Annotated in this window: 52 protein-coding genes and 1 riboswitch (2 of these 53 running past the window's edge); of the genes, 13 read left to right on the plus strand and 39 right to left on the minus strand. The window is 43.0% G+C overall.

Translation table 11 applies throughout. The features are described from left to right. The 17 genes from PGW42_RS02865 to PGW42_RS02945 form a co-directional block, all read right to left on the minus strand. A protein-coding gene (locus PGW42_RS02865; protein WP_008371889.1) for an FtsW/RodA/SpoVE family cell cycle protein crosses the window boundary here: on the minus strand, positions 1-732 show its 5' portion. 354 nt of this gene lie to the left of the window's left edge; 732 of the gene's 1,086 nt are visible here — the first part of the coding sequence; its start codon is at positions 730-732; the stop codon falls past the left edge of the window. Positions 733-781: 49 nt separating this feature from the next. Then, positions 782-2,143 (minus strand): UDP-N-acetylmuramoyl-L-alanine--D-glutamate ligase, encoded by a 1,362-nt coding sequence (murD, locus tag PGW42_RS02870; RefSeq protein WP_270202834.1) that lies wholly within the window; start codon positions 2,141-2,143, stop codon positions 782-784. A 13-nt stretch (positions 2,144-2,156) separates the two neighbouring features. After that, complete coding sequence (mraY, locus tag PGW42_RS02875) at positions 2,157-3,113, minus strand: phospho-N-acetylmuramoyl-pentapeptide-transferase (protein WP_055157373.1); 957 nt, start codon at positions 3,111-3,113, stop codon at positions 2,157-2,159. 102 nt (positions 3,114-3,215) lie between these two features. Next, positions 3,216-4,949 (minus strand): peptidoglycan D,D-transpeptidase FtsI family protein, encoded by a 1,734-nt coding sequence (locus PGW42_RS02880; RefSeq protein WP_270202835.1) that lies wholly within the window; start codon positions 4,947-4,949, stop codon positions 3,216-3,218. A gap of 64 nt (positions 4,950-5,013) precedes the next feature. After that, positions 5,014-6,867, minus strand: coding sequence for a peptidoglycan D,D-transpeptidase FtsI family protein (locus tag PGW42_RS02885; RefSeq protein ID WP_270202836.1), 1,854 nt, complete (start codon positions 6,865-6,867; stop codon positions 5,014-5,016). 23 nt (positions 6,868-6,890) lie between these two features. Continuing rightward, entirely contained in the window at positions 6,891-7,421 is a 531-nt protein-coding gene (locus PGW42_RS02890; RefSeq protein WP_008371901.1) for a hypothetical protein, read from the minus strand. 21 nt (positions 7,422-7,442) lie between these two features. Then, positions 7,443-8,378, minus strand: coding sequence for a 16S rRNA (cytosine(1402)-N(4))-methyltransferase RsmH (rsmH, locus tag PGW42_RS02895; RefSeq protein ID WP_008371903.1), 936 nt, complete (start codon positions 8,376-8,378; stop codon positions 7,443-7,445). Positions 8,379-8,404: 26 nt separating this feature from the next. Next, entirely contained in the window at positions 8,405-8,842 is a 438-nt protein-coding gene (mraZ, locus tag PGW42_RS02900; protein WP_022220764.1) for a division/cell wall cluster transcriptional repressor MraZ, read from the minus strand. 287 nt (positions 8,843-9,129) lie between these two features. Beyond that, positions 9,130-9,372 (minus strand): hypothetical protein, encoded by a 243-nt coding sequence (locus PGW42_RS02905; RefSeq protein ID WP_008371907.1) that lies wholly within the window; start codon positions 9,370-9,372, stop codon positions 9,130-9,132. Positions 9,373-9,438: 66 nt separating this feature from the next. Beyond that, the gene (locus PGW42_RS02910) at positions 9,439-10,278 is read right to left on the minus strand and encodes a DegV family protein (protein WP_008371909.1); all 840 of its coding nucleotides are present in this window, start codon (positions 10,276-10,278) and stop codon (positions 9,439-9,441) included. 100 nt (positions 10,279-10,378) lie between these two features. Continuing rightward, the gene (locus PGW42_RS02915) at positions 10,379-11,548 is read right to left on the minus strand and encodes an FtsW/RodA/SpoVE family cell cycle protein (protein WP_055157364.1); all 1,170 of its coding nucleotides are present in this window, start codon (positions 11,546-11,548) and stop codon (positions 10,379-10,381) included. Between the two features lie 181 nt (positions 11,549-11,729). Then, the gene (locus tag PGW42_RS02920) at positions 11,730-12,776 is read right to left on the minus strand and encodes an electron transfer flavoprotein subunit alpha/FixB family protein (RefSeq protein ID WP_008371912.1); all 1,047 of its coding nucleotides are present in this window, start codon (positions 12,774-12,776) and stop codon (positions 11,730-11,732) included. A gap of 24 nt (positions 12,777-12,800) precedes the next feature. Continuing rightward, positions 12,801-13,583 (minus strand): electron transfer flavoprotein subunit beta/FixA family protein, encoded by a 783-nt coding sequence (locus PGW42_RS02925; protein WP_055246468.1) that lies wholly within the window; start codon positions 13,581-13,583, stop codon positions 12,801-12,803. A 12-nt stretch (positions 13,584-13,595) separates the two neighbouring features. After that, the gene (locus PGW42_RS02930; RefSeq protein ID WP_008371917.1) at positions 13,596-14,747 is read right to left on the minus strand and encodes an acyl-CoA dehydrogenase; all 1,152 of its coding nucleotides are present in this window, start codon (positions 14,745-14,747) and stop codon (positions 13,596-13,598) included. 35 nt (positions 14,748-14,782) lie between these two features. Continuing rightward, entirely contained in the window at positions 14,783-15,655 is an 873-nt protein-coding gene (locus PGW42_RS02935) for a 3-hydroxyacyl-CoA dehydrogenase family protein (protein ID WP_055246466.1), read from the minus strand. 69 nt (positions 15,656-15,724) lie between these two features. Then, positions 15,725-16,501 (minus strand): enoyl-CoA hydratase-related protein, encoded by a 777-nt coding sequence (locus PGW42_RS02940; protein WP_022220767.1) that lies wholly within the window; start codon positions 16,499-16,501, stop codon positions 15,725-15,727. A 28-nt stretch (positions 16,502-16,529) separates the two neighbouring features. Next, positions 16,530-17,711, minus strand: a complete 1,182-nt coding sequence (locus tag PGW42_RS02945; protein ID WP_022220768.1) for an acetyl-CoA C-acetyltransferase — start codon at positions 17,709-17,711, stop codon at positions 16,530-16,532. A gap of 342 nt (positions 17,712-18,053) precedes the next feature. Here PGW42_RS02945 and ptb point away from each other — a divergent pair, with 342 nt between their 5' ends. Beyond that, positions 18,054-18,965 carry a phosphate butyryltransferase gene (gene ptb, locus PGW42_RS02950; protein WP_117555700.1) on the plus strand — a complete coding sequence of 304 codons (912 nt, stop codon included), beginning with the start codon at positions 18,054-18,056 and terminating at the stop codon, positions 18,963-18,965. A 13-nt stretch (positions 18,966-18,978) separates the two neighbouring features. Then, entirely contained in the window at positions 18,979-20,049 is a 1,071-nt protein-coding gene (gene buk / locus PGW42_RS02955; RefSeq protein WP_055246465.1) for a butyrate kinase, read from the plus strand. Between the two features lie 350 nt (positions 20,050-20,399). On the opposite strand, the gene PGW42_RS02960 is transcribed toward buk, so the two are convergent. Further along, on the minus strand, positions 20,400-21,581 hold the full coding sequence (locus PGW42_RS02960; RefSeq protein ID WP_022220828.1) for an acetyl-CoA C-acetyltransferase: 1,182 nt from the start codon (positions 21,579-21,581) through the stop codon (positions 20,400-20,402). Positions 21,582-21,842: 261 nt separating this feature from the next. Beyond that, a riboswitch (ZMP/ZTP riboswitch) is annotated at positions 21,843-21,928 on the plus strand. A gap of 210 nt (positions 21,929-22,138) precedes the next feature. Between PGW42_RS02960 and pflB the strand changes: the two genes are divergently transcribed. The 3 genes from pflB (at position 22,139) to PGW42_RS02975 (ending at position 26,487) form a co-directional block, all read left to right on the plus strand. Continuing rightward, on the plus strand, positions 22,139-24,391 hold the full coding sequence (gene pflB, locus PGW42_RS02965; protein WP_270202837.1) for a formate C-acetyltransferase: 2,253 nt from the start codon (positions 22,139-22,141) through the stop codon (positions 24,389-24,391). Between the two features lie 181 nt (positions 24,392-24,572). Continuing rightward, on the plus strand, positions 24,573-25,316 hold the full coding sequence (gene pflA, locus PGW42_RS02970) for a pyruvate formate-lyase-activating protein (RefSeq protein ID WP_270202838.1): 744 nt from the start codon (positions 24,573-24,575) through the stop codon (positions 25,314-25,316). A gap of 97 nt (positions 25,317-25,413) precedes the next feature. Beyond that, positions 25,414-26,487, plus strand: a complete 1,074-nt coding sequence (locus PGW42_RS02975) for a M24 family metallopeptidase (protein WP_270202839.1) — start codon at positions 25,414-25,416, stop codon at positions 26,485-26,487. 44 nt (positions 26,488-26,531) lie between these two features. On the opposite strand, the gene PGW42_RS02980 is transcribed toward PGW42_RS02975, so the two are convergent. The 3 genes from PGW42_RS02980 to PGW42_RS02985 form a co-directional block, all read right to left on the minus strand. Further along, positions 26,532-26,945, minus strand: coding sequence for an FIVAR domain-containing protein (locus PGW42_RS02980; protein WP_008371948.1), 414 nt, complete (start codon positions 26,943-26,945; stop codon positions 26,532-26,534). Between the two features lie 94 nt (positions 26,946-27,039). Further along, positions 27,040-27,711: an LPXTG cell wall anchor domain-containing protein gene (locus PGW42_RS16215; protein WP_442872474.1), complete on the minus strand. Its 672-nt coding sequence runs from the start codon at positions 27,709-27,711 to the stop codon at positions 27,040-27,042. Then, positions 27,660-29,354: an InlB B-repeat-containing protein gene (locus PGW42_RS02985; RefSeq protein ID WP_270235107.1), complete on the minus strand. Its 1,695-nt coding sequence runs from the start codon at positions 29,352-29,354 to the stop codon at positions 27,660-27,662. Before PGW42_RS02985 ends, PGW42_RS16215 begins: the two co-directional genes overlap by 52 nt. Positions 29,355-30,364: 1,010 nt before the next feature. Between PGW42_RS02985 and PGW42_RS16050 the strand changes: the two genes are divergently transcribed. After that, a complete protein-coding gene (locus PGW42_RS16050) occupies positions 30,365-30,598 on the plus strand; it encodes a helix-turn-helix domain-containing protein (RefSeq protein WP_270202841.1) in 234 nt (77 codons plus the stop codon). A gap of 118 nt (positions 30,599-30,716) precedes the next feature. Then, positions 30,717-31,079, plus strand: coding sequence for a helix-turn-helix domain-containing protein (locus tag PGW42_RS02995; protein ID WP_022220639.1), 363 nt, complete (start codon positions 30,717-30,719; stop codon positions 31,077-31,079). An 18-nt stretch (positions 31,080-31,097) separates the two neighbouring features. On the opposite strand, the gene PGW42_RS03000 is transcribed toward PGW42_RS02995, so the two are convergent. Further along, complete coding sequence (locus PGW42_RS03000) at positions 31,098-32,918, minus strand: DUF6320 domain-containing protein (protein WP_270202842.1); 1,821 nt, start codon at positions 32,916-32,918, stop codon at positions 31,098-31,100. Between the two features lie 3 nt (positions 32,919-32,921). Further along, on the minus strand, positions 32,922-33,848 hold the full coding sequence (locus tag PGW42_RS03005) for an alpha/beta hydrolase (protein ID WP_118217560.1): 927 nt from the start codon (positions 33,846-33,848) through the stop codon (positions 32,922-32,924). 200 nt (positions 33,849-34,048) lie between these two features. Here PGW42_RS03005 and PGW42_RS03010 point away from each other — a divergent pair, with 200 nt between their 5' ends. Next, positions 34,049-34,819 (plus strand): hypothetical protein, encoded by a 771-nt coding sequence (locus PGW42_RS03010; protein WP_270202843.1) that lies wholly within the window; start codon positions 34,049-34,051, stop codon positions 34,817-34,819. A gap of 138 nt (positions 34,820-34,957) precedes the next feature. Here the strand turns inward: PGW42_RS03010 and PGW42_RS03015 are convergent, their stop codons facing one another. The 3 genes from PGW42_RS03015 to PGW42_RS03025 form a co-directional block, all read right to left on the minus strand. Further along, on the minus strand, positions 34,958-35,953 hold the full coding sequence (locus PGW42_RS03015) for an Rpn family recombination-promoting nuclease/putative transposase (RefSeq protein ID WP_270202844.1): 996 nt from the start codon (positions 35,951-35,953) through the stop codon (positions 34,958-34,960). A gap of 389 nt (positions 35,954-36,342) precedes the next feature. After that, the gene (locus PGW42_RS03020; RefSeq protein WP_055157528.1) at positions 36,343-37,680 is read right to left on the minus strand and encodes a CitMHS family transporter; all 1,338 of its coding nucleotides are present in this window, start codon (positions 37,678-37,680) and stop codon (positions 36,343-36,345) included. Positions 37,681-37,862: 182 nt separating this feature from the next. Then, a complete protein-coding gene (locus PGW42_RS03025) occupies positions 37,863-40,010 on the minus strand; it encodes a sensor histidine kinase (RefSeq protein ID WP_270202845.1) in 2,148 nt (715 codons plus the stop codon). Between the two features lie 113 nt (positions 40,011-40,123). On the opposite strand from PGW42_RS03025, the gene PGW42_RS03030 reads away from it, so the two are divergent. Beyond that, on the plus strand, positions 40,124-40,810 hold the full coding sequence (locus tag PGW42_RS03030) for a response regulator transcription factor (protein ID WP_008371972.1): 687 nt from the start codon (positions 40,124-40,126) through the stop codon (positions 40,808-40,810). Between the two features lie 307 nt (positions 40,811-41,117). Here PGW42_RS03030 and citG read toward each other — a convergent pair whose 3' ends face one another. The 7 genes from citG to PGW42_RS03065 form a co-directional block, all read right to left on the minus strand. Continuing rightward, complete coding sequence (citG, locus tag PGW42_RS03035) at positions 41,118-42,044, minus strand: triphosphoribosyl-dephospho-CoA synthase CitG (RefSeq protein WP_008371973.1); 927 nt, start codon at positions 42,042-42,044, stop codon at positions 41,118-41,120. A 55-nt stretch (positions 42,045-42,099) separates the two neighbouring features. Next, the gene (gene citF / locus PGW42_RS03040) at positions 42,100-43,659 is read right to left on the minus strand and encodes a citrate lyase subunit alpha (protein ID WP_117834452.1); all 1,560 of its coding nucleotides are present in this window, start codon (positions 43,657-43,659) and stop codon (positions 42,100-42,102) included. Position 43,660: 1 nt separating this feature from the next. Then, complete coding sequence (locus PGW42_RS03045; RefSeq protein WP_008371977.1) at positions 43,661-44,560, minus strand: aldolase/citrate lyase family protein; 900 nt, start codon at positions 44,558-44,560, stop codon at positions 43,661-43,663. Then, entirely contained in the window at positions 44,560-44,859 is a 300-nt protein-coding gene (gene citD / locus PGW42_RS03050; protein WP_044998939.1) for a citrate lyase acyl carrier protein, read from the minus strand. Before citD ends, PGW42_RS03045 begins: the two co-directional genes overlap by 1 nt. Positions 44,860-44,986: 127 nt before the next feature. Beyond that, the gene (locus PGW42_RS03055; protein WP_195250295.1) at positions 44,987-45,157 is read right to left on the minus strand and encodes a hypothetical protein; all 171 of its coding nucleotides are present in this window, start codon (positions 45,155-45,157) and stop codon (positions 44,987-44,989) included. Between the two features lie 172 nt (positions 45,158-45,329). Next, entirely contained in the window at positions 45,330-45,869 is a 540-nt protein-coding gene (locus tag PGW42_RS03060; RefSeq protein WP_173689121.1) for a beta-class carbonic anhydrase, read from the minus strand. A 94-nt stretch (positions 45,870-45,963) separates the two neighbouring features. Beyond that, the gene (locus tag PGW42_RS03065) at positions 45,964-46,827 is read right to left on the minus strand and encodes a LysR family transcriptional regulator (protein WP_270202846.1); all 864 of its coding nucleotides are present in this window, start codon (positions 46,825-46,827) and stop codon (positions 45,964-45,966) included. A gap of 208 nt (positions 46,828-47,035) precedes the next feature. Between PGW42_RS03065 and PGW42_RS03070 the strand changes: the two genes are divergently transcribed. Both PGW42_RS03070 and PGW42_RS03075 read left to right on the plus strand, forming a co-directional pair. Continuing rightward, the gene (locus PGW42_RS03070; RefSeq protein WP_118217569.1) at positions 47,036-47,725 is read left to right on the plus strand and encodes a DUF6198 family protein; all 690 of its coding nucleotides are present in this window, start codon (positions 47,036-47,038) and stop codon (positions 47,723-47,725) included. A 174-nt stretch (positions 47,726-47,899) separates the two neighbouring features. Then, on the plus strand, positions 47,900-49,159 hold the full coding sequence (locus PGW42_RS03075; protein ID WP_270202847.1) for a dihydroorotase: 1,260 nt from the start codon (positions 47,900-47,902) through the stop codon (positions 49,157-49,159). Between the two features lie 51 nt (positions 49,160-49,210). Here the strand turns inward: PGW42_RS03075 and PGW42_RS03080 are convergent, their stop codons facing one another. The 3 genes from PGW42_RS03080 to PGW42_RS03090 all read right to left on the minus strand — a co-directional run bounded on the left by PGW42_RS03080 (position 49,211) and on the right by PGW42_RS03090 (position 52,198). Beyond that, positions 49,211-50,899: a Na/Pi cotransporter family protein gene (locus PGW42_RS03080; protein ID WP_270202848.1), complete on the minus strand. Its 1,689-nt coding sequence runs from the start codon at positions 50,897-50,899 to the stop codon at positions 49,211-49,213. A gap of 280 nt (positions 50,900-51,179) precedes the next feature. Then, positions 51,180-51,725: a chromate transporter gene (locus tag PGW42_RS03085; RefSeq protein ID WP_270202849.1), complete on the minus strand. Its 546-nt coding sequence runs from the start codon at positions 51,723-51,725 to the stop codon at positions 51,180-51,182. Continuing rightward, positions 51,722-52,198 (minus strand): chromate transporter, encoded by a 477-nt coding sequence (locus PGW42_RS03090; RefSeq protein ID WP_270202858.1) that lies wholly within the window; start codon positions 52,196-52,198, stop codon positions 51,722-51,724. The genes PGW42_RS03085 and PGW42_RS03090 overlap by 4 nt, the downstream gene beginning before the upstream one ends. A 45-nt stretch (positions 52,199-52,243) precedes the next feature. On the opposite strand from PGW42_RS03090, the gene PGW42_RS16220 reads away from it, so the two are divergent. Beyond that, a complete protein-coding gene (locus tag PGW42_RS16220; protein ID WP_195250291.1) occupies positions 52,244-52,597 on the plus strand; it encodes a LysR family transcriptional regulator substrate-binding protein in 354 nt (117 codons plus the stop codon). A 40-nt stretch (positions 52,598-52,637) separates the two neighbouring features. Here the strand turns inward: PGW42_RS16220 and PGW42_RS03100 are convergent, their stop codons facing one another. Next, positions 52,638-54,956 (minus strand): ABC transporter permease, encoded by a 2,319-nt coding sequence (locus PGW42_RS03100; protein ID WP_270202850.1) that lies wholly within the window; start codon positions 54,954-54,956, stop codon positions 52,638-52,640. A gap of 14 nt (positions 54,957-54,970) precedes the next feature. Then, positions 54,971-55,669 carry an ABC transporter ATP-binding protein gene (locus PGW42_RS03105; protein WP_117822769.1) on the minus strand — a complete coding sequence of 233 codons (699 nt, stop codon included), beginning with the start codon at positions 55,667-55,669 and terminating at the stop codon, positions 54,971-54,973. Positions 55,670-55,998: 329 nt separating this feature from the next. Here PGW42_RS03105 and PGW42_RS03110 point away from each other — a divergent pair, with 329 nt between their 5' ends. Beyond that, positions 55,999-57,327, plus strand: a complete 1,329-nt coding sequence (locus PGW42_RS03110) for an MATE family efflux transporter (RefSeq protein WP_270202851.1) — start codon at positions 55,999-56,001, stop codon at positions 57,325-57,327. Positions 57,328-57,483: 156 nt separating this feature from the next. On the opposite strand, the gene PGW42_RS03115 is transcribed toward PGW42_RS03110, so the two are convergent. After that, positions 57,484-57,671 carry the end of an NAD(P)/FAD-dependent oxidoreductase gene (locus PGW42_RS03115; RefSeq protein WP_195250294.1) on the minus strand. The gene runs 1,186 nt beyond the window's last position, so 188 of the gene's 1,374 nt are visible here — the last part of the coding sequence; the start codon falls outside the window, past its right edge; it ends in the stop codon at positions 57,484-57,486.

Genomic DNA, 57,671 nt, shown 5'->3' on the forward strand with positions numbered 1-57,671 from the left:
TCCGATCCCGACTCCGAATACTCCTCCAGATCCAATCGCGTAAAGCCCCTGCAGAGTCTGATAACCCTTTTCATATTTTTCCGGATTTCTCCAGATAGCAAGCCGTTCCAGCCGATAGCTTTCAAGGGCAAGAAAAATCCCCATAAAGCAGGCGCCTGCGATTCCCATCAAGGCAAATTGCGCATACTTCGGGCTTGCCACAAAGATCAGGATCACACCGATTCCCAGAATAATGATCGCCGTGCTTAAATTACTCGCTCCCACAAGTCCCACGATTGGAAGGATCCAGAACATGATCCTGCAAAGTGTCCACATTTTTCCGATTGTTTTTACGTTCTTCGTCACAAGATCCGCCAGAAAAAGAATCAGTGCAACTTTCGCAAATTCTGATGGCTGAAAAGAAAACGGGCCCAAAGCTAACCATCTTTTGGACCCGTTAATTTCTCTGCCAAACAACATGACCGCAACCGAAAGTGCAACTGCTGCCAGATAACCAAATACTGCCAGTCTCTGCCAGATGTGGTAATCCATCCCTGCCACGAACAGCATCAGTACAATTCCAAGCACCGTCGCAAACGCCTGCTTTTTCAGATAGTAAAAGGAATCATGAAATTTCACCTGCCCGTTATATGCACTGGTACTGTATAAGATCACCAGTCCGATCACAACCAGGAGAACAACAATCAACAGAAGCGTGTAATCCATACGCCCCTTTTTCCCTTTTTCCTCCACTTTGTTTCACGCCCTTTGATACAGATTATATGAAATTATTTTATTTCTTTTATAATGCATTCACGTATTTTTTGAATTCTTCCCCACGCACTTCATAGTTCGGGAACATTCCCCAGCTTGCACATGCCGGTGACAGCAGAACTGCATCTCCGGGTCTTGCAAGCTCCACACAGGTATCGAGTGCTTCTTCGAAAGTATCTTTTAAAATACAGTCATGAAATCCGCACTCTGCTGCTTCTTTCTGAATCTGCTCTTTTGTAGCACCGATCAGTACCAGATAGCGGACTTTTCCATCAAAGCTCTGGATCCATTCATGGAAATCGGACTGTTTATCATATCCACCACCGATCAGGATCGTCGGGCGGTTCATTGCCTGGATTCCCTTGATCGCCGCATCCGGATTCGTTCCTTTAGAGTCATTGTAATAGACAACCCCGTTCTTCTCTGCCACATATTCAATACGATGCTCAACCCCCTTAAATGCAAGTACAGACTTACGGATCACATCCAGATCTACACCGTAAGCTGCTGCCATTGCAACCGCTGCCATAACATTCTCATAATTGTGGACGCCAAGGATCTGTAATTCGCCGGTCTTGCAGATGACCGTTCCTTCTTTCTCCTTATCCGGTTTGTATACAATGTCTTCTCCGTCAAGATAAATGCCCTGTTCCAGTTTATGCTTACTGCTGAAAAATAGAACACTTGCCTGAAATTCATCTGCCATCTTTCTTGTCTCTTCATCTTCATAATTGAGAACACAGATATCTTCTGGTGTCTGATTCTTCGCAATATTCATCTTTGCACGAATATATGCTTCCATCGTATGATGGCGGTTCAGATGATCCGGTGTGATATTAAGAACTGCACTTACCTTTGGATGGAAGGTATGAATACTCTCCAGCTGGAAGCTTGAAAGCTCTGCCACGATCACAGAATCTTCTCTGGTATCTGCTGCGGCATTCGTATATGGTGTACCGATATTTCCCACAACAAAAACGCTGTCACGGGCATTTTTCATAATCTCGCCTAAAAGAGAGGTTGTTGTCGTTTTCCCATTGGTTCCGGTAATTCCAAGCACATCTCCTTTTCCGCATACATAGGCAAGCTCAATCTCGCCCCAGACAGGAATTCCTTTTTCTTTCATAGCCAGAACAACCGGCAGATCAGTCGGCACCCCCGGACTCATTACAACCAGATCAAGACTTTCCATCTCCTCTTCCGGAAAAGCTCCGAGAATAACGTGAACTTTGCTTCCCTCACCAAGCTGTGCTTTCATTGCCTCGGCATCTTTTTTATCATTTCCATCATACAGAATTACCTCTGCCCCTTCTTTTTCTAGTAATCCGCAGGATCCAATCCCACTGATCCCCGCACCGAATACCAACACTTTCTTTCCTTGTAAATCCATTTTTGTAAGCCTCCTATAATGCCAGCAGTGCAACCAGGCACAGAATTGCAGTTACAATTGAAAAAACTGCAACCACCCGTGTCTCGCTCCATCCACACAGCTCAAAATGATGGTGGATCGGCGCCATTTTAAAGAAACGCTTTCCGCCTGTTTTCTTAAAATATGTTACCTGGATCATAACTGATAAAACTTCTACCAGATAGATCAATCCTACGATGATAATGAATAATGGCATCTGGAGCATGTATGCTGTCGAAGCAACAAATCCCCCAAGAGCCAGTGATCCGGTGTCGCCCATAAATACGCTTGCCGGATAAACGTTGAATAATAAGAATCCCAGCAGCGCACCTACCACTGCACAGGTAATCGGTTCGATCCCACTCTTTGTTCCGATCGCAACAACTGTAAAGAAGGTTGCCACAAGAACTGTTACACTGGATGCAAGCCCGTCCAGTCCATCTGTAAAATTCACACCATTGACGGTACCGATCACTGCAATAAAAAGTACCGGAATGGCAAACCAGCCGATGTTCAGATATTTCCCACCTGAAAACGGTATCAGCATGGTAAGCGGTATCTTTGCCACTTTCACGATGTAAAATGCAAAAATCGCTGTAATCACGATCTGGAGTGCCATCTTCTGCATCGGCATCAGTCCATCTGATCTGTGAAGAACAACTTTCAGATAATCATCCAGGAACCCGACCAGTCCGAATCCAATCGTTACAAAAAGTACCGGAATCACCTTCGGATACTCTCTTACATAGATCAGCGAAGTGACCGCAATCGCAAACAAGATCATCACGCCTCCCATCGTCGGCGTTCCGGCTTTTTTAAGATGCGACTTCACCCCGTCTTCTCTCTCTGTCTGATCCATCTTGAGTCTTCTTAAAACAGGAATTACCACCGGTCCTGCTGCCACACTGAGAACAAACGCGATCAGCACCGGTATGACCATTGTAAAATCCATAATACACCTCTGTCTTTCTTTTGTTTTCAAAATCAGCCCTTACCTTAAAGGCACAGATTCTACGCTTTAGTATAATGTATCTGCCCTGTTTTTTCAACTGCTTCACGGGTTTTCTTCCCGTTCGATTCCAAGATAGGGAAGAATATTGTCGAAAATATCGCGCACAACCGGAGCTGCTATCGTCCCGCCATAATAGATACCCTGTGGGTTGTAAATAATTGCCATTGCTGCTACCTGTGGATCATCTGCAGGTGCAAATCCGATAAAAGATCCTATATAACGGTTCGCACTTCTTGGCAGCGTCTGGCTGGTCGCTGTCTTTCCTCCGATCCGGTATCCTTCGATCTGTGCTTTTTTTCCTCCTCCCTCGGACACAACCGTTTCCAGTATCTTTCTCATCTTTTCTGACGTTTCTTTAGAAAGAATCCGTTTTCTTTTTCCATAAGAAATCGTTTCTTCTTTCTCTCCACTTTCCGCATCATAAACGGCGATGCCAAAATGAGGAGTGATCCTTTTTCCCCCATTCACCAGAGAACATACTGTTGTTGCCATCTGCATCGGTGTCACCTGAAAAGACTGTCCAAACGACATTGTTGCCAGCTCTACTTGCCCTACATTTTCCTTCTTGTGCATAATCGTTGCAGCCTCTCCCGGAAGATCTACACCTGTCTTCCCCATCAATCCGAATTTTTCAAAATATCTATAAAAATTCTCTGTTCCAAGCCGCATCCCTACTTCAATAAAAACCGGATTACAGGAATTCTGCACCCCCTGTACAAACGTCTCGGATCCATGTCCAGTCGTCCTCGCACACCGGATCCGGCGGTCTTCCACAAGCTTGTATCCAGGACAGTAAAAAGTATCTTCTTCTTTGACCACTCCCTCTTCCAACGCCGCCGAAGCAGTAAATACCTTAAAGATCGATCCTGGTTCATAAGTATCATTGATACTCCTGTTCCGCCACATCTGATTCAGCATTGCCTGTTTTTCTTCATCATTCAAAGCGGCATCTGTTCCCTCCGGTAATGTAAACGGGGCATTCAGATCAAACTCTGGAGCATTGATGCAGGCATAGATTTCCCCTGTTTTTGGATTCAGGATCAAAATCACAACTGCATCTGCCTGTTTTTCTTCCATTACTTTTTCCGCAGCCTGCTGTGCATATTCCTGGATATTATAGTCCAGGCTTACCTGCAGAGTGTCTCCGGAAACCGGTTCTACTCTGTCTTCCAGCGTATCCGCAAGCTCAATCCCTCTGGCATCAGTTGTTGTCAGAATCATTCCGTTCACACCTTTCAGATAATTTTCATACTTTACTTCCAATCCAATGATTCCCTGATTGTCTCCCCCGGTAAATCCAAGAACCTTTGAAGCCAGATTGCCATACGGATAGTACCGTTTAAAATCCTCATCTACCTTCACCCCGTCCAGTTCATATGCACGGATCCGGTCCCCGGTCTCTTTCTCCACATTTGTCTTTATTTTTTCCCTGGAAGAAACTTTTTCGACTCTTTTACGAATCATTTCTTTCTCTATTCCCAACTCATCGGCAAGAACCCGGATCACTCTCTCCGGATCTGTTATCTGACTATGGATAACAGATATGGTGCACACCGCTTTATTGGTCGCAAGGATTTTTCCATTTCTGTCAATGATCTCTCCCCTTGCCGCCTTGATCTCCCTCTCCCTTTCGTGCAACGTTTTTGCTTTCTGCTGATAATACGCAGCATCAAATATCATCAGATACACCAGTCTTGCGATCAGAAAAAAAATCATCAGAAGCGCGCTTAAAAATACTACCAGCATTTTCTTTTTATTATAAGTCTTATTCCGCATAAAAACCCCGAAAAACAGATTCTTACTATTACTGTATTATCTGTCTTCCGGGGTTATACCCAAATTACTCAGCCGGAGCCTTTGTAATATTCAAATATGGAAATGCTTCTGCCATAATATCAGAAGCGAGCTGTGAAATCAGGCTGCTGGTCGCTGACTGATCCGGAGCATTCGGTTCATCGATGACTACATAAATCATAATTTCCGGATTCTCCTGTGGTGCATATCCGATAAAGGATACCACGTTCTTATTCTCTCCACGGGGCAGTTTTTCCGCTGTACCGGTCTTACCACCGATATCATAACCTTCTACCTGTGCATATCTACCACTACCGTTCTGAACAACACTGTACATATAACTTTTCAGTTTATCAGAAGTTTCTTTAGAAATTGTCTTCTTCTCCAACACCGGATCAATAGTCTGGATCACATTTCCGTTCTCATCCTGAATGGCTTTTACAAGATGCGGTTCATAATAATCGCCACCATTGATCAGAGAACAGAATCCTGTCGCAAGTTGAAGCATAGTTACGTTAAAATTCTGTCCGAAAGAGTTGGTTGCAAGATCCGTTTTGATCATTCCATCCGGTGACTGCAAAATACCAACCGCCTCACCCGGAAGATCAATTCCCGTATACTGACCGAATCCAAAAATACTCTGGTACTTACAGAATTCTTCCGGTCCGATTGCCAGACCAATCTGCATCAGGGCAACGTTACATGAATTTTCCATAACCTGTGTCAGATTCTGCTGCCCGTGTCCACCATTATCATAAGAGATACATTTAATCTCCCATTCATCGATCTGAAGGGAACCACCGCAGTAATAGGTCTCATCGCCTTTCAGTGCACCAATCTCCAGACCTGTTGCAACCGTAAATGGTTTGATCGTAGATCCCGGCTCAAAAGTATCACTCACGCAGAAGTTTCTCCAGAGTTCATTCAGAGCATCGATCTTATCGTCACTGCTCATTCCGGTTATTTCTTCCTCTGTATAATACTTGGATAGATCTCTCGGATTATTCAGATCATAGGTAGGTGAGGAAGCCATTGCCAGAACTTCTCCGGTATTCGGGTTCATCATGATCACAGCTCCGTTTTTAAATCCCATCCCCTCCTGCGCTTCATCTGTGTGCGCCTGGTTAAACTCTTCCAGATGCTTTTCCACGATAGACTGCAGGTTCGCATCAATCGTTGTTACGATCGTATTTCCATTTATCGGCTCTTTCACCGTGTTTTCAATTGCCGAGTCTTCATTCTGATAACCATATCTGCGTCCATCTGTTCCATTCAACGTTGAATTATAGGATGCTTCCAGTCCGCTTGCTCCCACATTCCCCGATACGCTGAATCCCAGGACATCGCAGGCAAGTGTATTATATGGATATTTTCTGACATAATCCTCTTCCAGCCAGACTCCTTTGATCTTGGAATTTTTCTTCTCTGCCGCTTCAAATGCCTTCGCATCATCGTAGGAAATTCCTTTTTTCAGAATATTGTACCGACTGTCCGGACTGTCCGCGATAATTGCATCCACTGCCGATGCCTTGATCTGAAAATAACTTTTCAGCGCTTTTTTCGTAGCTGCTATGTTCTCAGCTTTTTTTGTCTCGTCTGAAAGTAAGACCTTTGCATCCAGAATCACATTGTATACACGCTCACTTGTCGCAAGCTTTGTGCCGTTTGTATCTACAATATCTCCACGCTTGAACGGAATCGACTGACTCATATACTGCTGCTGATCCAGTACTGTCTTGGTATAATCTTCTCCTGACGAGGCATTGATATAGGTAATTCTTCCGACAAGAATAACAAAAGCCAGTAATATCGCTATAAAGAGCATTACCAGCTTTTTCTGCATTCCAATCGTGAATTTATGCCTCAGAACGGAAGGCTTTCTTTTTCTTCTTTTTGACATGTTATTCACCTTTGTTCATAAACCTATTTATCTGTTGTCTGTCCAAGCACTCCGCTTTTCGGAATACTTTCGTACTGTTTTACATAATCATTAACCGGGTTCTGATATTCAATAATCTGATCCGAAGTCGCATATCCCATACCCAGATCATTGATTGCACGGTCTCTTACTTCTTCCAGATTCACAGAATCCATTACTACGTTATATCTAGTTGTATTCTCTTCTTTTGCATCTGCCAGTTCCTGCTGCAGCTCGGTAATATGCTCTGTCCGGCTTGTAAGCTCTGCACGTACCTGCAGATACCATACACAGACTACAAGTGCTGCCACTGCCGCAATTGAAAGAAACATCACATATGCAGGATTCATCCGCATTGCTTTTCTTCGATTTTTCAAAATCTGTCTGTCCAGTTTTTTCTTTTTATGTTCTTTTCTTGGTTCCTCTTGTCGCTGTGGCATGACTTCTGCCTGGCGAACTGTATTTCCGTATATGTACATTCCTCGGCTTGTTACTGTACGTCTGTCTGCCTGTATTCTATGACTGTATTTTGCCATACAGCACCACCCTTTCAAATTCTATACGCGCTCAAAGATACGCAGCTTCGCACTCTTAGAACGACTGTTCACTTCCATCTCTTCTTCACTTGGAAGAATCGGTTTTTTCGTAATGACTTTTCCTTTGGAAACTTTTCCACACACACATACCGGGAAAGTACTCGGACACGTGCATGGATTCTCATTCTTTTTAAAAATTCCTTTGACAATTCTATCCTCCAGGGAATGGAACGTGATGATGCATATCCTTCCTCCCGGATTTAAAATATCAATCATATCGTCAAGTGAATCCCTGAGCACCTCCAGTTCCCGGTTACATTCAATCCGGATTGCCTGAAAGGTTCTTTTTGCCGGATGCCCCGACATCTTCTGAAACTTCATCGGTATAGACTGTCTGATAATCTCTGCCAGCTGCCCGGTTGTTTCAATAGGACCTTTCTCTCTTGCCATAACAATATGTTTTGCTATATTCTTCGCAAATTTGTCCTCACCATAGTCGCGAATAATCCGAAAAAGGTCCATCTCACTGTAGCCATTGACAATCTCCTTTGCAGATAAAGTCTGGCGTGTGTCCATCCTCATATCCAAAGGCGCATCTACACGATAGGAAAAACCACGATCTGCCGTATCTAACTGATAAGATGATACGCCCAGATCGAGTACGATTCCATCGACCTTGTCAATCCCTTTTTCATGGAGCCTCGACTTCATATCACAATAATTGCTCCTGATTATTGTAACTCTCTCCCCGAAGTCGCTTAATCGGGTGCCTGCCGCTTCAATCGCCGCTGCATCCTGGTCTATTCCTATAAAACTCCCCTTGTTGTTTAAACGCCGACATACTTCGTATGCATGTCCGCCTCCTCCAAGTGTGCCATCAACATAAATACCGTCCGGCTTGATGTTCAGTCCTTCGATTGTCTCATCCAGTAATACTGATTTATGCTTAAATGCCATGGTGTCCTCCTAATTAAAAGATCTATTTAGATGCTAAGTCCCAAATCTTCCATGTCACTTGCAATGTCCTCGATATTTTCCTCAACATCAGCTGTACGCGCTTCCCACGCCTCTTTACTCCAGATCTCGACCTTGTCCAGCACACCTGCTAGAACAACCTCTTTTTCAAGATCTGCATAAGCGCGAAGAGAAGAAGATATCAAAACTCTCCCTTGTTTGTCAAGTTCTCCTTCCGTAGCACTTCCAAGAAAGAAACGCTTAAAGTCTCTGGCTTTTTTGTTTGTAAGCGGTAAGGTTCTAAGCTTCTCTTCAAAGGCTTTCCATTCGTTGTCCGGATACAGAAATAAGCAGCCGTCCATCCCTTTCGTAATTACGAAATGTTCTCCCAGACTCTCTCGTAATTTGGAAGGAATAATCAGCCTGCCTTTTGAATCAATACTATGATTAAATTCTCCAGTCAACATAGGATCACCTTCTTTCAAAGTGGTCTGCCACTTTCCATGCCACTTTGCTCCACTTCGCTCCACTTTCTACCACTTGTATCCATTGTACCCCACTTTTCCGCCCTTTTCAAGCACTTTTTCGAATTTATCCATTCTGAAAAAAGTCCGATAAATCATATTTTTTCCCATTTTTCATTCATTTTGTGGTGAAAAGTGGAGCGTTTTATACTCCATTCCCCACACAGTGCATAAAAAAAGTGGAGAAACCGTTCCACAATGGAACCATCTCTCCACTTTCTTCTTTTCATCTACTCAGCAGTGTTAAGTGACTGGACATAATCACTTACAGCAGAATAATCAACTTCTGCTACTGCTCTTGGCTGCTTTGATTCATACATATCATAAGCGGACCATCCAATCCAGACAACGATTGCAAGTGCAATCAGCCCAAGGATCGTATAATCAAAAGCTTTTCGCAAGTTTTTCTTTTTTTCTTCACGCTTTCTGTTCGCTTTTGCCTGTTTATAATAATCTACTTTTTTCTGACTCATATCTGCAAGTCTCCTTTGCAATCATCTAACCAGTATATTTTATCACACTTTTACGATTGATACAAGCTATACTGCAATAATTACTCCGCCATCATTCGCATACATGCTACTGACACCTCTGGTATCCAGAATGATAATGTCTTTTAATTTCACACGTTCTTCCAGCATCTTCTTCACATCCTGTGCTCTCTGCGGGCAGTTACAATGCGAAATTGCAAGTACCTTGCTCTCCGGATCTTTCAGATCTGCGATCACACAATCCACCATATTCTTAAGTGCTTTTTTAATTCCGCGCGCCTGACCCAACTGACAAATCTCTCCCTTCGGAGTAGCCCCCATCACCGGCTTAATATTCAGTACTGTTGCCGCAATTGCTTTTAATCCTGTAAGTCTTCCATTCTTACGAAGAGTCTCAAGCGTCTCAAGAACAAAATATGTGTGCTGCTCTTCAATATATGCTTCTACAGCAGCTACCACTTCCTTGAATGTCATGCCCCGCTCTTCACACTGCGCAATCTTCATCCCGATGAGCGTCTGTCCTACTGATGCAGATTTTGAGTTGAACACATAAATATCTTTCTCACCATATTCTTCTTCATATAAATTCTTGCCCAGTACGGCACTGTTATAAGAACCGCTCAGTTCAGAAGACAACGTAACAGCATATACATGCTCCGCATCACAGTGATATCCTTCCATAAATGTCTCCGGAGACGGACAACTTGACTTTGGACATGTCGGGCATTCAGCTACGTTCTTCAAAAATTCAGCCTGATTGAAAGATTCATCATCAATTATATGACAATCTCCAACCTCCAGTCCCAGTGATGCTGTCTCAAACCGACCTGAAGCTTTCATCTCTGCTGTCAATTCTCCACAGCTGTCCACAATCACTTTATAACTCATAATCCAAACCTCCGAAACGTGTCATTTGCATCCATTATACGTGGTTTTCATTACCACTTATAACATCATATCACACTTTTCTTTGAAAAAAAAGCTTTTTTTACCCTTCCAGTTTAATTCTTCTGGAAATTCCAAGTGCCATTCCCATCTCTATCATCAGGAACAGGATGGATGTACCACCATAACTGATAAAAGGCAATGTAATTCCGGTATTCGGCATCATGTTCGTAACTACCATAACATTGAGAATTACCTGGATCGCGATATGTGACATAATCCCTGTCATGATCAGTGCTCCATACAGATCAGGTGCGTTCTGTGCAATAAAAAGCAGTCTGTAGATCAAAAGACCGAACAAAACCAGGATAATGATCGCTCCAAATACCCCAAGCTCTTCACAGATTGCTGACAGGATCATGTCGTTCTGCACTTCCGGTATTACCGTCTTTTGCACACCATTTCCCAGTCCTTTCCCGAAAAAGCCACCTGATCCGATCGCATATAGTCCCTGTACCGTCTGGAAAGAAATCGTTGACGCATATTTTTCCGGGTTCAGCCAGGCAATGATACGTCTGAGTCGGAAGCTGGTGCTGTTCTCAAGAAGTCTTCCGAGGATATATGATCCCGCCACAAAAACAGCCAGCCCGCCGCCTGCAATCCACAGAAAAATCTTCTGCTTCTTATGTACGACAAAAAGGATACAGCAGGAAATTCCCATTACAATGATCGCAGAGCTTAGATTATCAGTCAGCACATAAACTCCCAGTGCTGCCAAACCTCCCCACTCCACAACTCCCAGCGATCCTTTCAGGGTGTGTACTTTATTCCCCATTCTGCAGATCAGGTATGGGATAAATATGATCACAGCGATCTTCATAATCTCTGCCGGCTGGAATGACTGGTTAGCCGGAAGCCGGAACCATCTTCGTGCACCATTTACCTCAATACCAAGTGGTGTAAATTTAACAAGTGCAAGAAGAAGCATGGATCCCCAGTAGCTCATTGCTGCATATTTGGAAAACATATGATAATCCAGGCGAGAAACCCACATCATCACAGCAATACTTCCAAGTCCGATGAGACCCTGCCTTTTCAGGAAGTACATCCCATCTCCGTATTCCGTTCGCGCTTCATAGGAACTGATACTGTATAGCATTACCAGTCCAAAACACATCAGAAATATAATAATCGCCAGAAGACTGTAATCAAAATAATGAACCGCCTGCTTTTTTACAGCCTTCCTTCGTCTGCTTTTAATTCTTTGTGCCATTTATTCACACTCCTACTTAAGCTATAACTACAAAGTCTATATCTTATAAAGTATACCATAATATCCCCCAGACGCACAAGCTTTCCGCACGAAAATAGAGCAGGCTAACTTCTATTCGATTTGTATACAAAAAAATGGTGCCGCTTCTTTGCGACACCATCTTTGTTTTACCAGCTATTCTTTATTTTTTAGCAGCAACTGCTTCTTTGATCTGTTTGGTAAGTTCTGGTACAATCTTATTCAGATCTCCAACGATACCATAGTCAGCTACATCAAAGATCGGAGCTGTCTCATCTTTGTTGATTGCAATGATCAGATCAGATTCTTCCATACCTGCTACATGCTGGATCGCTCCGGAAATACCGATTGCAAAATATACCTGAGGACGAACTGTCTTTCCTGTCTGTCCTACCTGAAGATCTTTTGGTTTCCAGCCATTATCTACAACTGCACGTGAGCAGCTTACTTCTCCGCCGAGTGCTTCTGCAAGATCTTCCAGGATCTTGAAGTTTTCTGCACTTCCGACTCCACGTCCACCGGATACAAGAATCTTGGCATCCATGATATCAACCGTCTCAGATACAGATTTGACAACTTCCATGATCTCAACGTATTTATTATCCGGTGTAAATCCAGGATTAAACTCTTCTACATTTGCCTTTGCACCTTCGATCTTAGCGATCTTCTGCATAACACCAGGACGAACGGTTGCCATCTGCGGACGATTATCCGGGCAGGCGATGGTAGCGATCGTGTTTCCACCAAATGCCGGACGAGTCATAAGAAGCTGATTGTGCTTCTGCTCTTTTCCTGCTACCGGGTTGATCGGGAAATCACCGATCTCAAGCTGTGTACAGTCTGCTGTAAGACCTGTCTGTACTCTTGCGGATACTCTAGGACCAAGATCACGTCCGATTGCAGTTGCGCCGACTAACATGATCTCCGGTTTATATTTTTCGATAACAGATGCCAGTGCATGTGCGTATGGCTCTGTTCTATATTCTTTCAGTTCCGGATCATCTACTACGATTACTTTATCTGCTCCGTATGCTGCAAGCTCATCTGCAAGTCCTTTTACGTCAGAACCGATCAGAACGGCTGCTACTTCTGCATTTAAGTCTGCTGCAAGGTCTTTTGCTTTTCCAAGAAGTTCAAATGCGATTCCGCTCAGTTTGTTGTCTACCTGTTCAGCAAAGACATATACTCCCTTATATTCTTCTAAGTTCATGATATTCACCACTTTTCCTTCTTATTAAATGATATGTTTCTCTGTTAATTTTCCCATCAGGTAAGATACTGCTTCTTCCGGATCAAGAGTAACTTTTTCTCCTGCCCCTTTTCTTACTTTGTCAGATGCTTTCGCAATCTTTGTAGGTGATCCTGCAAGACCGATATTTGCATCATCCAGGGTAGTAAGATCTGCTCTTCCCCATGTTGTGATCTCAGCATCACAAGCATCAAAGATTCCGCCTGGTGTCATATAACGTGGTTCATTTAATTCTGAAAGTGCAGTGATAAGGCAAGGCATTTTTGCTTTCAGTACATGATATCTGTCTTCGAACTGACGCTGTACGATCACGCTGTCGCCTTCTACTTTGATATCCTGTGCATAAGAGATTACCGGGATGTCCAGATGTTCGGAAATCTGCGGTCCAACCTGTGCTGTATCACCATCGATTGCCTGACGTCCTGTGATGATCAGGTCATAATCGAGTTTACGGAGTGCTGCTGCGATGGTGCTTGATGTAGCCCATGTATCAGCTCCTCCAAGTACTCTGTCTGTTACAAGAATTGCCTTATCAGCTCCCATTGCAAGTGCTTCACGAAGCACATCGGCTGCTTTTGGAAGTCCCATTGTAAGTACAGTTACTTCTGCTCCATACTGGTCTTTTAATCTAAGTGCGGCCTCAAGACCTGCTTTGTCATCCGGGTTCATAATTGCAAGCATTGCAGCTCTGTTAAGTGTACCGTCCGGATTAAACTGAACTCCGCCTTTTGTATCCGGTACCTGTTTTATACAAACAACTATCTTCACGATTCGTACCTCCTATTTCAATAAGTTTCCAGAAATAACCATACGCTGAACTTCTGAAGTTCCTTCGTAGATTTCTGTAATCTTTGCGTCACGCATCATACGTTCTACATCATATTCTCTGATGTATCCGTATCCACCATGTAACTGAACAGCCTTTGTGGTAACTTCCATCGCTACTTCTGCTGCATAAAGCTTAGCCTGTGCAGCTTCGACAGAGTAAACTTTCTGTGTAGCTTTTGCCATGGCAGCTTTGTATACCATCATCTTTGCAGCTTCTACCTTTGTAGCCATATCTGCAAGCTGGAACTGTGTATTCTGGAACTGGCCAATCGTGCGTCCGAACTGTTTTCTTTCTTTTACATATGCGATTGTTCTGTCAAGTGCACCTTCAGCGATTCCAAGTGCCTGAGCGGCAATACCGATACGTCCGCCATCCAGAGTATGCATGGCGATGCCGAAGCCCTTGCCCTGTGCTCCAAGGAGATTTTCTTTTGGAATACGGCAGTCTTCAAAAATAAGCTCGTATGTTGAAGATCCACGGATACCCATCTTCTTCTCTTTGGTTCCGAATGTGAATCCCGGAGTGTCTTTCTCTACGATGAATGCAGAAATCTCTTTCATCTTTCTGCCACGTTTTTCAACAATACCTGTTACGGCGATAATGATGTAAACATCTGCTTCTTTACCGTTTGTGATAAAGCATTTTGATCCGTTTAATACCCATTCATCTCCGTCAAGAACAGCCTTAGTCTGCTGTCCCTGTGCATCTGTACCTGCCCCAGGTTCTGTAAGGCCGAAAGCTCCAAGCTTTCTTCCTGATGCAAGATCCGGAACGTATTTTGCTTTCTGCTCCGGTGTTCCGTATGTCAGGATCGGGTCTATACAAAGAGAGGTATGCGCAGATACGATTACAGATGTTGTGGCACAAACCTTTGCAAGTTCTTCTACACACATTACGTATGTCAGTGGATCGCATCCCTGTCCCTCGTATTCCTTCGGTACCGGAATACCAAGAAATCCATATTTCGCCATTTTTTCAACTGTTGCTCTTGGGAAAACTTCTGTCTCGTCCACTTCCTGTGCAAGTGGTTTTACTTCGTTTTCTGCGAATTCTTTAAACAGAGTTCTCGCCATTTCGTGTTTCTTATCTAATCCGAAATCCATTTATTCTTCCTCCATGTCTTTATTTAGAACATCCATTACTGTGCATCAACCGGAGTTTTTGTGCGGTCTGCATTGTATACATAGAATCCTTTTCCGCTCTTAACTCCAAGGTTTCCACCACGGACCATCTTACGAAGCAGCGGGCATGCACGATATTTGCTGTCGCCTGTTTCTGCATAAAGTACATCCATGATAGCAAGGCAGATATCAAGTCCGATGAAATCACCAAGCTCCAGAGGTCCCATTGGATGGTTTGCACCAAGCTTCATTGCTGCATCGATTCCTGCGATATCAGATACACCTTCCATCTTGATGAAAGCTGCTTCATTGATCATCGGAACAAGGATACGGTTTACTACGAAACCTGCTGCTTCATTAACCTGTACAGGTGTCTTTCCGATTTCTTCTGCGATCTTCTTGATTGCATCTACAGTTTCAGCCGGTGTATTTACGCCTGCGATCACTTCTACTAATTTCATACGGTCTGCCGGGTTGAAGAAATGCATACCGATCATTGGACGGGTAAGTCCGTTGCCGATTTCTGTGATAGAAAGGCTGGAGGTATTTGATGCGAAAATGCATTCAGGTTTTGCGATCTTATCAAGTTCACCGAATGTAGTTTTCTTAACTTCCATGTTCTCAAATGCTGCTTCTACGATCAGATCACAATCTGCGCAGAGATCTTCTTTGAGTCCCGGAGTAATTTTTGCAAGAATTGCATCAACTGCTTCCTGAGTTAATTTTCCTTTCTGAACAAGTCTGTCATAGCCTTTAGCGATTTTAGCTTTTCCGCCTTCTGCCCATTCCTGTTTGATGTCACAGAGTGCTACTTCATATCCATCTACCTGAGCAAATGCCTTTGCAATGCCCTGTCCCATTGTTCCTGCACCAATAATTCCTACTTTCATTGAAATTACCTCCATTTTATAAATTTAAATTTCCAGGGGAGAGTTAATTCTCCCCTTTATTAAACGAACTTATTTATTAAGGAAAGCTTCTACTTTTCTCTTTTCAAGGAATGCTGCCATTCCTTCTTTCTGGTCGTAAGATTCAAAGCATCCGCCGAAGAGCTTTTCTTCTACTACGATTGCCTCATCCATTCCCTTTTCAAGACCTTCATTGATTGCCTGTTTGCAGTGTCTTACTGCGATCGGTGCATTCTTTGCAATGCCTGCTGCCATCTTCTTTGCTGCCGGCATCAGTTCTTCCTGCGGATATACGGCATTTACAAGACCGATTCTGTAAGCTTCGTCAGCTTTAATATTTCTTGCAGTGTAGATCATCTGTTTTGCCATACCAGGTCCGACAAGTCTTGCAAGTCTCTGTGTTCCACCAAATCCAGGTGTAATTCCAAGACCAACCTCCGGCTGTCCGAATACTGCATTGTCTGAACAGATACGGATATCACAGCTCATGGAGATTTCACATCCACCACCAAGAGCGAATCCGTTAACTGCTGCGATTACCGGGATCGGAAGTGTTTCGATCTTACGGAAAATATCATTTCCTTTCTTACCAAAAGCTTCTCCCTCTTCTTTTGTAAGAGTACTCATCTCAGCGATATCTGCACCGGCTACAAAAGATTTTTCTCCTGCTCCTGTAAGGATCAGGCATCTGACTGCATCAAGATCAACACCGTCGATCGTTGCATCAAGTTCATCAAGAACTGCACTATTCAGTGCGTTCAGTGCCTTTGGACGGTTAATGGTAATAATTCCAACCTGTCCTTCTACTTCATATGTAATAAATTCCATCATCAACATCTCCTTTTGATCTGGTTTATTAATCACGTTCTACGATTGTAGCGCATCCCATTCCGCCACCGATACAAAGTGTTGCAAGACCTTTCTTTGCATCACGTTTCTGCATCTCATGAAGAAGTGTAACAAGGATACGGCATCCTGAAGCTCCTACCGGATGTCCGAGAGCAATTGCTCCACCGTTTACATTTACTTTATCCATGTCGAATTTCAGATCATGTGCTACTGCAAGTGACTGTGCTGCAAAAGCTTCGTTTGCTTCGATCAGATCCATATCATCTACGGAAAGCCCTGTCTTAGCCATTACTTTATTCGTAGCTGCAACCGGTCCGACACCCATGATAGATGGATCTACTCCGCCGAGTGCTCCTGCTACCCATGTTGCCATCGGTGTAACGCCGAGCTCTTTTGCTTTTTCTTCACTCATAACAACGATTGCTGCTGCTCCGTCATTGATGCTGGAAGCATTTGCTGCTGTTACAATACCATCTTTTTTGAATGCCGGACGAAGTCTTGCGATTCCTTCTGCTGTTGTTCCCGGACGCGGTCCTTCATCTGTATCAACTACGATGGTTTCTTTTTTCTTCTTCACTTCTACAGGAACAATCTCATCTTTGAATTTTCCTGCTTCGATTGCTGCGCAGGCTTTCTGCTGGCTTGCTGCTGCAAATTCATCAAGCTGTTCTCTTGTGAGTCCCCACTGTTCTGCTACATTCTCAGCAGTGATTCCCATGTGATAGTCATTGAATGCATCCCAAAGTGCGTCATTTACCATTGTATCGATCATCGGTGCATTACCCATTCTGTATCCATAACGTGCGTTTTTCAGTGCATATGGAGCCATAGACATATTTTCCATACCGCCTGCTACAACGATATCAGCATCTCCTGCCTGGATCATCTGTGCAGCCATGTTCACACAGTTAAGTCCGGATCCGCAAACAACGTTAACCGTAACTGCCGGTGTCTCGACCGGAAGACCTGCTTTTAAAGAAGCCTGACGTGCAACGTTCTGTCCAAGACCTGCCTGGATTACACAACCCATATATACATGATCAACCTGTTCTGGAGCAACACCTGCTCTATTTAAAGCTTCTTTGATAACGATAGATCCTAATTCCGGTGCCGGAGTTGTAGAAAGAGCTCCACCCATACTTCCGATTGCTGTACGACACGCACCTGCTAACACGATTTTCTTTGCCATCACTTTTTCCTCCTTTTACATCTTAATGGTAAGTATCACTTCTTATTAAATATATACTGTTTTACTTTCCGTTTTTAAGATTTTCGCAAGGGACTTTTTTGTCCTCTTTTTTTAATATACTACCCATTTCCTGTTCTGTCAAATATTTATCAATCATTTTTTATCATTTAATTTTCTTTTAACATTTTCACCAACATTTTTTTACAATACATCTGCATTATTCGTCATTTCCAACACACCACTTTTATATTGACCTTTCCCAGATATGGTGCTACACTTAAGATTGTTAAAAATTATTCAACCAGAATACTATAATTAAATTATGAATGAGAAGGTGTGAAAATGAGCAAAAGTTTTGAAGAATTAATCTCAAAAGCAAATCAAAAAACCTTAAAGAAAGTCTCTGTTTCCAACGCACAGGATGAGCCGGTACTGCAGGCTGTCAAAGCTGCAAAAGAGCAAAATATCGCAACAGCCATCCTTGTCGGTGATGAAGCCAAGATCCGCGAGATTGCCGCTTCTATTGATATGGATCTGACAGATTTCGAGATCATCAATGAGCCTGATACCGAAGCAGCTGCATTAAAGGCTGTTGAGCTTGTACACAACGGCAAAGCTGATATCCTTTTAAAAGGATTGCTTGAAACAAAGACATTCTTAAAGAGCGTATTGAATAAAGAAGTCGGACTTCGTACCGGAAAGATGCTTTCCCATGTATGTGTATTTGAGATTGAAGGCATTAACCGTCTTCTGTTCTTCACAGACGTAGCTTTCAATACATATCCAACCCTTGCAGATAAAGTCAATATCATCAACAATGCAGTAGAAGTCGCACATGCATGTGGCATCGAATGCCCGAAGGTTGCTCCTCTGTGTGCAGTTGAGACAGTGAATCCAAAGATGCAGCCAACAGTTGATGCCGATAATCTCACCAAGATGTACGAGGGTGGCGATTTCAAAGGATGCCAGATCTACGGACCACTTTCCATGGATCTTGCGATCGATCCGGAAGCAGCTGTTCACAAAGGTGTGACTAATCCAGTAGCCGGACATGCTGATATTCTCCTCTTCCCGAATATCGATGCAGGAAATATCACATATAAGATTCTTGTCCGCACTGCAAAGGTCAAGATCGGTAACGTACTTGTCGGAACAAGCGCTCCGGTGGTTCTTACTTCACGTTCGGACGATTTTGAAACCAAACTGAATTCTATTGCACTTGCGACCGTAATCGCAGGATCAATCACAGACTAAGGAGGATCTTTTTATGAGCTATAAAATTTTAGTAATCAACCCGGGATCTACTTCTACCAAGATCGGTGTGTACGAAGACGAAACTTTGTTATTCGAAGAAACACTCCGTCATTCCACCGAAGAGATTGCAAAATATGCAACCATCGTTGACCAGAAAGATTTCCGTAAAGAACTGATTGTAGATATTCTCGCAAAGAACAGCTTCGACATCAAATCTCTGAATGTTGTAGTAGGACGAGGCGGACTTTTAAAACCGATCCCAGGTGGAACCTATCCAGTATCTGACGCACTTCTTGCTGACTTAAAAGCAGGTGTGCAAGGGCAGCATGCATCGAACCTTGGAGGCATCCTTGCCCGCGAAATCGGTGATGAGATTGGAGTTCCTTCTTACATTGTTGACCCGGTTGTTGTCGATGAGATGGAACCTGTTGCAAGATATTCCGGAATCCCGGAACTTCCGCGTATCAGTATCTTCCACGCACTGAACCAGAAAGCAGTTGCCAAACGCTACGCCAAAGAACAGAATGTATCTTATGATTCCCTGAATCTTGTAGTTGTACACATGGGCGGCGGTGTATCTGTCGGTGCTCATAAAAATGGCAAAGTTGTCGATGTCAACAACACGCTTGACGGAGACGGACCTTTCTCACCGGAACGTTCCGGCGGTGTACCGGCAGGCGCACTCGTAAAAATGTGTTTCTCCGGTCAGTACACACAGGCTGAAGTATATAAAAAGATCAACGGGAAAGGCGGTCTCAACGGATACCTTGGAACCAACAACATGCGCGACGTTGCAGAACGTGCCTTTGAAAAGGGTGACGAAGAAGCAGCCGGTGTATTCCACGCATTCACTTACCAGGTTGCCAAAGAAGTCGGCGCCATGGCAGCCGTACTTAACGGTAAAGTAGACCAGATCCTTCTCACCGGCGGTATCGCATACAGCGACTACGTTACATCTGAGATCAAAGAAAAGGTCGGCTTCATCGCCCCAATCACCGTCTACCCGGGTGAAGATGAACTCCTCGCCCTCGCTCAAGGCGCTCTCCGTGTATTAAACGGCGAAGAAAAACCTCTGGTATATTAATTTTTTTCAAAGCCCTAAAAGATGCAAAACGCATATATCTCATCGTAGAAAAAAGTCTGGCACACCTCGCCAGACTTTTTTAGTTACTACGCTTTTATTTAATAGTGTCAATAGCTTCGAGGGACAAATTGGGCAAAAGATAATGCGTCTATTCGTCTTTTGTGCAATGGAGATGAAACCAAAAAATCGTGGAAGCCTCTGCTGAACACGATTTTCGCTTTAGGGGGTTCATCGGAATGGTTTGCACAACTAGAATAGACGCATTATCTTTTGCCCAATTTGTCAACACAACCTAAATTATTCAAAAAAAGAGCAGACACTAAAAAAGTATCCACCCTTTTTTTCTATCCCTAATCTCTTTTAACTACAGCAGAGCATCCCATTCCGCCACCAACACAAAGTGTTGCAAGTCCTGTATGTACATCTTCTTTCTGCATCTCATACAACAAGCTTACAAGGATTCTTGCACCTGAGCAGCCAACCGGATGTCCGAGAGCAATTGCTCCACCATTGACATTCAGCTTACTAAGGTCAAATCCAAGATCTTTTCCAACTGCTACTGACTGTGCTGCAAATGCTTCGTTTGCTTCGATCAGATCAAAATCTCCGATCTCCATTCCCAGCTTCTTCATAACCTTACGTGTTGAATAAACCGGTCCGATTCCCATGATCGCCGGATCACATCCTGCGAGTTCTCCGCCGATCCATGTTGCCATAGGTGTTACGCCAAGCTCTTTTGCTTTTTCTTCGCTCATAACGATAAGTGCAGCTGCACCATCATTGATTCCGGATGCGTTACCTGCTGTAACCATACCGTCTTTCTTAAATGCAGGACGAAGTTTTGCAAGACCTTCTTTTGTGATTCCTTTACGAGGACCTTCATCTGTATCTACAAGAATCGTTTCTTTTTTCTTCTTCACTTCGACCGGAACAATCTCGTCTTTAAATTTACCTTCTGCCATTGCTTTTTCACATTTGTTCTGAGACCATGCTGCAAATTCATCCAGTTCTTCTCTTGTAAGTCCCCACTGTTCGCAGATATTTTCTGCTGTGATTCCCATGTGATAATTATGGAATGCGTCGGTCAGACCATCCTTGATCATAGCATCTTCGATTGTCGCATTTCCCATACGATATCCATAACGTCCGTTTCTCAACATGTACGGAGCCATTGTCATATTTTCCATACCACCTGCAACGATGATATCTGCATCTCCAGCTGCGATCAGCTTCGCTGCAAGGTTTACACAGTGAAGACCGGATCCACAAAGTACGTTGATAGTTGTTGCCGGTACTTCATTCGGGATTCCTGCATATACAGCTGCCTGACGTGCCGGGTTCTGTCCGTTGCCTGCCTGGATAACATTTCCCATATACACTTCGTCAACCTGATCCGGAGAAACGCCCGCTCTTTTGAGAGCTTCTTTGATTACGATCGTTCCAAGTTCTACAGCCGATGTATTTGCAAACTGTCCGCCCATTACACCGATTGCTGTACGACATGCTCCTGCTAAAACAACTTTTCTTGCCATGATAAAAATCCTCCTTTATTTTGTAAATCACCTGATGTTTTTATTATAATCCTCTAAAAAACAGAATTCAATAGATGCTTGATATTTTTTTAACATTTTTTATATTCTATTCCAGGTACATGCCTCAATTCGATTGAGAGATTTCTTGATAAATGTTAAACTTTTCTCGGTATTTATACTTATTGACATTCACATCATTATTATGTTTTTTCAAAAAAACAAATTTGTCATTGACATTTATATAGCAATTTGTTAAATTAAAGTTGCTCATATGACTGACGGAAGTGGAATGAACCACAGGGAAATATGAGGATTTGATTATTTAGCCGACCGTCTGGGCGATTCAGCTCAGATGCCGGCTTTTTTTACGCATTTTTATAAGATTATCATAAATCAGGGCTATATAAAAGGCGTAAACATCCATCGGTTCTTCTGGCTGAACCTTTTCATATGTCTGGAATTTGCCAGAACTTTCCGGGCATAAATTGCAGCAACACAGTGTATAATAACCGGGTCATAGGTACTATGGCTCACCCACAAGAAGGAGGAATAACCAAATGATGCAGAAAGAACAATGGCAGGGATTTGAAGGAAGACTCTGGAAAGAAGAAATCAACGTTCGTGATTTCATCCAGAACAACTACACACCTTACGAGGGAGATTCTTCATTCCTTGCAGACCCGACCGAAGCAACAAACCAGCTCTGGGGCAAGCTTCAGGAACTCCAGAAAGAAGAACGTGCAAAAGGCGGCGTTCTGGATATGGAAACAGAAGTTGTATCTTCTCTTACCGCTTACGGTCCAGGATATATCTGCGAAGAACTGAAAGATAAAGAACAGGTTGTGGGGCTTCAGACTGACAAACCTCTGAAACGTGCATTTATGCCGTTCGGCGGAATTAAAATGGCTGAGGAAGCATGCAAAACTTACGGATATGAACCAAACCCGAAATTCCATAAAATCTTTACAGATTATCATAAAACACATAACCAGGCAGTATTTGATGCCTATACTCCGGAAATGAAAAAAGCACGTCACAATAAGATCCTTACAGGTCTTCCGGATACTTACGGACGTGGACGTATCGTCGGTGACTACCGTCGTGTTGCTCTTTACGGCATTGATCTTCTGATCGCTATGAAGCAGGACGATCTCGCAAACTGCGGATACGGATCCATGCGTGACAATGTCATCCGTCAGCGAGAAGAACTTGCAGAACAGATCCGTGCCCTCAAGGGTATGAAAGAAATGGCTGCTGTCTACGGATTCGACATTTCCGAGCCAGCAAAAAATGCAAAAGAAGCATTCCAGTGGCTGTACTTCGGATACCTTGCAGCAATCAAGACTCAGAACGGAGCTGCCATGAGTGTCGGACGTGTATCTACCTTCCTTGATATCTACATCAAGAGAGATATGGAAGCAGGAATCCTTACCGAAGAAGAAGCTCAGGAATTAGTTGACCATATGACAATGAAATTCCGTATGGTTAAGTTCGCACGTATCCCATCTTACAACCAGCTCTTCTCTGGTGACCCGGTTTGGGCTACACTGGAAGTCGGCGGAATGGGACAGGACGGACGTTCTATGGTAACAAAGACAGACTACCGTTTCCTGCACACCCTGGAAAACATGGGACCTTCTCCGGAACCGAACCTGACTGTACTTTACACAGAACGTCTTCCGAAGAACTTCAAGGACTACGCTTCACATATTTCTATTGAAACAAGTTCTATCCAGTATGAAAATGATGATGCAATGCGTCCGGTATGGGGCGATGACTATTCTATCTGCTGCTGCGTATCTGCAACACAGACAGGTAAAGAAATGCAGTTTTTCGGAGCAAGAGCAAACCTTGCAAAATGCCTTCTTTACGCGATCAACGGTGGTGTCGACTGCAAGTCAAAAGATCAGGTAGGACCGGCTTACACACCGATCACTTCTGAATACCTTGATTATGATGAAGTAATGGCTAAATACGACAAGATGATGGACTGGCTCGCCGGACTGTATGTAAACGTACTGAACCTGATCCAGTACATGCATGACAAATACTACTATGAAGCATCTCAGATGGCACTGATCGATACCGATGTACGTCGTACATTTGCAACAGGTATCGCAGGATTCTCTCATGTAGTTGACTCCTTAAGTGCGATCAAATATGCAAAAGTGAAAACAATCCGTGACGAAAACGGACTCGTTGTAGATTTCGAGACAACCGGTGATTTCCCGAAATACGGAAATGATGATGACCGCGCAGATGATATCGCAGTATGGCTTCTTCAGACATTTATGAAGAAACTGAAAAAGCATCACACCTACCGTGAATCCGAACCGACAACTTCTATCCTTACCATTACCTCAAACGTTGTATATGGAAAAGCTACCGGTGCTCTTCCGGATGGAAGAAAAGCAGGCGCACCGCTTTCACCTGGAGCAAACCCAAGCTACGGTGCTGAACAGAACGGACTTCTTGCTTCCCTGAACTCCGTTGCCAAGCTGCCTTACGAATGGGCACTTGACGGAATCTCTAACACTCAGACCATCAACCCGAATGCAATCGGACATACTCCGGAGGAACGCATTAACAACCTGGTAAATGTTATGGACGGATACTTCTCTCAGGGTGCTCACCATCTGAACGTCAACGTATTCGGAACAGAAAAACTTCTTGACGCTATGGAACATCCGGAAAAAGAAGAATACGCAAACTTTACGATCCGTGTATCAGGATATGCGGTTAAGTTCATCGACCTTACACGCGAACAGCAGCTCGATGTGATCGCAAGAACCTGCCACGATCGTATGTAATTACCGAACTTACACTCTTTTGCCAAACATATCGTTATGCTGGAAGTCATGCATTTTAAAGTGCATGACTTTCGGCACATACAGAGATGCTGCTGGCAACTTTTCCTGCATACTAAGGCATTTAAAAGACTCTGCCTGATCCGCAGTTTTCCAATCACACAATGAAAAAGGAGATTTTCATATGACTCAAATCAAAGGACTTATTCACTCTACAGAAAGCTTTGGTTCTGTTGACGGGCCTGGGGTACGTTTTATTATATTTGTTCAGGGATGTCCACTGAGATGTCAGTTCTGCCATAACCCTGACACCTGGAATATGACAGATAAAAACGGCACCACCTGGCGCAGTGCCGATGAGCTTCTTGCGCAGGCTCTGCGTTACCGCACTTACTGGAAAAATGGCGGTGGAATCACCGTAAGCGGCGGAGAACCTCTCCTTCAGATTGATTTTCTGCTGGATCTTTTCAAAAAAGCAAACGCAAAAGGTATTCACACAACGATTGATACTGCAGGCGGTCCTTTTACCAGAGAAGAATCATTTTTCTCCAAATTTCAGGAGCTGATGCAGTATACCGATCTTCTTCTTGTTGATATCAAACATATCGATGAAAAAGCTCACAAAGAACTGACCGGAAAAACGAATAAAAACATTCTGGATATGATCCGTTTTCTCTCCGATATCAAAAAACCTGTCTGGATCCGCCATGTGCTCGTACCGGAGCGCAGCGACTATGATGAATACTTAAACCGGTTAAATGATTTTATCCAGACACTTGATAATGTAGAAAGAGTAGAAATCCTGCCTTACCACACACTTGGTGCCTACAAATGGAAAGAGCTGGGACTTGATTATCCACTCAAAGGGATCAATCCACCTTCGAGAGAACGCGTAGAAAATGCAAAGAAGATCCTGCACTGTTCGTAAGACATATTTAAAAAAATAGATGACAGCTTTCTCTTCATATTTTACCTGTAATGTGCTATGATTGGTGTAGTGTATTTAAGAGAGGAGCATTATAGCAATGAACGAAAGAATGGAACGCGTATTGGAAAAAATGAGAAAAAAAGGAATCGATCAGTTACTTGTATCTGATCCACTCAGCATCCGCTTTTTAACGGGCATCATGGTACATCCAGGGGAAAGATTGTACGCTCTGCTGCTTCGTACAAACGGAAAGCACACCATGTTCTTGAACTATCTGTATTATGTATCTGATACAGGATTTGAAGAAGTATGGTTCAGTGATATGGATGATCAGATCGGGGTTCTGACAGAACATATCGATACCAAGGGCGTAATCGGTATCGACAAAACATTTCCTGCTCGTTTCCTGATCCCGCTTCAGGAACGCTGCCCGGAACTGAAAACGGTATGGGGATCTGACTGTGTAGACGGTGTTCGTGCTGTTAAGAATGAAGAAGAAATCAAGATCATGAGACAGGCATCTGTAATCAATGACATGGTTATGGAAAGAGCTGCTGCCTACATTAAAGAAGGCATGACAGAAAAACAGATTGCTGATTTCATTGAAGCAGAATACTACAAAGAAGGCGCAACAGGACTCAGCTTTGATACAATCGTATGCTTCGGTGCTAACGCTGCTGACCAACATCACTCACCAAGCGAGACAAGAACTCTGAAAGCCGGAGAATGCATTCTGATCGATATGGGATGCATCTGGAACGGTTATTGCTCAGATATGACAAGAACCTTCTACTGCAAGAGCGTAGACGAAGAACAGGCCGCAATCCATGACCTTGTTCGTACAGCGGTTGAGAAAGCAGAAGCCATCATCAAACCAGGCGTACGTTTCTGTGATATCGATGCGCAGGCAAGAGATCTCATCGGCGAAGCAGGATACGGAGAATACTGGAAGATTCGTCTTGGACATTTCATCGGCCAGGAAGACCATGAATACGGTGATGTAAGCCCGATCAACAAGAACGTAGCTGAACCGGGTATGATCTTCTCGATCGAACCGGGAATCTACATCGAAGGCAAATACGGTGTACGTATCGAAGACCTCGTTCTCGTAACAGAAGACGGATATGAACTTCTTAACGTAGTAGATAAAAAATATAGAACAGTTGGTTAATTGTTCTTCCATTACTTCAATATAGAACCAAAAAAAGACACGCATTACTGCGTGTCTTTTTTGGTCAACCCCTGGATCGCGTTAACAATTTCCATATACGTTTCTTCGATTGCATCCTGTCCGGGAACCCCACGTAAAAGTGTATTTCCCTTCTCTACAGCTGCTTTCAGCTCATTTACGGATTCATCGGTATAGGTCTCTGTATTAATAGATTCTGTGTTGTCAATTAATGCTTTTAACTGCGTCTTGTCTAACTTCTGTGGTGTGATGGTAATTGTATCGCCAACTTTTTGTGTGGTATTCTTTCCCCCATTCAAATTTTGCCGTACAAAATAAATACCTCCACCAATCACCACACATGCAAGAAGTATGACAAGAACAGAACCTATCTCTGTCCCGCGGTCACGATGAGTTTTCTTTGGTCTTTTTACGATAGTTAGATTCGTATGCTTATTCATATAGAAATATCCTTTATAAACTTCAGGTAGCTGTGAGAGAACTCACAGCCACCTGATTAAATTCACATCATCTGTGCTTATTGCTAAGACCAGATTATGCGTTTCTTCTTCTGAAGAATGCTACAACTGCTGCAGCACCTGCAATAAGAAGTGTTGCTACGTATACGAATACGTTGCTATGATCACCAGTCTGAACTGTATCAGATTTTTGCTCATTTGCTTTCTTAGCAGATTCCTTCTTGTTTGTCTTTTTGTCATCTTTTGCTACTGTTGTAGATGTTTTGTCATCTTTCTTATTCTCTTCAATTGAAGTACCCGGTTTTTCTTCTGGAGTACTTGGTTTTGAAGGATCAACTGATGGCTGATCCGGATCAACTGGAGTTTCATTCTTTTCAAGAACAGCTGTTACTGTGTAGTCATCAGCTACTCCGTATGGGAATGCGATTGATGTTGCATTTGCATCAAGGTTGTAGATTTCTTCGCCAGCTTTGTTTGTTACTTTCCAGCCTTTGAATGTGTATCCATCTTTTGCTACTACTGTCGGAAGGAATCCAAGGTTGTATTCTGCTTCCTGAAGATTTTTGTTATCAAGCTGTGTTGCTCCTTCGTATCCTTCGAATGATCCTTCGTTTGAATCGATTACAACTGTTGCATTTGCTACTGCTACTTCTTCTTCATTCTTTTCAAGAACAGCTGTTACTGTGTAGTTATCTGCTACTCCGTATGGGAATGAAATTGATGTTGCATTTGCATCAAGGTTGTAGATTTCTTCGCCGGCTTATATCCATCTTTTGCTACTACTGTCGGAAGGAATCCAAGGTTGTATTCTGCTTCCTGAAGGTTTTCGTTATGAAGTTCTGTTGCTCCTTCGTATCCTTCGAATGATCCTTCGTTTGAATCGATTACAACTGTTGCATAGTATGGGAATGAAATTGATGTTGCATTTGCATCAAGGTTGTAGATTTCTTCGCCGGCTTCGTTTGTTACTTTCCAGCCTTTGAATGTATATCCTTCATTTGCTACTACTGTCGGAAGGAATCCAAGGTTGTATTTGCTATCCTGAAGGTTTTCGTTATGAAGTTCTGTTGTTCCTTCGTATCCTTCGAATGATCCTGCTACTGAATCGATTACAACTGTTGCATTTGCTACTGCTACAGCCGGTGTTTCTTCAACTTTTTCAAATTCAGGTGTAATTGTTACATAACCAACATTAGATCCTTCTGGGAAATGTGCAAGTCCTGTCACACCAAATGTTTTAGCATCTGCATCCCAATTCTGTGTTTCAGCGCCTTCAACTTTCCATCCAGTAAACTTGTATCCATCATTTGCTTTTACTGCCGGAATTTCAAACTGCTGGTCTGTGTCTGCAGCAATACCTTTGAAAGAAACAACTGTTGATGGTGCATAATCCGGGAATGATCCTTTTTCTGAATCAACAATATTGAAATATACTTCTACTGTTTTTTCTTCAGCTGGTTCTTCTTTAGCTTTTACATTAACATTAACATCTGCATCCTTACCATATTCTACAGAAGTACTCCACTTATCATCTGCAAGTTCGTATCCTTTTGGAATTGTAAGATCTTTTGCAGTAAACTCAGCGCTTTCTCCAACTTTACCATTCTTTTTAATGGTCTGGATATTATCTTTAATATAATTGTCTGAATTTACATCAACGTAATGTACACGTAATTCAGCATCTTTTTTCTCTACTGCAGCTTCTTTTTCTTTGAATGTCGCCTCGAATGCCACATATCCATCATTCTTGTCTTTTTCATAGAATGCTAATCCTGAAACATAAAATGTTTCTGACTCTGGTGACCAATCTGCTTCATTAGCTCCAGTAACATGCCATCCAGTAAATTCATATCCTTCTTTTGCTTCCACTTTCGGAATAGGATGCGCGTTTCCGTCAGTTTCATCTAAATCATAAGTTACTACTTTAGCTCCAGCCGGGTCTGTAAATTTTCCTTTTTCAGGATCAACATTGAAAGCAACATGAGCAGTTTTCTTTATCTCTACTGGTTTAATAACTGCTTGAATAGCTACAAACTCTGAAGTACCAGCAGCTCTTACAATATCCTCATAACTCATTTGGGCAGTAGCATCAAAAAACGTATCATTAATTGTCCATCCCTTGAACTCATATCCCTCTTCAACAGTAAGTGTTGGTGGCGTGATAGTCTCACCGCTCGTCATCTCTTTAGTTAAAAAGTGTTGTCCGTCTGCACCCACTGCATAATCCCAGTAATTGAAAGTTACTGTAATTTTAAATGCTTTTTCATCTGTAGCAACAGTTGTAGCAGAACTATTGTTATCAGCCGCAACAACCGGTACAGCATTTACTCCAACGAGCATTACTGCGACAGAGAACGCACATGCCTGATGAAGTACTCTTCTCTTTTTCATCTCTAATTTCCTCTCTTTCTCATCTTAAAAAATTATATGCTTTTTTGCATACGTATCCTATCTTGGTTATTATAAGTCTTAATTTTTAAGAAGTCAACAGTATTATCTCTTTTTCTAGGACTTCCTGGTCTTTTTAACATACTTTTTTCAAAACATTTTATTTTTTTCTTTTCTTTTTCAAAACAATTAAATGTTTTATTAACACTTTCACTATAACAGTGGGTTTTTAATGTTATTTCCCCTATTTTTCAGTATTTTAATAGGCAAATTCTTTATAAATAATTCGATAAAAAACCATAGTTTTCAAAATTGCGTCTTCTTATCTTTGTGCTTTATAATAAGAAAGGAGTAAATTTGAAAGGAAACCGTTTTCATGAAAGACATTGGCAAGATTCTGAAATATGCCCGTGAGAATAAAAAATATACCCAAAACAAGTAATGGAATTAACCGGCATCCACAGGAAATCGCTTTCTGGTTAAGAGAACAACGTTGCCGAGCCAAATCTATCAACCTTTGCGACTCTTGCCAATCTCTATGGTATTTCTGCCGATGAAGTATTAGATATTGGTGGAAAAGCTTCTTCCGACTCTCTGCCTCAATGTGAATTCCAGGTTCTTTCTTTATTTAAAGAACTTGACCCCAAACATCAGGAAGAACTCCTGATTCAAATCACCGCACTTGTCAGATTTTTGCATACAAAAAATATGGCGCCGCAAGTCTCACAATTCCTATTTCGTTAGAGATCAGAGGCGGAAAAATTAAAGTTTAGAGATTAAAGTTTGAATATGATAGCACATGTGTATCTTTAATTTTAAGACTTTTTGATTTATTAGTACTTTTTCTAAGAATTCTACTCTTTTTAACGTCTATTTCTTATATAATAGCAATAGTACATACCACTTCACTTATATTATATATGAAATCTTCGAAAGGACGATCGCCCATGGAACATATAGGAGAAATTCTCCGGACAGCACGTGAAGATAATTTTTATACTTAGAAGAAAGTAATGGAACTGACCGGTATCAACCGCAAGACTCTGTCCGGCTATGAGAACAGTGTAGCTGAACCAGATCTTGACACATTTGCCAGATTACTCCGCTTATATCAACTTTCTGCGGATGAAGTATTAGGAATTAAGACTTCTACCCCCCCCCCTCGCATTTTTCCCTTTCGCGCTGCGAACGAAAAATGCTTACTCTTTTCCAAAAATTTGACACCAGCCACCAGGAAGAGCTTTTGATTCAGTTTCAATCTCTCGCAGACTATCTCGATAAAAAATCAAAATAAATTGTCATTGCTTTTTCCTGCTCTGACCATTTATAATGAACTTATACTATGTTTGAAGGGGGAACATTTTCATGAAAGATATTGGTAAAATTCTGAAAAACGCCCGTGAGAATAAAGAATATACCCAGAAACAAGTGATGGAATTGACCGGTATCCACAGAAAATCTCTGTCCGGTTATGAGAATAACGTTGCCGAGCCGGATCTCTCCACTTTCGCAACCCTTGCCAATCTGTATGGCATCTCTGCAGATGAAGCTTTGGAAATTGGTGAACCGGATCCTTCTGTTTCTTTGCTTCGTTTTGAATTCCAAGTTCTTTCTTTATTTAAAGAACTCGATGCAAAGCATCAGGAAGAACTTCTGATCCAGATCACCGCACTCGTCAGATATTTAAATGCAAAAAATATGGTGCCGCAAAATCATCAATCCAGATAATTTTGCGGCACCACCGATTTATACATGTAAATTCTTTTCCATTTCCTGACGCATTTCTTTTCCCTTGAAAAGCACCAGTCCGATCAGCATCAGCACGCCCATCCCAATTGAAATCACAGACGGAAATACAATTCGTACCTTACCAGTCAGCAAAAAGATAAATGGTAAGATCATTCCGTAAAGCGCCGCCATCACAAAGTACACCAGATAGTCCTTCGCCTGACGGTAATACACCCTCGATATGATCAGCATCGAAATCATAATCAAGCCACTGACTCCCGGAAGCACAAAGTCAATCGACCAGCCATGCCAGCCGGTCAGCCAGTCCCAGATAATACAGCCGACTGTCACAATGATCAGCTGCCACATGGCATTCTTCAGCAGATTGTACCGCTTGAAGAAACCGACTGCGAGCGCCAACCACATACTGAACGCACCGCCGCACACAAACAGTGACAGATGGAAATTCGTATCAATGCTATAATCCACTCCCAGTGCCGCCACAATCGCGATCATGCAAAGAAATGTAAATATTTTGAAAATCTGCATTCCTTTCGCTTCTGTCATCACACTTTCCGGATACTCCACTTCAAGGATCTCAGGCTTTACTTCCTGCTCTTTCAGAATCTGGAAAAAATTCTCTTTGATTGCATCACAGTCATATCTGGACGTAAATCCCAGATAAATCTTATCCCGGAAGGAACACATACAAAGCTCTACTTTCGGCGTACTTGTATAAACGCCAAAATACCTGATATACGTCTCATAGCTTTCCGGCATCCGGATGATTCCCATGTTGGAAAAAATAGCGGTCACATCACTTTCTGCCGTCCTCGCCCCGATATTGATACAGACATTTTTCAGTTCCAGCGGCGCAAATTTCAGGATTGGATGTACCTGCAAGGCGAAGTAATCGTTCATCCGCTTCTCCATCTTTTCCGCTGTCAGTTCTTCTTTAAAGCATGCATTTACTTTTTGCACAACATCTGCGAACTCTTCTTTTCCACCCTGAAAATGATATCCCGGTTCGATCCAGTTGAAAAAATTGAGCATTGTATTGGTCGGAAAGAAATTACGCAAATTTACCGGAACCATCAGTACAACCGGCTTGCTTTCCTGCCGTCTTGCCATTGTCCGGTGAATCGCACACAGATATACCGCAGTCAGAAATACCGTCATCGATACACCATAATTCTTTGCCTGGAGCTTCAGTTCTTCGACCGGAATTTCTGCCTCTGTCGTCTGCAGACTTCCAAGCTCACGACTATTTCCGCGAAGCTGATGCGCTGCCGGTTTTTTCTCCTTTTTGCGGTCTGCCTGGCGGGAATAATATCTTTCAAATCCATCCGCTTCCTGATCGGAAAGGCTCTCCGAATACTCTGACAGAACCACATCCTCCAGTCCATCCTCATGATGTGCCAGATACAGATAATTTTTCACCAGCTCCCGTACAAATTCACTGGCACCGGTTCCGTCTGTCAGCACATGAAAGACCTCAAAATTGATTCTCTTTTTGTAATAAGTCACTTCAAAAAGCAGGTCTCTCTTGTCACGGATATAAAGGCTGCTGCACGGCTCCTTATACTCTTCTCTTACAACCGGTCTTTTATTACTCTGTTCCAGATAATGCCAGAACAATCCCTTTCGCAGCACGGACAGAAAGATCGGATATTTTTCCAGTGTCCTGTCTACCGCCTTCTGCAGGATCTCCTGCTGTATATCCTCTTTCAATTCACAGTAAAACCGGAATACACGGGTATCCCTTTTACTGCTCGCCGCCGGAAAAAGCTTCGCTGCATTGTCCAGCCTTCTCCAGTGCTTTACATTTGTCTGCGGCATTTTCTATTCCCCCTCCAGAAAATGATTGATATATTCAAAACTTTCCTGTACATGCAGACTCCGGATTCCCAGTGCAAAATATCCGTGAAGTGCATCCTTGATCCGGTGTACTTCCACCCGGTTACCTGCCTCTGCAAGACGTCTTCCATACGCTTCTCCCTCATCCCGGAGCGGATCAAATTCTGACGTCAGGATCAGTGTATCCGGCTGCCCGGTCAGATCCTTTTCCAGAATCGGTGCGAAATATGGACTTAGCTTGTCCTCTTCCGAACCTGCATAAAGATTGATATAATCTTTTAATTTGCCTGCCGTCAGAAGATAATCCTGCCCGTTCTCCCTTACAGAAGAGAACAGACTCTTCTCTGAATAATCATTATTGACTGCCGGATAGATCAGAATTTGTCTCTTTGGCATAAATTCGCCACGGTCCCGTGCCATAATGGACAATGCAGCTGCCAGATTGCCACCTGCACTGTCTCCAATCAGAGTAATATCCTCCGGCTTTGTATCCGGATGCGTATACAATGCTCTTGCCACGGCATAACAGTCCATAAGCCCGGTCGGGAACTTGTGCTCCGGCGCCAGGCGGTATTCTACTGCTGCTACAGTCTGCCCCGTCGCCTGTGCCATCCGGGAACATACTCTCTCATAATTTTCCACATGCTCAGTCGCCCATCCTCCTCCGTGAAGGAAAAGCATGATCTTTCGTCCCTTGATCTGATCTTTTTCCAGACACGATGCTTCATCCGGGAAAAATACCCGGATCGGAACTTCATAATCTCCGTTATATACCTGCAGATCCATTTTTTTATAAAAAATTTTCATCGGATCCAGTCTTTTCAGATCCGCAAGCTGCCTTGATACTTCTACATCAATCCCTCCAAAAGACAGGATTTTCAGGATTGCTTTTGTTGCTATATTGATTGCCATATTTTTCTGTCCTCATTTATTTTTTCATACAGATTTATTCTACCATAGAATGATGTCCCCTACCACTCTTTCTCTTTCCATCTTTGCTACATTAACCCATTTTCAATTTTTCAGATTTCACAATCATCTCATTATTTATTTGACACAGACTGTCAAAACAGTTACCATACACTTATGCACAAGGAGGGTGTATTTGTTTTATGAATAATAAAAAAAATATAGACGACTATTTTGATGACAACTTTGAAGTAACTTATACAGGCGATCTCCCGTCGATCCCTGTGGGGCAGGATGATTATGACGACCGTTATGACGACACAGACTACCTTAACGATTATGAAACTGACGACTACTACGATGAAACAGACAGGCTTGCTCCTGATTATGACGATGATTATGAAGAAGAGGATTCTTATTATGACCGCCAAAGACCAGCCAGACGGACAGAACGGAGAAATTCCCGCAGACGTCCCGATTCCTCTTCCGAAGAACTGGCTGCTCCAATCCGGAATATTGCCCGCACCGGAAGTAGTGCCGCTGAGAAACTGACCACTTTCATCCTTCGCCCGGCACCGGTTCTGATGTCCGCCATCATCCTGGCGATTACCTTTTTTTCATTCTGGAATCAGCTGTCTGATTATGGAGATATCAATACACTGACATCCAATCCAGATCTTACGCTGATTGCTTATCTGACTGTCGGAGCGGTTATGCTGATCTGGATGCTGTCTACGTTCTTTTTCACATTAAGTGGCATCCGACACGGAACCGGACGCGGACTTACTTATTTTGTCCTGGTATATGTTCTGTCCTACCTCTTCAGTCTAGCCGCAGCTGCAATTCCTGCTGATGTTCAGTTGCTGACCGGTATCAGAGGCGGTATCCTGGTATTTGGTTCTCTTTACCCGGCATATTTTCCATTCTGCGTGGTGGGAATTATTACTTGTATTTTGCGGAAAATTTTGAAGTAAAACATTCCTCATACTAATGCCTATTCCTTAGGGCATCCTCATATGGTGTTTTTACTTTATAAGTGAACAACAACTAATTACATGCGAAAAAAAGAGTAAGTCAAATCACTCATCTATCTGATTTGACTTACTCTTTTCTTACTTTTGTTTCATTCCCGATGTGTTTCCCAACTTTTGTACTATTTTTTCTATATCATATTCCGGTGCATAGGTTTTGGCAATATCATAGATTCTCTGTATCGTCAAGACATCCTCTTCCAGAAAGTCTGCAATTTCCTCTGCTGACATCCCTTTTTGCAATTTTTTTATAACAATTGAAACTAATGCTTCCCTGTACCCTTCTTTATGACCTTCTTTACGGCCTTCTTCACGTCCCTCTTCACGACCTTCTCGCATCCCAATTATTTTTGCACTTTTCATAAACGAATTATGATCCCACAAAATTTTTTGTCTTTCTTCGTATTCTCTTCTTTTTCTTTCATCTGCACTCATCTTCTCCAGACATTCATAAGCTTCTTTAATATATTCATTTTGCTCTGCCATCTTTGCAAAATCCTTTCTGTTCTTTCCGCTCATAAATCGCATCCACTGGATGATCCCAGTTTCATTCTGACTTTCCGGTGGCAACTTTTTCAATTCCAGAATATGAATCTGCAGCAAGTCCGTCAGCACTTCTCCAGTCTCTTTATCACAGAACATTCCCGCATGATAACATCTGGTATCATTTTCAAAGAAATTAAAGTCCAAAATTCCAACATGAATGCACGGTTTAATTCTATCATAAGTATCCCCTGTTTTCATTTGATCCGTTACCATCTTTGACAGATAATAAAAGCTCCTCTGAAACCAGAATTCAAATGGCACCACCTGCATTTCCAAATCCATCTGCTCTCCATTTTTCAAGAGAACTCTTACATCCAGAATCCCGTATTTATCTTCCGGATATTCTTTCCTTAAAATTGTTGGCATCAACTTTGTTTTCTGAATTTCTTCTGGATCTTTCTTTAGAATTGCCGCAATCAATCCCTGTCTTACTTTTGCATTCTCCATTAATTCTTTGAAGCAGAAATCTACCGTTGGATGCATTATAAAGCTATCCTGATTTTCTGTTAATTGTTTCTTTTCTTCTGTCATATGATTCCCCTTTCTGCATTGTAAAAATATAGAAAGGAAAATCTGACTTTTCTACTATAAATATTTTAACATACTGTCATCCTTTGTAAAGGCAAACTCCCATACTTCTATATTTTCTTTTGCTTTGTTCATTGTCGGGAGTTTACTCGAAAATTGAGCACCGAAAATGAGATACCTTCTGATTATGGTTAATTAGATACTTTTTCGATTTTAGAACTAAATCGAAGTAAAATAACTCTATCACATTTTCCTGAAATCTTATACCCTGCATAACATTTTCGAGCACTTTCGTTGCATTTCAATCATCAGACCATTTTATATGCATATCCAAAAAATCCCGTACTCCATGTACAAATCACATGAAATACAGGATCTTTTTATTTATCTAACTAGAATTTGATAACTCCAAGAATTATACCTGAGATCAGACAGATAATACTTACACCCCAGATCCAGAAGAAACTGTTCTTGATGTGATCTTTGATCTCCACACCGGCAAGTCCGGTTCCAAGGAAAGTAGCAGGAACAACCGGGCTGATGAAAGTTGCACAGTTACGGCAAACAACCATTGCAATGGCAATATGTGCCGGATTTACACCGAATTCGTTTCCGATTCCGATCAGTACCGGAAGCATTCCGAAGAAGAAGGAATCGGTATCAAACATCAGTGTAAGCGGTACAGATACCAGACCTACGATAAGCGGTAAAAATCTTCCCATAGACTGTGGAACTACATTTGCAAGTACATTAGCCATATGAGTCATGATCTCTGTTTGCTGCATCACTCCAAGAAATACACCTGCACAAAGAATCGTAGATGCCATGGTAAGTGCCGGACCTGCATGGGATTTAATGATCTTACCCTGCATTTTTGCACCCGGGTAGTTTACAAAAAGTGCTACTGCACATCCTACCATAAAGATATAGTAAGACGGTACCTTTGCAAGAACCAGGTTTACGATCACTACCAGTGTTACGATTACATTGAACACAAAGAGTTTCGGTCTTGCAAGCTCATTCTTTTCATCATCTGTTACGGCTTCATCTTCAATTCCGCCATACTCGATCTTTTCTGCTGAAGAAGTGCCTGCACCTCTCTTCTTTTCGATATTTCCCCAGATAAATGCTGTTCCAAGTGCAATAAAAATACCTACAACCTGCATCGGAATGATCTGTTTCCACAGTGCATTTGGTTCAATTCCAAGGACAGTAGCCGCACGCATTGTCGGTCCGCCCCATGGCAGAAGGTTCATTACACCCATTGCAGATACACAGATGAGCATCAGAGTTGTTGGTCTCATATTCAGACGTTTGTAAACCGGGAGCATTGCCGGAATTGTGATCAGGAATGTAGAGGCACCGCCTCCATCCAGATGTCCGATCATAGCAATGATACAGGTCATCATGGCAACACCGACTACATTACTTCCGACTTTCTTCATCAATGCATTGATGATCTTGTCGAACATTCCTACATCTGTCATAATTCCAAAGAAAAGTACAGAGAAGATAAACAGCGCTGCAGTACCATGTACTCCTGCTACACCGGCTGTTACAAATTCCCCCATTTCTTCAATCGTAAATGTTCCGGTTGCTACAAGGATTGCACCTGTTACAGTTGATACACTGACAAATGCAAGAGCCGGTACCGTTACATTTCTTAAGAGCAACGCAATCACAATAATGATGGTTGCAAATCCCAATAAGGCAAGCATTGCTTCACTCATGGCATTTTCTCCTTCCTTTTGTACGGGTACTTTTTCGTACCATTTATTTGATGATTCCATTATAAAAACCCAACCTTACACTCTTACAGATTCCTCCTTACATTTTGTTAAGGTAAATCTTTAAAAGTATTAAGGTTGGGTTTGTCTTATCTTACACCTTACAGATATCTGCGTCTTTTTTCTTATATCGGCTGGTTGGCACGATTCCGAATTGCCTCGAGAATTGCGGTATCCGATACCGGTTTTTCTACATATCCGTCAATGATTCCTTTCTGCCGGGCCTCTGCCACCTCACGGCTGACTCCATCAATAATAATAAGCTTCAGCATGTCCAGATATCTGCCTGCAAGCGACATACAGAAATCCACTCCACTGCAATCCTCCATCGTCTCGTCTACTACCAGTACATCTGCCTCCTGCTGTTCCAGACATTTTTGCAGTTCTTCTCTTTTCATACAGGTCTGAATCTGGATCCCGATCTTCTCAAAATTCTTTTTCAGCAGCTGCAATACCTTTGCATTGTCATCTGCCACCACGATCCGATAATCCTTTCTGGGAATATTCTGCACAATCTGTGGCATATGCTCTGTATCCAGTACCGGAAGGTAGATATGAAAGGTACTTCCTTCTCCTTTTTTGCTCTCTGCATAAATATATCCCTTATGTGAAGTAATAATCTGCTCCGCAAGTGCCAGTCCAAGTCCGGTACCCTCTCCCCCTTTTTTCGTTGTAAAAAATGGATCAAAAATCTGACGCAGCGTCTCTTTATCCATTCCACACCCATTATCTTTCACCTGGATATGGATATATTTTTTCCATACATCCGAAAGCTTTTCAATCACTCCCTGAGCCAGTTTTTCTTTTTCTTCTGAATGGCAGGATATTCTGATATTTCCTTGATTTTTTCCAATCGCATGCACCGCATTAACGCAGACATTTAAAAGCACCTGGTTCAGCTGTGTCGCATTTCCAAGGATCATTTCATCATCTACACAAAACTCACTTTCCATATGGATCAGAGGCGTACAGACAGATTCCATCATCCTTTCTGCACGCGTCATAAATTTCTTTATCGAAATATTTTTATAAACGGTCTCTACATTCTTTCGACTCAGGGACGAAATCTGGCGCACTACATCCTTTGCTTTTTCCGAAGCCTCATAAATTTCTTTTGCACTGTCCTGTTCTTCTGATCCTTCCGGAAGTTCCATCATCAAAAGCTCTGCATATCCCATGATCGGAGTCAGAAAATTATTGAATTCATGTGCGATACCACCTGTCATAGTTCCCATGATCTGAAGTCTTTGCTGATGTGCGATACTCTGCTCGCTCCGATGCATTTTTTCCAACTGCTCATTCAGTTCTTTCAGATCATTGATCTCCCGCACAGCTCTTCTCATATCACGCATCACTCTGCCAAATAAGACAACCGCAATACCGGCAGCCAACAAAATACCAACAAAAATACATACCATTTTCAAGAAACCTTCAGCTATCGGTTCGTACAGATCATCGTAGTCGATCACCGCACTGACTACCCAGAAGCTGTCTCCGATCTGAACCGGAGAATATGCACTGATTTTCTGTACTCTCGGACGTTTTTCATTTGTCCACCAATACGAATAATAATGAGAAATACCTTCTTTTCTCTTCTTCTGATCCTCAATCATCTTCTCCAGACTGGAGTAATCCAGATCCGGATACATTTTCTTCCTTCCTGCAATAACCGGAATTCCCCATTGTTCTTTCTTCGGATGCATGATGATCGTTCCTTCTGCATCTTTGACAACAATGTATCCATTCGTTCCGATGTGAATTCCCGAAATCAGTTTCTGATAATATTTTTCCGCATCGATCATCAGACAGATCTTTCTCCCATCCTTCAAAACACGCTTATATACATTATAGATTTTCCCACCTGTATCTTTTTCCATATAAATGCTATTCTTTGCCGAGCTTTGAGTGAGCAGCTGTGAACTTACAATCTGTACATCCTTGACACTCTCTGAAAGCTTTCCCTGTTCGTCTTCCAGGTACAGATTCGTGATAAAACTGGTCTGTGTGTCTATAAATTCCCGATATAGTTGTTTTGCCTCATCCTGCGGTCTGTTCTCTGCTGTTTTTGCAAGAAAGCTTAAACTTTCCTCATATTCCTCTGTGGACATCGCCATATTTTCACTCAGGATTCTGGTTGTCAGGAGCATCTGTTCCTCCTGGTTCTGCATCAAAGTATCTCTGTACTTTTTCCAGACACCAAATCCTGCAAATACAAGAATTACGATTAAAAAAAGTGGAATCGCAGCAATCAGTGTCTTTTTGTTTTTCTTCATATATTCTCGTCCCCGGTTTGTTATCAATTGACTTGTTCTCTTTCTAATATTATAATGTTTTTTATAAGTTGTATAGAATTTATTGAAATTTTTACTTTTGGGAGGTTGCCTCAATGGCTGACAAAATACTGATCGTAGATGATGATCCGGCAATCTGTAAGCTGCTGGAAAAAGTAATGCACAGCAATGAGCTGGAAACAACAACAGTAAACTGTGGCATGGATGCGCTGTCCATCCTGAAAAATCATACATTTGACCTGATCCTTATGGATATCATGCTGGGAGATATGGAAGGGTTTGAAGTTATCAAAAGGCTTCGCAATCAGGGGATCAGTACTCCGGTTATGATCGTCAGCGGACGTAATGAAGACTATGATTCTCTGTACGGGCTTTCACTTGGAGCGGATGATTATATCACCAAGCCGTTCCGACCGCTTGTACTTGGTGCTAAAGTAAAAGCACTGATCCGCCGCAACAAGAATCTGGTACTCGACAATTCCGATACTCTGGAATGCGGTCCATTCAGCTATGATACCACAACCATGCGTTTTTACAAAAATGGCGAAGAACTTATCCTTTCTTCCAAGGAGTCTGCACTTCTTCTGCTCTTTATGAAGCATCCGCAGCAGGTTTTCACCAAGGACATGATCTATGAGCATGTCTGGGGCAATACGGTTGCCGTTGATGACAATGCAATCATGGTCTACATCAACCGGCTTCGTGGTAAGATCGAGGACGACAGACAGAATCCGGCGTATATCCTGACGATCCGCGGACTGGGATACCGTTTTGTTCCGTAAACGACCTTTTCATCAAGAAGAGGCTCCATCCTGAATCTTCTCCTAATGAATAAGAAAGAATGTGCCTCGGCACATTCTCGCGCCGAGCGCGGTCGCTTGCGACATTCTTCATCTTCGTGCGAGTGCGCATCTCCGGCACGCAGTGCCTTTTATTTCATAGGAAGTTCCTTTGGAATTTCCTATGAAATAAAAAGATGACTTTTCACCCGCTCATTTGTGAAAAGTCATCTTTTTTATTCCTCACCAGTCTGGTGCAGTCCATATTCATGGCAGAAAATTTGATTCCCGTTCTCAGTTATTATACGCTCTATTTTACAACTGGAAAGAGGTTCAGGATTGCCCCGTTCTCGTTTGGAATTTTATTGCACAGCATTGCAAGAAACAGTGAGGTGGCAAGTAGATCGGCACACCCACCCGCGCTGATACCACGCTTTATATAATCCGCATCCATACGGATCAGTTTGTCTAACGCATCTTCTGAGTAGGCTCCGCCTTCCTCCAGAAACTGCATCGCTTCCATCTGTACCTGATAGAGTACTGACGGATTCTTTCTCGATAAAATGTTGGAATCCTGCACCCGGCTCATCAGTGCAAAAAGGATCTGTAATTTGATCCGGTTCCACTCCATTCCCCGCAAAAGTCCATCCTCCAGTACCGGAAGCGCAATATGAAAAACAGATGGGTATCCGGCAAGCGCTTCCCCGCGAATCCCTGTAGTCCCGTATTGTACGAGATTTTTCTCACCGTTACTTTTCGCAGGTTCCTTTCCCAACATTTCAATTTCGGCTCTTAAGATCCTGGCAGTCATCTTCTGCTCCATCCGAAGGATGGATTGTAAAGTAACCGTTCCGTCTTCCTGGATACATCTTCCCGCTGCCGCACTGAATATTCCAAGGGTAAAGATCATCCCTTTATGTGTATTCACATGTCCGGTTGCCCGATACATGGCTTCCTCCGCAAGCATTCCGGTCTTACGGATTTCACGGAAAAGATCTTCCGGCGTACAGGTCAGCTGATATCCCTGGTATGCCATTCTGACAAACCACGGATACAACGCCTCTGCACTTCTTTCAAAGGTCTGCACATCCATATCAGTGTGGGCACCACAGGAATACGGATCTACAAGCCCCGGTTTGGGAACCGTATAGACTTCCTCAAGCAGCGCCTGATACGCCATCCGGCCAATCGATTCTGCAAAGTATTCTGCTTTCTCTACTGCCTGGTTCTTTCCCATACGGTTCTCCTTTTATATCCAATTGCCAATAACCTGTAAGCTTTCCGATCATAATTTAATCATCAAATTCAAACGGCTTGATCTGACGGACAACATCCATGATGGTACCGTCACGGCTTTCAATGACACCGACAACACGATCTCCAAACTGTACCTTCTGTGGTTCCCCAGCGATAGAGTAAGCGATATCACGTAATTCTTCGATGGTCTTAAACGGAAGGTCTACATCTTTCATTGCTTCGATCAGATCCTGTCTCTTCGGATTGATTGCAATACCATAATCTGTGATGACAACGTCTACACTTTCTCCCGGTGTTGTGACGGTTGTTACGTCTGTACAGATTGCCGGTGTTCTTCCCTGAAGAAGCGGTGCGATAACGATGGCACATTTTGCTCCGGCCGCTGTATCCGGATGTCCACCCTGCGCTCCTGTGATCATACCATTAGAATCTACAACAACGTTACAGTTGAAGTGTACGTCAACTTCCAGAGCTGCAAGAATTACGAAGTCCAATTTATTGACAACTGCACCCTTGTTGAACGGGTTCGCATACTCACCTGCACTGATCCGGAAATGATGCAGATCTTTTACAGATTCTACGGCTGCAAGGTCAAAGTCCTGTGTATCCAGAAGTGCATCTACCTGACCGTTGATCAGAAGGTCACACATCGGCTTTGTAAGACCACCCACACCAAAACGCATGCGGATATTTCTTTCTTTCATTACCTTTGCAAGTGAAATAGTAGATGCGATAGAAGCTCCGCCGACACCTGTCTGATAAGAGAATCCATCTTTGAAATACGGTGTATTTACAACGAACTGTGTACAGTAATCAGCCATCATCAGCTTTCTCATATCTGTGGTCGGTTTTGCTGCACCTGTTGCGATCTTCTTCGGATCACCGATCTGGTCTACTTCTACAACATAGTCTACCTTTGTCATTGAAATATGTGCCGGAAAGTTCGGGAACGGAACCATGCAGTCTGTGATTGCTACGACTTTGTTTGCATGGAAAGCATCTGACATTGCGTAGGAAAGTACACCACAGTCAGATTTTCCACCAATACCACGGCAGTTACCGTACTCATCACAGGTTGGAGTTCCGATAAATGCGATATCGATCTGTGTCTCACCTGTTACCAGGGCACGTACACGTCCGCCGTGGGAACGCATGATCGCAAGACCTTTTAATTTACCGTTAGAAATGGCTTCTCCGATTTTTCCACGCACACCGGATGACTGGATATTTGTAATGGTTCCATCTTCAATATATTCTACCAGAGGATCATGTGCTTTTCCAAGAGAGCTTGCACAGATAGTAATGTCCTTGATCCCCATATCATGGATCTCTTTCATTACCATATTTACAACGTAATCCCCTTCACGGAAATGGTGATGGAAGCTGACTGTCATACCGTCTTTGATGCCACATTTTATAAGAACATCATGGATACTGTCTACCATCTTGCTTCCGTTGGAATTGATCACACATTCTACTTCCGGTCCGTGTTTTTTATAGACATGTCCGTCAAAATGATGAACACCCTGAAATACTTCTTTACCAGTTGCTTTTAAAATCTCTTCCGGGATATCTCTACCTACTGCGTTAATCATTTTATAAATCCCCCTTATACACACCTGAAGCTTTTGCAAGCTCGATTGTTCTCTTTGCTCCGTCATAGAAAGCGATATCAATCATCTTACCGTCTACTGTAAATACACCGATTCCCTGTGCTTTCTTTGTATCAATTTCACGGACAACTTTTTCTGCGAAAATGATATCTTTCTGTTTTGGTGTAAAGATTTCATGTACAATGTTGATCTGTCTTGGGTTGATGATGGATTTTCCATCAAACCCCATCAGGTGGATATTCTCAACATCCTGACGAAAACCATCCATATCATCCAGATCTGTGTATACTGTATCAAAGCACTGTACACCTGCCGCTCTTGCTGCGATTACCATGTTCTGTCTTGCTCCCATGAGCTCGATTCCGGTTCCGGTAATGTGTGTCTGAAGGTCTTTGGTGTAATCTCCGCCGGAAAGGGCAATACCGAAAAGTCTTTCAGAAGATTCGCAGATATCAAGTGCACGCATCACGCCTCGTGCTGATTCAATAGCTGCCATGATCAGAACACTTCCCTCTTCACGTCCGAAATCTTTTTCAGCCTGAACAACTTCAGCTTCTACCACTTTTACGTCCTGTGCGGATTCTGTCTTTGGAATACGGATCGCATCACAGCCGCCTGCTACTGCGCAGCGGATATCTTCTTTCCAGTAAGGAGTATCCAGTCCGTTAATTCTGACAACACGTTCACATCCTCTATAATTAATCGTCTTAAGTGCATGATAAAGAGAAAATCTAGCTGCATCTTTCTGGTTTTCTGCAACCGCATCTTCCAGATCAAGCATGATGGAATCCGGTTTGTAAATATAAGGATCTTTGATCAGTCCCGGTTTCTGTGCATTTAAAAACATCATAGTTCTTCTAAGTCTTTTTTTATTCGGATTCATTATCTGATCGCACCTCCCCACGGTAAATCTTCGATCTGTCCTACCGAACGGTAAACAGCTGCTTCGATTCTTGCTTTGATCGTACAGTCAAGGGCTCCTTTATCTACGATTGTAAGCTTTACATTATCGATTCCCAGATTTTCCAGTGTTTCATAAGCTACTTTCTTAATCTGGTTTCCATACTGATTGATCACTGCGCTTTCCAGTGAAAAATCAACTTTTCCTTCTCCGGCTTCTACTGTTACCTGGCAGTCACTGGATTCTAATGTTCCTGCAATTGCAGGTTTCTTGATTTCCATTCGTGCTTCCTCCTTAACATCCATTTGCATTAGTATTTGCTTCGTTGTGTTTATCATAGGGCTCTTACCTTACAGGAACACCTATGGTTTTCTTAATAATTGTTAAGGTTTGTAATTTTAAATCATTCTACTGATTTTTTCTTGCTCTGTTATAGTTGATCAGGCATCCGGCCTTTACAATCTTCCGCTCATCCGGTGTCATATCTGCCACATAAAGCGAGATTTCTTCTGCTTTTCCCTGTCTGATCACATAAGCTTTAATCTCCTTCATATCCCCATCCAGTGCCTTTTGTTTCATAGGAAGTTCCTTCGGAATTTCCTATGAAATGAAAAGAAGGGAAACCGCAAGCGGCTCCCCTATATAGTAACAGCTATTTATATGACAGCCGTCAACTATTGTAGTTGGCGGCTATTTCCATTTACCCTTGAAAATCTCATAACAAAGACCTACAAGGGCAACTTTCTTTTCCTTACACTTCCGTAAGCTCTCCGGTCTCAGAATCCATAATGAATCCCTTGATCTCAATATCCTTCGGCATCAATGGATGTGTCTTCAGTGTATGCACAGTCTCTTCTACCGACTTCTCCACAGATTCAAATCCACCCAGCCATTTTTCCAGATCAATTCCGCTGTGTCTTACGATATCAATATGTTCTTTGTCGATTCCGCGCTCTACCAGTTCTTCTAACAGCTCACTTCCATCCATTCCCTGTACACCGCAGTCAGTATGTCCGATGACCATAACCTGCTCCACACCAAGCTCCAGGATAGCAACCAGAAGGCTTCTGACCACACTTCCGTATGGATGTGTAATGACTCCACCTGCATTCTTGATAATCTTCGCATCTCCGTTTTTCAGTCCCAGCGCTGCCGGAAGAAGCTCTGTCAGACGGGTATCCATACAGGTCAGCACGGCAAGCTTCTTGTTCGGGTACTTGCTGGTCAGGTACGGCTCATAACCTTTATTTTCCACGAATTTCTTATTATACTCTACAATCTGTTCTATCATCCTGTGCAACCTCCCATTTGATTTTCACAACGATATTTCATAAAACAGATTATAGACTTTTTTTCTCTGTAAATGCAAGGATTCTTAATGAATTTTAATGATGTTCTTTTTTCCAGTACTGAAAAAATGCCTCCTCCTGCTCTGAGCGGATTCCATACTTTCTTCTCGCAATGTAGAATTTGGAATTCCACCCTGAAGTCTTCACCGGAATCGTCACCACATTGTGCAGCCGCACGATATCCATATACGGCAATACGGCAATCCCGAATCCATTCTCCACAAGTCCTGTGATAACTTCAATCTCTTCCGCAGCACACACCGGCTTTACCTTCATCCCGTCCTCTGCAAAAATCTGCTCCTGCAGAGTACGGAAACCGCTGGTCTTGGAAAACATAATCTGAGGGTATCCGGCTGTCTCCTTCAGACTGATCCGTTCTCTATTTTCAAGCGGATGCCCCTTCGGAACAACTACCGCGATATACGAATCCCGAATCGGATAATACTCGATTTCATCCGATTTCAGAAGATCCGAGCAGAAGCCGATATCATATTTTCCATCCAAAAGTCCTTCTGCGATCTCCGGTGTCATCCGGTTATAGATGATAAATGGAAATGTCGCCCCAAACTCTTTCAGCATATGTGGGATCGTCCCCGGTGCCAGAGGATACACACTGCCAATCCGTACTGTCTTCTCCTCCGTCCGAAGTCCTACCGCCCGCTCTTCCAGACGAAGATACGCTCCCAGAATCTCATCCACATCTTTCATCAGTTCTTTGCCGTAGCGGCTGAGACTCACATTCCGCCCTTCCTTCTGAAAAAGCGGAACTCCATACTCTTCTTCTAACGATTTGATTGCGTGGCTGAGCCCCGGCTGTGAAATATTCAGTGCCTTTGCCGCCTTTCCATAATGCTGGATTTTTGCCAGCTCTGAAAAATATTTTAAATATTCGCTATTCATATATTCCCTCTGTTATCTTTCGCAGTCATCTTATTTTTCAAAATCAACTCTTTACTTTCCATTATTTTAACATATTCCATTCTATTTTAGAATTAGTATATTCAAAATAATCATTTGTTTTTATCAGTTTTCTTCATTATAATGAGAAACAGCTTAAATATAAAATTTTTGTAAATTATTATCTATCAGGAAAGAAGGATTTGTACCTATGAATAACAAAAAATTTCATCTGGCCGGAGAAGTCGCTCTGCTCATCGTCCTGCTGATCAATTCACTCGGCGTGGATCTGATGTCAAAAAGCGGATTCGGGATCTCAACGATCTCCTCAGTGCCGCTTGTATTTAACATCGCCTTCCCGGTGTTCAGTTTCGGAACATGGAATTATATTTTCCAGACACTGCTTGTCATTACACTGATGATCCTCAAGCGTTCATTCTGCCCCGGCTACCTTTTCTCTTTCGTAGTCGGGATCGGATTTGGAAAAATGATCGACGTACACAACGCATGGATCCAGGCTCTGCCGAACTCCCTGCCTCTTCACACGATTTATTTCCTGGCAGGATTCTTACTGGTGTGCTTCGGTATCTGCCTTGCCAACAACTGTATGCTTCCAATCATCCCGACAGATATCTTCCCTCGCGATCTGTCCGGTATTGTAAAAAAGAACTATAAAATCGTTAAGACAACCTTCGATCTCACCTGTCTGACGACTACTGTGATTCTTTCCCTTACAATCCTCCACGGATTCTACGGCATCGGAATCGGCACTGTCTTCTGTGCATTCCTGACTGGAAAAACCGTTTCCGCCATCCAGAGTTTTCTTGGAAAACACGTGGAATTCTACCGTGCAACTGGGAAGAAGAGAGTTGCTCTTGAAAAGAATATGAGACATGCATAAAAGAAAAAAGATTTCAATTTTGATACATACCAGATCGGATACATCAAAACTGAAATCTCTTTTGGATTCTGTAGCCAGTCTTATTTTCTCAACTTCTCCTGTCGCATTGACAAACCTTTTTCCCATCCCGTATACTAGAAGCAGACTAATATCCTGCAAGGAGGCTTAACTACTATGATTATCAAAAACGGACTTGTCATCGATCCTGCTTCCGGACTTTCCGAAAAAATGGATCTTCTGATTGAAGATGGCATCATCAAAGAAATGGCATCCCTGATTACAAAAGAAGGAGAGGAAGTCCTTGACGCAGCCGGGCTTGTGGTTGCACCGGGACTGATTGACACCCACGTTCATTTCCGTGATCCGGGATTTACTTATAAAGAAACCATCCACACCGGCGCACTTGCCTCTGCAAAAGGCGGTTTTACTTCCGTGATCTGCATGGCAAATACTTCCCCGACTGTGGACTCTGTTCCGGTTCTCAAAGACAACCTTTCGCGTGCTTCCAAAGAAAAGATCCGTATCTTCCAGGCTGCTTCGATTTCCTGCAACCTGAAAGGGCAGGAAGAAACCGATATGGACGCCTTAAAAGAAGCAGGCGCATGTGGATTTACCGATGACGGGATCCCACTTCTAAACGCAGAATTCTGCTTCCACGCAATGGAAAAGGCGGCAAAGCTTAACGTACCGGTCAGCCTTCACGAAGAAGATCCTTCTTTCATCCGCAACAACGGAATCAGCCACGGAAAGGTATCCGATGCGCTTGGCATCTACGGTTCTCCTTCCATTGCAGAAGAATCTCTGGTTGCAAGAGACTGCATGCTGGCACTGAAATCCGGCGCCGATGTTGTGATCCAGCATATCAGCTCCGGTATCTCTGTCGATCTGGTTCGTACTTATAAGAAAATGGGTGCAAAACTTCACGCCGAAGCCACACCGCATCATTTTACACTGACGGAAGACGCAGTCCTTGAGCATGGAACACTTGCGAAAATGAATCCGCCGCTCCGTACCGAAAAGGACCGTCAGGCGATTATTCAGGGACTTGCAGATGGAACCATCGACTTGATTGCCACCGACCATGCACCGCACAGCAAAGAAGAAAAAGCAAAACCAATCACCGAAGCTCCAAGCGGAATCATCGGTCTGGAGACTTCCCTTGCCCTTGGCATCACAAGCCTTGTAAGACCGGAACATTTATCTCTTATTCAGCTTCTGGAAAAAATGACCATCAATCCGGCAAAGCTTTACCACCTTCCATACGGACAGCTCGCCGAAGGAAAGGCAGCTGACCTTGTGATCTTCGATGAAAACGAATGTTGGACTCCGACCGAATATGCATCCCTTTCATCCAACTCACCATTTACCGGAACTCCTTTGTATGGCAAAGTGAAATATACAATCTGTGATGGAAAAATCGTTTATCATGATTAAAAAAATCCACGGACTTTGAATCTTCTAAAGTCCGTGGATTTTTCCATCTTCTTATTTTTCTTCCAGCATAAAGTATTTCATACTTGTTCCGCTTTCCGCCACATCCGCAAGGTTGATACAACTGTTTCCCATACGGTCGATCAGATGCAGGATATTGGTAAACGGAGCAGTAAGACTCGCCTTACATTTTCCTTTATTGACACGCTCAATATGCGCTTTCCGCATCTTGATATCCAGATCCAGAAGCTTATCCTTTCGCTTCATCATCTTGCCTGGTTCAATACCATCATCTCCCTGCAGTGCCTTCAGAGAATCACAGAACATCTTATTCAGAACCTTCAGACTCTTCTGCAGCTCATCCATCGCTTCCGGTGTATATTTATACTTCCTGTCTGATCTTTCCAGCATACATTCTGCCATTTCCACACTTAAGGTTCCCATACGTTCCACATCGCTGAGCACACACATGAGGCTCGCCGTCTGCGCTGCCTGCTGCTCGGTCAATGAACCGGAAGAAAACAAAGCTGCAAGATATTCGGTAATACATTTTCCAAGGCGTTCAACCTGTTCTCCGTTTTCTTTCAGACCGTCAATGGATTTCACTTCTTCATTTTTCACAAGCTCAATCGTTTTCTTCAGAATATCTCTTACCTGGTCACTCATACGGAAAATCTCTTTTGCTACAAGCTGCAGCGCTGCTGCCGGCTGACTGATGATATTTTCATCCAGATAAATCGGGCTGCCTGGATCTTCGACACCTTTTTTGCCATCCGGGATCAGTGTCATGACAATCTTCACCATCAGTTTAATCAGGCATACCCAGATCAGTGTCATTGTAATGTTAAATACAGTATGTGCATTTGCAATCTGTCTGGAAATCACTTCAATCTCCGGACCTTTCGGTGAAATGCTCTGGATCAGTGCCGCAAATGGTTTTACGAACCAGATAAACAAAAAGCAGCCGGAAATATTAAAAATACAATGCGCCACAGCGGTTCTCTTTGCATCTTTTGACTGTCCGATACTGGCAAGGAGTGCTGTGATCGTTGTACCGATATTATCACCTAAAAGAATCGGGATTGCTCCTGCAAGCCCTATTATACTCGTAACCCCGTCCGATCCCGGCTGGGAAGCAAAGTTCTGCAGTACCGCAATGGTCGCACTACTGCTCTGTACGACCAGCGTCATAAGTGTACCAACTGCCACACCAAGTACCGGAATATGTGCAACCCGTCCGATCAGGTCTGTGAATACCGGACTGGATGCCAATGGTTTCATGACATCTCCCATTGTCTCAATTCCAAGGAACAGAAGACCAAAGGCAAAAATCGTCTGGCCGATACTTTTTACTTTTTCTGATTTTGTTACAAATGAAATCAGAAATCCTATAAAAATAATCACATAAATATAGTCACTGATCTTAAACGCAATAATCTGTGCTGTCATGGTTGTACCAATATTTGCACCAAAAATGATGGAAATTGCCTGTGGCAGGTTCATCAGTCCCGCACTTACAAAACCGATCGCCATAACTGTCGTCGCACTGCTGCTCTGGAGTACCGCGGTTGTGAGCGCACCGGCAAGCACTCCCAGAAGCGGATTCTTCGTCAGAAGTGCAAGAATGCTTTTCATCTTATCGCCCGCCGCCTTTTGCAGACATTCACTCATCATATTCATTCCATAGATAAAAACTGCCAGACCGCCAAGCAGTCCGAAAATGATCTGAATTTTCTCGTTCATATTAATTCCTCTCTCAATTTACCCTGTGTTTGTTAATATCTTTTAAACTTACTTTTTACAATGATGTCTTCCCTTTCAGCTCATTTTCCATTTTATCTGTGGTCTATGCAATTCCAATCAAATCTATGTTAAGTTTAGGTTAAATTTTCTTTCTTCTATCATTTTTTCTTTCTCATGATCATAGTTATGTAAAATCGCATTAAAAAAGATTGTGCCTCGGCACATTCTCGCGCCGAGCGCGTTGCTGAGCGCCAGTGGCGCTCCTGTTCTATCTATAAATCTATCCAATCCCAAGCACACCATATCCAACTATTCCAAACACCGCCGCAAGAGTGATCACCTTCGGTACAGACCAGTTCTTCTTCAATATCAGATAGAACATCACCGCTCCGATCCCGCACCCAAACCAGTCAATCCTCGCATCCGGAAAATAATTTTCCTGCATCAGATCCAGAATCACCGCAAGGATCATTGCGATGCAGATTGGCTTGATCACATTTAACATACAGCTCATAATATCATTGCCACGGAACTTTGCGAAGCACACCGCTACGCCAAGCGTCAGCGTATAAGCTGGCATCAGCACGCCCATAACCGCTGCAATCCCACCCAGAACACCTGCCGTCTGCATCCCGGCAAAAGTCGCACAGTTAATCCCAAGCGGTCCCGGTGTCATTTCTGCGATAGCGATCAAGTTAGTCAGATCCTCCGCCGTCATCCACTGATTGACCTTCATCTCCTGCATAATAACCGGGATCATCGACATTCCGCCAAAGCTGGTAAATCCGATTTTCATAAACGCTGTAAAAAGTCTGAGATAGATCATGCCGTCTGTCCTCCTCTTGTCTGTTTCACCGCTCTTATAGAAAGCGCCAGTATCACTCCCGCTACGATCATCACCACATTACTGATATCCGTAAATACACAGAGCGTCAGTGCTAACGCACAGATCGGGATTGCTGATTTTCTGCGGAACGCTTCTTTCCCCAGTGAAAGTGCCGCACTTCCCATAATCGGAACTACCGCACAGCGGATTCCGCGAAGTGCCGCATAGCACCAGACATTACTTTTCAGCACCTTATAAAATGCAGTAACAAACGACAGGATCAGAACCGCCGGACAGGTCATTCCGAGTACTGCACAGACACCTCCGAACCAGCCACCTACATAATAGCCAAACAGCATACTGATATTGGTGATCATAATTCCGGGAACTGACTTTCCAACCGCAACCATATCCAGCAGTTCCTCTTTTGTGATCAGCTTCCGTTTATCTACAAACTGTGTCCTTTTTCCGATCCATCACCAAAAGAGGAGGGCATCTCTGCCACTCCTCAAATTCATTTGCCTGCGTTATCTGCAGTTCCTTTTATTCTGCTTTCAGAAGATCACGATCTCGGAAAGATCAGCCGGAAGATCTGCGATACTGCTGCTTTCCATCCAAATATCCGCTGCATCTGCACCAGCAGTAATACTGCCTTTTCTCTTGCAAGACGAGGGATGGGGATTGCCTTTCTTCCTGAAATTTATGCACGGACTACTTCCTTTCCGGACATTCATTTCTTTACCCCGGATCACTTTCATGACACCAGGGACATCTGTGCTGTCTATCGGAAAAATATTTATCATCACGCACAGTTTCAGGCGCTTCTTGCTCTCCTCCGCGAGATTGTCCCGGCAATCTACAGGGCAGCTTAGTCTGCCCTGATCCGTACCTTAATTCTCTTCTTTTACTCCCTTACTCTACATTTTTCAGTGCCTCATCCATCGGCACATGTTTAATCCTTCGATATTCTAACATTGCCACAACTGCATAGGTTCCAATCCCGATCAGGAACATTTCCACATAGATCTTCGGATCGATCCAAAGCGCGATCCAGCCGGAAATACTAGTCAGCATCATTTCCCGGAACAGCACATTCATAACTGCTTTCTCAATCGGCAGGCTGAGAAGCAGACAGATGATCACCACGATCGTCGTCGGCCAGATATAAAGCCTGCTGATCTCTCCATTGGTATATCCCAGGATCTTCGTCATGGAAATAGCCTGTGCATTTTTCTCAACAATGATCTTGGACAACAGATAGATCACAACCATATAAATACCGATTGCAAAAGCGTTGACCATCCCCATCATATTTCCCATAGATACATCCAGCTGTCTCGAAATCTTTGTCAGTGCTTCCAGATCAAGTACAGAGCCAATGTATTTCTCATCTATATCCGTAATCTTGGAATTGGAAAAATATCCACTGTAATAATCGTTTCCAAGATCAAAGGTATCATTTAACTGTTCCTTTGACATAAAGACGCAGACGCCTCCGCTGTAGTTGTAAATTCCTTTGATTTTAAATGTATATTTTGTTTTTTCGTATTTTTCTTTTAGTGTGATTGAATCTCCAGGCTCCAACAGAAATTTTTCTGCATAAGCACTGGAAATGTAAACTCCGTCATCATCGATAAAATCCACATCAACATACTTGCTGTCCGGCTGAATTCCATACAGAATCACTTCATCTGTTTTGTATTTACTTGGCAATGTCTCAAGTGAATACGCACTGAATACTTCTGCATCTTCATTGTCCGTTTTTGTTCCATAAGAGAACTGCAAAAGTTCCAGCATACTGTCCAGCTTATTTCCGCTCATGGCGCTTACCGGAACCTCTAGCATATACTGGTATTTTGCAAGCATATTGCTCTGGATATCCTGCTGATAATGCGAAAGTACTGACGGTAGCAAAAGTCCAAAGAATAAAAGCAGATTCGCAAATATGATTCCAATAAAAAGTACAATGTAATTGCTCATATTCTGGAAGATCACACGGAGCCGGAATCGATGGAAAATTCCAAGCTTCGGACTTAGCCGGACTGCTCTTTTCCGCCTGCTTCCAGAAAGATCTCTTCTTAGGAATTTCAGCGGTGAAAGCCTCAGCTTATAACGAAGGATTCCATAGTTGACTACCAGCATGATCAGCACCGGAACCACCGTTGTCATCCAGAAAGCCTCTGCATTCCATACTGTCACATAGGTCGGCAGACTATAGCTTCCATAATACATCCCCGCACATACTTTTTTCAGTGCTGTATAACCCAGAATATTTCCGACCACCGCACCGATCAGCGTAACGATCACCGGAAGTGCCATGTAATGTCCGATCAGTTCTTTTCTTGTATACCCGGAAGCCCGCAGAGTTCCGATCACGCCTGCTTCTTTACGGATCGTATTGCTGATCGTGATTCCAAATACAAACGCAATGATCACAATGATCATATAGAGGAGCATTGTGATCATTGCACGGTCACTCCCCATATCATCACCGGTAAATGTAATTGCCTGGTTCAGATACTGTGGCACAAAAGACTCCAGAGTGACTTCTTCCCCCAGTGCTTCCATCAGATCTTCCGACATCTTTTTTTCCTGTTTTTCATTTTTCGGTTCTTTGTCATACACCCAGGAATAACTGTACTGAATCTTATCCTGATTCAGAGATTCAAACTCTTCCGGTGTTACAACCGATACCCCGAATTTGATTGCATCAAACATGCTGTCATTATTGTTCTGGAACAGACAGCTATAGTCAGACAGTGCCACAAATCCTGTGACTTTCCACTTTTGTGAACCACTTTTCAGTGTATCTCCGACAGAAATCTTATTATTGTCCGCATACATACGGTCAATTGCCATTTCTCCTGCTTTTTCAGGAAGCTTTCCTTCCATCAGGCACACCAGGTTGATCTCTTCCCTGTTTTTGAAAATACGCATGGTACTTCCATTATCCAGTGCCTCTTCCAGATAAAAGTTTTCATACAGTGTCACACCATTTTTCTCGATGTTTTCCTGTTGTGCTTTGGTAATTTTTTTCTTTACCCGGAAATTTCCATCTTCAATCTTATATTTTTCAAAGCCTTCATTATATGCTTTTATCATGCTTCCGTCAGCAACCAGAAAGCCGGATACAAACCCAATCGTTGCAATCATAAGGATCAGAACCACCAGGTATTTTCCAATTTCTCCCTTCAGTTCTCTCGGAAGCCGTTTTCTCAACGGACTCTTCATAACACGCGTCCTCCTTACCATTCCAGCTCACTTGCAGAAAGTTTATGCTCATTACAGTAATTTTTGCGGATCATTCCATCACGAAGTTTTACCACCCGGTCTGCCATATCCTTGATTGCATCGTTATGGGTAACCATAATAATGGTATTCCCATATTTCTGATTGACTGTTTCGATCAGCTTCAGGATTTCCTTGGATGTCTTATAATCCAGCGCACCGGTTGGCTCATCACAGAGCAGGATGTCCGGATTTTTGACAATTGCACGTCCAATCGCGGTTCTCTGTTGCTGTCCTCCGGAAAGCTGGTTCGGCAGCTTGTTCTGATGTTCATAAATACCCAGCGTTTGCATCAGCTCATCCACATCCAGCGGACGATTACTTAAATAAGCACCGATTTCAATATTTTCTCTAAGTGTCAGGTTTGGAATCAAATTGTACATCTGGAATATATAACCCAGATGCTTTCTCCGGTACAGGGACAGCTTCTTCTCTGTCATATCCTCCAGCTGTTCTCCATCAATCGTAATACTTCCTTCATCTGCCCCGTCAATACCGCCTATAATATTCAGAAGAGTCGATTTTCCGGAACCAGATGGTCCCAGAAGCACACAAAACTCTCCTCTTTCAATTTCCAGATCAAATCCTTTCAGAACATTTACCCGGCTGTCGCCTGTTCCAAACGACTTTTTGATCCCCTTAATCTCTAAAAACATTCCTCTACTCCTTCCTTTAGTTACTCATATAGTAGCAATGTTATATTTCATACACTTATGTTAGTTTAGGCTTACTTTTTTGTCAATATTTTAATTGTTATTTTTTAAAAAAGATATTGACAAATGGAAGGAAAATTTTTAAAATAACTATCTGTGTAATTTTATACCAAAATCTTTGTGGATTTTTCTGGATATCAAAATAGATATCTACTTTTCGCCACATAACTTGTTGCATACAGCGACAGTTATGTGGCTTTTTATATATCGGGCTTCTGCCCTTTTTTACAGATTTTGTACCTTATGCTTTACATTTATCAGGAGGAATGTTTATGAACCAGACTTACATGAAAGAAAAACCGATTCTGCCACTTCTTCTTTCCATGGCTCTGCCAATGGTGATTTCAATGATGGTCAACTCTCTTTATAATATTGTTGACAGCTATTTCGTTGCACGGATCAGTGAAGAAGCAATGACTGCTCTGTCTTTAGTCTACCCGATCCAAAATTTTATCACCTCGGTCGGTGTCGGCTTTGGAATCGGAATCAATGCCGCCATCTCCTTTTTCCTTGGCGCCCAGGATCAGAAAAAAGCGGATGCAGCTGCCACACAGGGACTTTTTCTCTCTGTCATCCACGGTATTGTTCTTACCGTAGTCACAATTGCCGTAATGCCGCTATTTTTACAGATTTTTACAAAAGACGTGACCGTTATTCAGATGGGAAATGCCTACTCCCGGATCGCATTTGGATTTTCCATTGTAATCTCTCTTGAAATTACCTGGGAAAAAATTTTTCAGGCAGTCGGACGGATGCGCGTGTCCATGATCTGCATGATGAGCGGATGTATTTTCAATATCGTACTGGATCCACTTCTGATTTTCGGAATCGGACCGTTCCCGAAAATGGAAATTGAAGGAGCCGCACTTGCAACCGGTCTTGGTCAGGTTGTCACACTGGTACTGTATCTTGCCTTTTATTTTACCAGACCGCTTCCGGTGAAAATTCATAAAAGCTGCCACGTAGACCGTGCCATGGTCGGACGGCTTTACGCGGTTGGAATCCCTGCCACTTTGAATATGGCACTTCCATCCCTGCTTATCACCGCACTAAATGGGATTCTCTCCGCCTACTCCCAGGTTTACGTGGTGGTGCTCGGAATCTATTACAAGCTTCAGACCTTCCTGTATCTTCCGGCAAATGGAATCATCCAGGGAATGCGTCCGCTGATTGGATACAACTACGGTGCCGGTGAGACAAAGCGTGTCCACAGACTGTTTGCCGATACCCTTTATCTGAGTCTTGGGATCATGCTCTTTGGTACCGTTTTCTGCCAGCTCTTCCCGGATTCACTGATCGCACTGTTCAGTTCTAATCCGGAAACCATTCAGGCAGGAGGAATGGCACTTCGGATTATCAGCCTCGGATTTTTAGTTTCTTCCGTGTCCATCACCAGCTCTGGTGCACTCGAAGGACTTGGAAAGGGAACACCGTCCCTGCTCATCTCACTGTGCAGATATACGATCATCATTATTCCGGCCGCATTTATCTTAAGCCGGATCTTCGGGGCTTCCGGAATCTGGTACGCATTCGGAATTACCGAATTTGCAACTGCTGTGATCGCCTATATGACTTACCGGCAGGCAACCATAAAAAACTAGACATATCTGCATCAAAAAGTTCTACTACTTTTTCGATACAACAAAAAACCGTAAATCCGGATTTGCTCTTTACAATACTGCAAATCTCCGGATTTACGGTTTTTAATTTTCTCTTTATTTTACTTTTCCATCCCAGTCCGACTTTTTATTTGCAGACTATTCTTCTTCGCTGATAATATGTCTCGCAACATAAACACCACTTGCAGATGCATGGGACAGAGAATGTGTAACACCACTTCCGTCACCGATCACATACAGTCCCTTATGGCAGCTTTCCAGATTCTTATCGATCTCTACTTCCATATTGTAGAATTTTACTTCCACACCATAGAGAAGGGTATCGT

It is taken from the genome of Coprococcus sp. TM115-187 (genome assembly GCF_027679115.1).
GTDB classification, from domain to species: domain Bacteria; phylum Bacillota; class Clostridia; order Lachnospirales; family Lachnospiraceae; genus Allocoprococcus; species Allocoprococcus comes.

Bases quoted from the DNA above. Each gene is read 5' to 3' on its own strand.
- PGW42_RS03010 (WP_270202843.1), top strand. From the start codon at position 34,049: ATGAATAATAAAAAAAATATAGACGACTATTTTGATGACAACTTTGAA.
- citF (WP_117834452.1), bottom strand. From the start codon at position 43,659: ATGATTAACGCAGTAGGTAGAGATATCCCGGAAGAGATTTTAAAAGCA.
- mraY (WP_055157373.1), bottom strand. From the start codon at position 3,113: ATGGATTTTACAATGGTCATACCGGTGCTGATCGCGTTTGTTCTCAGT.
- citD (WP_044998939.1), bottom strand. From the start codon at position 44,859: ATGGAAATCAAGAAACCTGCAATTGCAGGAACATTAGAATCCAGTGAC.
- PGW42_RS03045 (WP_008371977.1), bottom strand. From the start codon at position 44,560: ATGAATCCGAATAAAAAAAGACTTAGAAGAACTATGATGTTTTTAAAT.
- buk (WP_055246465.1), top strand. From the start codon at position 18,979: ATGAGCTATAAAATTTTAGTAATCAACCCGGGATCTACTTCTACCAAG.
- PGW42_RS02915 (WP_055157364.1), bottom strand. From the start codon at position 11,548: ATGGCACAAAGAATTAAAAGCAGACGAAGGAAGGCTGTAAAAAAGCAG.
- PGW42_RS03000 (WP_270202842.1), bottom strand. From the start codon at position 32,918: ATGCCGCAGACAAATGTAAAGCACTGGAGAAGGCTGGACAATGCAGCG.
- rsmH (WP_008371903.1), bottom strand. From the start codon at position 8,378: ATGGCATTTAAGCATAAATCAGTATTACTGGATGAGACAATCGAAGGA.
- PGW42_RS02985 (WP_270235107.1), bottom strand. From the start codon at position 29,354: ATGAAAAAGAGAAGAGTACTTCATCAGGCATGTGCGTTCTCTGTCGCA.
- PGW42_RS03005 (WP_118217560.1), bottom strand. From the start codon at position 33,848: ATGGCAATCAATATAGCAACAAAAGCAATCCTGAAAATCCTGTCTTTT.
- PGW42_RS02880 (WP_270202835.1), bottom strand. From the start codon at position 4,949: ATGCGGAATAAGACTTATAATAAAAAGAAAATGCTGGTAGTATTTTTA.
- PGW42_RS03070 (WP_118217569.1), top strand. From the start codon at position 47,036: ATGAATAACAAAAAATTTCATCTGGCCGGAGAAGTCGCTCTGCTCATC.
- mraZ (WP_022220764.1), bottom strand. From the start codon at position 8,842: ATGTTGACTGGAGAATTTAATCATAGTATTGATTCAAAAGGCAGGCTG.
- PGW42_RS03080 (WP_270202848.1), bottom strand. From the start codon at position 50,899: ATGAACGAGAAAATTCAGATCATTTTCGGACTGCTTGGCGGTCTGGCA.
- PGW42_RS03105 (WP_117822769.1), bottom strand. From the start codon at position 55,669: ATGTTTTTAGAGATTAAGGGGATCAAAAAGTCGTTTGGAACAGGCGAC.
- citG (WP_008371973.1), bottom strand. From the start codon at position 42,044: ATGGGAAAGAACCAGGCAGTAGAGAAAGCAGAATACTTTGCAGAATCG.
- pflA (WP_270202838.1), top strand. From the start codon at position 24,573: ATGACTCAAATCAAAGGACTTATTCACTCTACAGAAAGCTTTGGTTCT.
- PGW42_RS03030 (WP_008371972.1), top strand. From the start codon at position 40,124: ATGGCTGACAAAATACTGATCGTAGATGATGATCCGGCAATCTGTAAG.
- PGW42_RS03055 (WP_195250295.1), bottom strand. From the start codon at position 45,157: ATGAAACAAAAGGCACTGGATGGGGATATGAAGGAGATTAAAGCTTAT.
- PGW42_RS03110 (WP_270202851.1), top strand. From the start codon at position 55,999: ATGAACCAGACTTACATGAAAGAAAAACCGATTCTGCCACTTCTTCTT.
- PGW42_RS02980 (WP_008371948.1), bottom strand. From the start codon at position 26,945: ATGAATAAGCATACGAATCTAACTATCGTAAAAAGACCAAAGAAAACT.
- PGW42_RS02940 (WP_022220767.1), bottom strand. From the start codon at position 16,501: ATGGAATTTATTACATATGAAGTAGAAGGACAGGTTGGAATTATTACC.
- PGW42_RS02975 (WP_270202839.1), top strand. From the start codon at position 25,414: ATGAACGAAAGAATGGAACGCGTATTGGAAAAAATGAGAAAAAAAGGA.
- PGW42_RS02995 (WP_022220639.1), top strand. From the start codon at position 30,717: ATGAAAGATATTGGTAAAATTCTGAAAAACGCCCGTGAGAATAAAGAA.
- PGW42_RS03100 (WP_270202850.1), bottom strand. From the start codon at position 54,956: ATGAAGAGTCCGTTGAGAAAACGGCTTCCGAGAGAACTGAAGGGAGAA.
- PGW42_RS02920 (WP_008371912.1), bottom strand. From the start codon at position 12,776: ATGAACTTAGAAGAATATAAGGGAGTATATGTCTTTGCTGAACAGGTA.
- pflB (WP_270202837.1), top strand. From the start codon at position 22,139: ATGATGCAGAAAGAACAATGGCAGGGATTTGAAGGAAGACTCTGGAAA.
- PGW42_RS03020 (WP_055157528.1), bottom strand. From the start codon at position 37,680: ATGAGTGAAGCAATGCTTGCCTTATTGGGATTTGCAACCATCATTATT.
- PGW42_RS02885 (WP_270202836.1), bottom strand. From the start codon at position 6,867: ATGTCAAAAAGAAGAAAAAGAAAGCCTTCCGTTCTGAGGCATAAATTC.
- PGW42_RS02930 (WP_008371917.1), bottom strand. From the start codon at position 14,747: ATGGATTTCGGATTAGATAAGAAACACGAAATGGCGAGAACTCTGTTT.
- PGW42_RS03025 (WP_270202845.1), bottom strand. From the start codon at position 40,010: ATGAAGAAAAACAAAAAGACACTGATTGCTGCGATTCCACTTTTTTTA.
- PGW42_RS03060 (WP_173689121.1), bottom strand. From the start codon at position 45,869: ATGATAGAACAGATTGTAGAGTATAATAAGAAATTCGTGGAAAATAAA.
- murD (WP_270202834.1), bottom strand. From the start codon at position 2,143: ATGGATTTACAAGGAAAGAAAGTGTTGGTATTCGGTGCGGGGATCAGT.
- PGW42_RS02910 (WP_008371909.1), bottom strand. From the start codon at position 10,278: ATGAGTTATAAAGTGATTGTGGACAGCTGTGGAGAATTGACAGCAGAG.
- PGW42_RS03015 (WP_270202844.1), bottom strand. From the start codon at position 35,953: ATGACAGAAGAAAAGAAACAATTAACAGAAAATCAGGATAGCTTTATA.
- PGW42_RS02890 (WP_008371901.1), bottom strand. From the start codon at position 7,421: ATGGCAAAATACAGTCATAGAATACAGGCAGACAGACGTACAGTAACA.
- PGW42_RS03085 (WP_270202849.1), bottom strand. From the start codon at position 51,725: ATGATCTATCTCAGACTTTTTACAGCGTTTATGAAAATCGGATTTACC.
- ptb (WP_117555700.1), top strand. From the start codon at position 18,054: ATGAGCAAAAGTTTTGAAGAATTAATCTCAAAAGCAAATCAAAAAACC.
- PGW42_RS03065 (WP_270202846.1), bottom strand. From the start codon at position 46,827: ATGAATAGCGAATATTTAAAATATTTTTCAGAGCTGGCAAAAATCCAG.
- PGW42_RS16050 (WP_270202841.1), top strand. From the start codon at position 30,365: ATGGAACTGACCGGTATCAACCGCAAGACTCTGTCCGGCTATGAGAAC.
- PGW42_RS02945 (WP_022220768.1), bottom strand. From the start codon at position 17,711: ATGGCAAAGAAAATCGTGTTAGCAGGTGCGTGTCGTACAGCAATCGGA.
- PGW42_RS02905 (WP_008371907.1), bottom strand. From the start codon at position 9,372: ATGAGTCAGAAAAAAGTAGATTATTATAAACAGGCAAAAGCGAACAGA.
- PGW42_RS02960 (WP_022220828.1), bottom strand. From the start codon at position 21,581: ATGGCAAGAAAAGTTGTTTTAGCAGGAGCATGTCGTACAGCAATCGGT.
- PGW42_RS02935 (WP_055246466.1), bottom strand. From the start codon at position 15,655: ATGAAAGTAGGAATTATTGGTGCAGGAACAATGGGACAGGGCATTGCA.
- PGW42_RS03075 (WP_270202847.1), top strand. From the start codon at position 47,900: ATGATTATCAAAAACGGACTTGTCATCGATCCTGCTTCCGGACTTTCC.